This window comes from Brevundimonas sp. SPF441, from assembly GCF_009661015.1.
Classification (GTDB): domain Bacteria; phylum Pseudomonadota; class Alphaproteobacteria; order Caulobacterales; family Caulobacteraceae; genus Brevundimonas; species Brevundimonas vesicularis.
Window position 1 is genome coordinate 57,401 of sequence record NZ_WJWX01000002.1, and the last position, 54,897, is coordinate 112,297.

Genomic DNA, 54,897 nt, shown 5'->3' on the forward strand with positions numbered 1-54,897 from the left:
CTCATGTCGTGGGGTTTCGCGGAAGTGGACGCCGGCGGCAAGCCAGGCGGCGTGGTCGCGTATCAGGTCGTCGGTTTCCAGAAACAGCCAGACCCGGCCGCCGGCCTGGTTTCCGACCTGGGCCTTTTGGGCGTCGGTCGTGGCGCGCGCCATCAGCAGGCTGGTCTCGCCACCTTTGGGCGTGACCCGCACCCAGCGTTTGCCGCCGCCCATGTCGGTGTCTTCGCTGAGCGCAAAGCCCAGTGTGCCGACATAGAAGGCGATGGCCGCGTTATAGTCGTGGACCAGCAGGCTGATCGCGCCGAGCCGGTGCTTGGGGCGACTCATTTCGCAGGCTCCGCAAAGAGCTGGCGGAAGGCGTCCAGGGCCGCGCCGTGATAGATGGTGGCGTGGCTCTCGGTTGGGCGGGGCGTGAAGCTCCAGCTCAGGCCGGGCAGGGCGTGGTCGCGCAGATTGGCCGTCAGCACGTCCATCGGCGCCTGCATCTCGGGGCCTTCGTCGCCCAGGGTCAGGATCAGGGTCCGCGGATCGTTCGACTGGTCGCGCAGACGGGCGCCGGACTGACGCGCCAGTTCGCCCCCGTCCCACCACAGGCTGGGGCTGACGGCGACATAGGCGTCGAACATCTGCGGTTCCTTCAAGAAGGTTTCGACCACGAACAGGCCGGCGAGCGATTCGCCCATCAGGGCCGTCTCGCCGCTGGTGCGATAACGGGTCTGGATAAACGGCAGGACCTCTTCGGCCACGAAACGGCGGAAACGGTCCGAATGGCCCTGTGTCGGATAGCGGGCGATCAGGTCAGGATCGGTGGTGGGCAGGGCCAGTTCGTTGCGGCGATTCTCCGAGGCGATGCCGACCACGATCACGTCGCGCGTCGTGCCGACGATGGTCCCCAACTGGGCGAGGCCCGAGATGTGGTGAAAGTCCTGATCCTGACCGCCGTCGAGGACATAAAGGACGGGATAGGTCTTGCCGCTGTCGGCATAACCAGGCGGCAGCCAGATGTTGATCTCACGCGTCGCGCCCATGATCGCAGAGGGCAGGGCGTAGGACCGGCCGATGACGATGGGGGTTTCGGCTATGGCGGGCGTCTGGGGAACGGTCTGGGCGAGGGTCGGTGCCGCGCCGAGGGCCAGAAGAAGACCGAGTGTGAGGCGTTTCATCGGAGGCTCCTGAAATCCTCCCCCGTGAAGCGCAGCGAAACGGGGGAGGGGTACCGCGAAGTGGTGGAGGGGCGGACCTCGCAGCGGCGGTCGCCATTATAGTTCGAGAGCCGGCGGATACATCTCGCCCATATCCGCCCCCTCCACCACGCTGCGCGCGGTCCCCCTCGCCCGCAAGCGGGGGAGGATCTGAGGATTAAAGCCGCGCCTTGACCGCCGCCACGATGGCGTCCGAGGTGATGCCGAACTTCTCGTACAGAACCTCGGCCGGGGCCGAGGCGCCGAAGCCGGTCATGCCGATGAAGGCGCCGTCTTCGCCGATGAAGCGTTCCCAGCCTTGCTTGATCGCGGCTTCCACGGCGACGCGGACCGTGCCGCGGCCGATGACCGAGGCTTGGTAGGCGGCGTCCTGCTTTTCGAACAGTTCGAACGAGGGGACCGAGACAACGCGGGTCGCCACGCCCTCGGCCTCCAGGGTTTCGGCGGCCTTCAGCGCCAGAGCCAGTTCCGTGCCGGTGCCGAACAGGGTGGCCTTGGCCTCGCCATTGGCGGCCTTGATCTCATAGGCACCCTTCGCAGACAGGTTTTCGGTCGCGGCGACGGTGCGGACGGCCGGGGTCTTCTGGCGCGACAGAGCCAGGGCCGACGGCGCGGTCTTGGTCTGCAGGGCGATCTGCCAGCATTCCATGGCCTCGATGGTGTCGGCGGGGCGGAAGACCAGCAGGTTCGGAATGGCGCGCAGCGCCGCCAGATGTTCGACCGGCTGGTGCGTCGGGCCGTCTTCGCCCAGGCCGATCGAGTCGTGCGTCAGGACATGGATGGCGCGGACCCCCATCAGGGCGCCCAGACGGATGGCCGGGCGGCTGTAGTCCGAAAACACCATGAAAGTGCCGCCGTAAGGAATGACCCCGCCGTGCAAGGCCAGGCCGTTCATGGCGGCGGCCATGCCGAACTCGCGGATGCCCCAGTTGACGTAACGCCCCTCATAGGTCGGCGCGTCCAGGATCGGCGTGCTCTTGACGAAGGTGTTGTTCGAGCCGGTCAGGTCGGCCGAGCCGCCAACGAGTTCGGGAATGGCGGCGAACAGTTCGTCGAGCGCCGCGCCCGAAGATTGGCGCGTCGCCTGGGCCGGCTGGGTCTCAACCAATTCGGCGATCTTGGCGTTCAGGGCGTCGAAGGCGGCCTCGGGCAGGTCGCCCTTCATAGCGCGGGTGAAGTCGGCGGCCTGGGACGAGGCGGCGAGGCGCGCCTCCCACTTCTTGCGGTCCTTGGCCCCGCGACGGCCGACCTTCTTCCAGGCGTCGGCGATGGTCTGGGGCATTTCGAAGGGATCGTGATCCCAGGCCAGGCCGAGGCGCGTGGCGGCGATCTCGGCGGCGCCCAGGGCCGCGCCGTGGGTCTTGTGGCTGCCTTCCATCGTGGCGGCGCCCCTGCCGATCTTGGTCTTGCAGGCGATCAGGGTGGGCTTGTCCTGACGCATGGCCCACTTCATCGCGCCCTTGATGGCGTTCATGTCGTGGCCGTCGATGGCCTTGACCGCCCAACCGGCGGCCTTGAAGCGAGCCTTCTGATCGGTGGTGTCCGACAGAGAGACCTTGCCGTCGATGGTGATCTCGTTGTCGTCCCACAGGACGTGCAGCTTGTTCAGCTTGTAGCGGCCGGCAAGAGCAATGGCTTCCTGCGACACGCCTTCCATCAGGCAGCCGTCGCCGGCGATGACCCAGGTGCGGTGATCGACCAGATCATCGCCATACTTCGCCGCCAGATGACGCTCGGCCATGGCGAAACCGACCGAGGTGGCCAGACCCTGGCCCAGCGGGCCGGTGGTGACCTCGACGCCCGGCATATGGCCGTACTCCGGGTGGCCTGCGGTCTTGGAGCCCCACTGGCGGAAGTTGGACAGTTCTTCCTTCGTCGCGCCCTTGTAGCCGGTCAGGTGCAGCAGGGCGTAGATCAGCATCGAGCCGTGGCCGGCCGACAGGATGAAGCGGTCGCGGTCGGCCCAGTCGGGGCGCGAGGCGTCGAACTTCAGGAAGCGGGAAAACAGCACCGTGGCGACGTCGGCCATGCCCATCGGCATGCCGGGGTGGCCGGACTTGGCCTTCTCGACGCCGTCCATGGCGAGGACGCGAATGGCGTTCGCCATCTGCTCGGGCGTGGCCTTTGGTGCGGTTTTGGCGTCGGTCACTGTGGAGACCTCTGTTGGGAAGGCGGAAAAAGGGGGCGCGCCCCTTTACCCCGGCGCGTCCTCGGCTTCTATACGGAATCTAAAGGAGCGACCGATGGCAGACGCCACCACGGCCGCACGGGCGCGTATCGACCGCGCCCTGGCCGAACTGGAACGCAAGATCCTGGAGCTGAAGGCGCGGCCCGCCTCGGCGCCCGCGATCGCGGACGACGATCTGTTCGCGCCGCGTGCGGATAGCCAGCGCGTCGCCGAACTGGAGGCCGCCGGGCGCGAGGCGTCCGAGGCGCTGGGCCGCGCCGCCCAAGCGGTGCGCGAAGTCCTGGCCGAAAGCGAGGCCGGCTGATGGCGACGGTGACGGTCGAGGTCAACGGACGCCCCTATGCGGTGGGCTGCGCCGACGGGCAGGAAGAGCGGGTCCGCATCCTGGCCAAACAGTTCGACAACCAGGTGCGTCAGGTCGCAGGCGACGTGGGCCATGTCGGCGATCTGCGGCTGTTTCTGATGTCAGCCCTGATCCTGGCCGATGAACTGCACGAGGCGCGGCTGAACGCCGGCAAGGCGGGGCCTTCGTCAGCGGCCGCCCCGGCTCCGGCCTCGACGGACGGGGTCGCCGAGGCGCTGAACGCTGTCGCCGCGCGGATCGAAAAGATCGCCCAAAACCTCTAGGCGATTATTCCGCTGCGGATGCTGGCGTCGGGGCCAGCGAAGGCCTATCTTGATCGACGGCGGGTCTTGCTGCGGCTCACGTCGAAGACAACATATCCTTCTGACCTTAATTCACTCATAGGGATCTGTCCCTGTCCGGGCTCGAGGGCTTGGGCATACGGAGCCCACCTGGCTACCCAGGTCGAGAGGATTTAAACGTTCTTCACGGTTCGCGCGGCGCCGCCACCTTCCTCTCTTTGTGAGTGTGCTATCGCTCGCCGCGAGGCGGCTCTTTGCATGAGCACGCGTTCGTAGGGGCGGTTCGATGATCAAGAACAAGCACGAACTTCGATCGGCTGCCCGCGCCTTGCGCAAGCGTCTGGCCGAGACCGATCCGCTGGCCGCCAGCCGGGCGGCGGACCATGCCGATGCCCTTCCTGCCGCTCAGATCGTCGCGCTCTATCGCGCCATGGGGTCGGAGCTGGACACCGACGCCCTGGCCGCGGCGCTGGAGGCGGCGGGCCGCCGGTTGTGCCTGCCGGTCGTGGTCCAGCGCGACGCGCCGATGGAGTTCCGCGCCTGGTCGCCCGGCGAGCCGCTGGAGATGGACGCCGCCGGATGCCCCGCGCCGCTGCCGCTGGCCGAGGTCGTCATGCCGGACCTGATCCTGACGCCGCTGCTGGCCTTTGACGATCAGGGCGGCCGCCTGGGGCAAGGCGGGGGCTATTACGACCGGACGTTCGCCGCCCGACCCGACGCCATCCGCATCGGTTTCGCCTATGCCGGCCAAAGGGTCGAACGGCTGGCGCTGGAGCCTCACGACATTCGACTGCATGGCGTTCTGACCGAGACCGGCTATACGGCTTTCAAATGAGACTGGCATTTTTCGGCGACGTCATCGGCAAGTCCGGCCGTGACGGCATCAGCGATCATCTTCCGGGCCTGAAGCGGGACCTGAAGCTCGACTTCGTGGTCGTGAATGCGGAGAACGCCGCGGGCGGCTTCGGCATTACCGAGAACACGGCGCGCGAACTGTTCATGGCGGGCGCCGACTGCCTGACGCTGGGCAACCACAGCTGGGACCAACGCGAGGCCCTGACCTATATCGTGCGCGAGCCGCGCCTGATCCGGCCGGCGAACTATCCGCGCCTGATGGATGCGCCAGGCGCCGGGGCCAATCTGTTCGAGACCCATTCGGGCCGCACGGTCCTGGTCATGAACGTGCTGGGCCGGGTGCATATGGACCCGATGGACGACCCGTTCGGGGCGGTGGAGCGCGAACTGGCGGCGGCGCCCCTCGGCGCGGTGGCGGACGCCGTGATCGTGGACATGCATGCCGAGGTCACGTCCGAGAAGATGGCGATGGGCCATTTCTGCGACGGGCGCGCGTCGCTGGTGGTCGGCACCCACACCCACGTCCCGACGGCCGACTGCCAGATCCTGCCCGGCGGCACGGCCTATCAGACCGATGCCGGCGGCTGCTGCGACTATGACAGCGTGATCGGCAACGAGAAGGAAGAGCCGCTGCGCCGCTTCACCACCCGGATTTCGGGCGGTCGCTACATGCCGGCCTCCGGACCCGCGACGGTATGCGGGGTCTTCGTCGAGACGGACGACAGGACAGGGCTGGCCGTGCGGGTCGAGCCGATCCGGGTCGGCGGGCGGTTGTCTCAGGCGATCCCGGTCGTCTGACGCGCCCGGCGACGGTCGATCACGGTCTGGCGGACGGCCGCCAGTTCGGCTGCACGACGTTGCGGCGTATGGGTCGCCAGCACATGGGCCTGGGCGGATCGCGCCAGCGCCAATCGTTCCTCGGGTGACGAGATCAGCCGGTCCATCGCCGCCGATAATGTCTTGGGCGTCACTGCATCGACGTAGAGGGCGTGCGGCCCGCTGGCTTCACGCAGGCCGCCCCGGCCGGAGGAGATCAGCGCTGCGCCCGCCGCATGGGCCTCCACGGCCGTCAGACCGAACGGCTCGTCCCAGACGGATGGCGTCAGGGCGATGGCGGCCGTCTGCATCCGTCGCCGCACCTCGCCCAAAGGCGCAGACTTCAGCACCTCGACCCGGTCGCCATACTTTTCCAGCGGGGCGACATGCCGGGCCGCCCAGCGCGCATGATCGTCCCAGTCGTTCAGCATCAGCACGGCGCGCCAGTCGGGATGGGCGTCCAGAACGCGGGGCAGGGCGGCGCACAGCACATCGACGCCCTTTTCGGGCATGGCGCGCCCGGCGAAAGCGATCACCGGCTCTCGATCCTCGGGCGAGGCCAGCCAGGCGCCGGCGTCGATGGGGTTGGGCACCGCGAAGGCTCGGTCGTCAAGATCGGGGAAGGTGCGCACGAAGGCGTCGCGCTCCGCCACGCTCACGAAGACCAGGCCGTCCAGCCGCTTATAACGCGCCCGATACCGCCATCGGTCGATGAGGTGGCGCGGCGGGCGCAGGGCGTTGTGGCGATAGAGCAGATGGGGCGTGTCGGGCAGGGCCTGCTGCACGGCCAGCGTCTGTTTCACCTGCTGATGATGTTCGATCACATCGGGTCGAAAGGCGCGCAGCCGCTCGATAAGTGTCGGCATGCGGCTACGCCCCGCGGGCAGGGCGTCCACGCTCGCTGAAACGCCGTCGTCCGCGCCTTGGCAGCAGAAGATGCGCGTCTCGCCGCCCTGATCGACGCCCGCCATCGTCCGCACCACCGTCTCCATCGAGTTCGGCTGAGCTTCGGAAAACAGGCATCCCGGCGGGAGCAGGATGGCGGTGCGCAAGGTCGCCTCCAGTGGGAAAGTCGGCGCGACCTATAGACGGTTCGTGGCGGAACGGCGACGGCGCCTTAGCTGTTCGGGTAGCCCAGTTCCGGTTCCATCCTCTCGAAGGTGCGGTTCATGGCGTAGGCGTCCAGATTGGGCAGGGCGATATGGCCGAAGCGCAGCGACAACTGGTCCTCTGCGGCGGACTCTCCGCCCTTCGATACCGCCGCGACGTAGAAGGCCGACGCCAGCCCGGTGCGATCCGATCCGCCGGCGCAGTGGATCAAAAGGGGCTTTGGTGCATCGCGCATGATGGCGATCAGGGTGCGGACCTCCTGCGGCGTCAGCTCTTCCTTGGACGACATGCGGAAGTTGATGTGCTGGATGCCCAGGCGACGACTTTCGGCGACCTCGTCGTCATACCAGGGTGAGCCGGGGTTGTGGCCCCGCAGGTTCAGCACGGTGCGGATGCCGTGCTGGCGCTCCATCCGGTCCAGCAGGCCGGGGCGCGGCTGACCGGCCCGATAAATCTCTCCGGCGATGACGGTGTGGACATTGCCGCTCAGGGCGACGCCGATGATGTAGGCGATCAGGCAGACGAGACTGACGGCGGCCGAGATCAGCACGAGCTTCAAGGGTGAGAGCCGGCGGATCACGCGGCGCGCGCTCCCGTAAACCATTTGCGATAGTTGGCCGTGGTGGCGATCAGCAGCACGACCAGCAGGCCTAGCAACGCCGCCGTCGATCCGATGGTGCCCAGGTCCAGTCCGCCCTTGGCGTGCGATTTCGTCAACAGGTCACCCATGGTGGCTCCGAAGGGGCGGGTCAGGACGAAGGCGATCCAGAACAGGACGGTGGGCGAGATGCGGGTGAATTTCCAGGCCAGGATCGTCAGGACGATGCCGCCCGAGATCAGGGCGTTGCTCCACAGATACCCCAGGCCCGAGGTGTCGGCCAGAAAGTCGCCCAGGGCCGTACCCAGCGTGTTCGACGCCAGGATGGCCAGCCAGTAGAAGGTCTCCACCCCCGGCTCGCGAATATGATCGACCTTCAACGAGCCATAGGTCAGCCGCCAGGCCGCCAGAACGGCAATCAGGACGCCGGCGATGATCGTCGCACCCGTGGCGTAACCCAGGCCGAGGCTGCGATCCATGAAGTCGGACAGGGTCGTTCCCGCCGTGCTGGTGGACAGGATCACCAGCCAATAGAGGGCGGGATTAAACCGCTTTGACCGCAACTGAGCGATCAGGGTGATGACGAAGAAGCCCAGCAGGATCAGCGAACTGACGGCATAACCGACCTTCAGCGTCATCGATACCAGATCGCCGCCGGTCTCGCCGACCGTCGTCGCGCAAATCTTCATCAACCAGAAGGCCAATGTGACCTTCGCCACCTTGTCCACCGTGCCGGCGATAGACGGTTCAGCGGGCGTGGTGCTCATCGTGGCGATCCGGTTTCGACGGCCCACGACGCGCCGGATTTGCGGCCAAGTTTGGGCTGGATCAGCCCTTGCGCCTCGCCCTCAGCCGCAATCGCATGGGCTCGCGGCTGCGCAGGGTGATCTGGTGGACCGGACGGGGTTCCACCGTGGTCAGGGCCTCGACATCGGCGATGCGCAGGATGGCGGCCAAGGCGATCATCGCCTCCTGCAGAGCGAAGGCGGCGCCGATGCAGACGCGAGGTCCGGCGCTGAATGGGATGTAGGCGTAGCGATCAATGGCCTTGCGGTTCTCAGGCAGGAACCGCTCGGGCTTGAAGGCGTCTGGGTCGTCCCACAACAGCTGGTGACGCTGGAGGATCCACGGCGAGATGATGACGGTGGCGCCGGCCTTGATCGTCTGTCCGCCGATCTCGTCGTCGGCCAGGGCCTTGCGGGCCATGGTCGGGGCGGGCGGAAACAGGCGCATCGTCTCCTCCAGCACGGCCCGGGTCCAGGGCAGGGCCTCGGCCCATTTGGGATCGGAGACGTCGAAGGCGTCGGCCTCGGCCTGGAGCCGCGCCAAATACTCCGGCTGGCGCGACAGCAGATGCAGGGTCCAGCCCAGGGCGCGGGCCGTCGTCTCGTGCCCCGCCAGGATGAAGGTCAGAATGTTGGCCGCGACCTCTTCGTCGGTCAGACCCGGACCGCCGTTCTCATCCCGCGCCAGCAGAAGCGCGCTGAGCAGATCGGCCGGCGGCGCATCGCCCGTTTCGACGCCACGCTCGATCCGGGCGCGTCGGGCCTCGACCAGCTTCGTGACGCGCTGCTCGAAGAAGCGGGCCGAGCGGAAACTGGCCAGCCGGCCCAAGCGCGGCGCCCAGTCCGGCGCGCCCAGCACGTCCAGCGGATCGATGCGCGCGCCGTTGGCCAAGAACTGGTTTAACGCCCGCTCGAAACCGCGCGCCTCACCGCCCAGCTCGTCCGAGAACATGGTCGCGGACAGGATGTCGAAGGTCAGGCCCGACATTTCGCTGTCGATATCCAGCACCCGCCCGCGCGCCGACAGCGACCAGGCGGCCACGCGCGTGTGACAGACCTCGGCCATCCGGGCGTTCAGCGTCGCCATCTTGGCGGGGGTGAACAGGGGCGCGAGGATACGCCGGGCGCGACGCCAGACCTCGCCCTCGGTCAGCAGCAGGCCCTCGGCCAGCATCGGCCCCAGCACACGCCGTTGCAGATCGCCCTTCACATAGTTGGCGGCGTTCTCGGTCAGGACATGCCGCACGCCCTCGGGATGGCTGACAACCAGGATTTCGCCAAAGGCCGAAGATCCATGCAGTTGCGGCTCGGTGAAATGCCGCTCGGACCACATCTGGATCGGATCGCGCCAGCTGATCCACAGGAAGGGCAGCAGCGACAGTGGTTTGCCCGCGCGCCGGGGCGGTATGGCAGGGCGGAAAATGGTGTCGGCGGTCGTCGCGTCCATCAGACGCTCCCTGTTCAAGTCGCCGGTTCAGCCAGGCGCATCGCTTCTGAAACGCGCCATCCGGCTCCTGCGTTCATGCGGGATCAATGCGAAGTCAACGCGACGGGCGCGCCCTGCCGATCGCGGCGAGCAAGCGCGTCATATCTTCGGCAGCCAGATCTTTCGCGCGCTGGCTGGACACGGCGGGTTTTGAAATCGTCGCTGCGGGGGCCGCGGCTTGAGCCGCTCTCTTCTTTTCGCGCCTTTCGAAAAGGAAGCGTTGAAGACCCCAGACCAGGTGAGGCGTCCACGGCTGGCCGCAGGCGGTGCTCTTTCCCGCCTTGTTCAGCAGGCCGGCGACCTCGTTAGGCCGGGTGAAGCCGCTTTTGAAACAGGCGCGGAGCAGGGGGTCGAGCTCGTCCAGAAATGCCTCCTTGGAGCGATCACGAAAGGCGAAATGCCTCAGCTCGTCTCTGGTGATCTGCGAAGGCTTGGACGACGGGCGCCCAGTCGACGGAGCCTTGGTGCGGGTGGGCGCCGCTGGCTTTCCGCCGCCGCGATAGGGTCCCTTGGCCAATCTCAGTTCGCCGGAGGGGCGGTCGGCGCCCAGGCCTTCATCTCGGCGATCTCGCGCGTCTGCGTGTCGACGACGCTCTGGGCCATGCGTCGGATTTCGGGGTCGCGGCTGTCGCGCAGAGCGACCTTGGCCATGGCGACGGCGCCTTCGTGGTGCGCGATCATCTTGGCGACATAGGCCTGATCGATCGTCTGGCCCGAGGCGGCGGCCATCTTGCGGTGCATCTCGGCCTCGGAGGCGGCGAAGGCTTTGTCTCCGGGGGTAGAGCCGCCCATGTCGTGACCGGCATGACCCGCGGCTTCCATCTGTTCCGTCGTGCGCGCCGCCGCAGCCTGGTTGGCGGCCGAGGTGTCGCGCAGCGCCTGCTGCACCGGATCGCCGCCGCCATCGCAGGCGCTCAGCAGGCCGAGCAGGGCGAGCGGCGTCAGGACGCGGATCATGCGGCGTCGCCCAGCCAACCCGGCATCCAGCCTTCGTGCCATTCGCGCAGGTGGGCGATAGGGATGCTGAACAGTTCGCCCTTGTCGCCCTTGGAGGCGAAGGCGGCGCCACCCGCATGGCCGACGACCGAAGCGTGCAGACCCGCCTCGCGCGCCTTGGCGATGATGGCGTCGGCGTCGGGGACGGCGACCAGGTAACGGGCCTGATCCTCGGCGAAGAGGAAGATGTGGGCGTGGGCCGCGCTGGAGGCGTCCAGGGTCACGCCGACGTCGGAGGCCAGCACGAGATCGGCGGCGGCGCCGATCAGGCCGCCGTCCGAGAGGTCGTGAACCACGGTCAGCTCGCCCGCCTCGATCCGGTCGCGCACGAAATCACCGGTCTTCTTTTCGAGCTTTAGGTCCACGGGCGGCGGAGCGCCGTCCTCACGGCCCAGGACCTCGCGCAGATAGATGGAGGCGCCCAGTTCACCCTGGGTCTGGCCGATCAGGACCAGCGCATCGCCTTCGGCCATGGTCGAGAAGCCGGTCACCACGTCGTAGTTGGGCAGCAGGCCGACGGCGCCCACGGTCGGGGTCGGCGGAATGGCGACGCCGTTGGTCTCGTTATAGAGCGACACGTTTCCGCTCACGACCGGGAACACCAGTTCGCGGCAGGCCTCGGCCATCCCGTCGATGGCGCGGACGATCTGGCCCATGATCTCCGGGCGCTGCGGATTGCCAAAGTTCAGGTTGTCCGTGATGGCGATCGGACGCGAGCCCACGGCCGTCAGGTTGCGCCAGGCCTCGGCCACCGCCTGTTTGCCGCCCTCATAGGGGTCGTTCTGGACGTAGCGGGGGGTGCAGTCCGAGGTGACGGCCAGACCCTTGTCCGTGCCATGCACGCGCACCACGCCGGCGTCGGCGCCGGTCGAGGAGTCCTGCAGCGTGTCGGCCATGACGTGGCGGTCGTACTGTTCCCAGATCCAGCGCTTGGAGGCCATGTCGGGGCAGGCGACGACCTTCATCACCGCATCAGCCCAGTTTTCGGGCGCAGGAATGTCCGAGTGGTTCAGCTTGGGCTGAAGCGCCGGCTGGACCCACGGGCGGTCATACAGGGGCGCGTCGTCGAACAGGGGCGCCAGCGGCACGTCGCAGACGGTCTCGCCGTGATGCTTCAGCACCAGATTGCCGGTGTCGGTGGTCACGCCGATGATAGCGAAGTCCAGGCCCCACTTCTGGAAGATGCGATAGCCGACGTCCTCATAGCCGGGCTTCAGCACCGCCAGCATCCGCTCCTGGCTTTCCGACAGCATCATCTCATAGGCCGTCATGCCGGTTTCGCGCTGGGGCACCTTATCGAGGTTCAGTTCGATGCCGACGCCGCCCTTGCCCGCCATTTCGACGGAGGAGGAGGTCAAGCCCGCCGCGCCCATGTCCTGAATGGCGGCGACGGCGCCGGACGCCATCAGCTCCAGCGTCGCCTCGATCAGCAGCTTTTCGGCGAAGGGGTCGCCGACCTGAACCGTGGGGCGTTTGGCCTCCGACTCGTCGTCGAACTCGGTCGAGGACATGGTGGCGCCGTGGATGCCGTCGCGGCCGGTCTTGGAGCCGAAATAGACCACGTCATGGCCCGCCTCCGGCGCGGCCGAATAATAGATTTCGTCGGCGCGGGCCAGGCCGACGCACATGGCGTTGACCAGGATATTGCCGTTGTAGCCCTTGTGGAAGTTGGTCTCGCCCGCGACCGTGGGCACGCCGACGCAGTTGCCATAGCCGCCGATGCCCGAGACGACACCCTTGACCAGACGCTTGGTCTTCTCATGGCTGGGATCGCCGAAACGCAGGGCGTTCAGCAGGGCCACCGGCCGGGCGCCCATGGTGAAGACGTCGCGCATGATGCCGCCCACGCCGGTCGCCGCACCCTGATAGGGTTCGATGTAGGATGGGTGGTTGTGGCTCTCCATCTTGAAGATGCAGGCGTCGCCGTCGTCGATGTCGATCACGCCGGCGTTCTCGCCTGGCCCGCAGATGACGCGCTCTCCGGTCGTGGGGAACTTGCCCAAGTGGATCTTGGACGATTTGTAGGAGCAGTGCTCGGACCACATGACCGAGAAGACGCCCAGCTCGACGTGGTTGGGCTCGCGCCCCAGTCGGTCGAGGACGACCTGATATTCATTGGGGGCCAGGCCGTATTCGGCGGCCAGTTCAGCCATAGTCTTTTGCGGAGCGCTCATGGGCGGCGCTTCTAGCCGCAGATGGGCCGAATGTCAGCCCGCGCGGCGCAAGAACGGGGAACATCGTCCATCGCAGGTGGTTGATTTCATCGACAGCCAAAGGAGCCTCTATGACCGACACGCCCATCGACCCCGCCGCCACCCCCGAAGATGACGACCTGCCCGAGATCGCCGCCGACGACGCCGGCGCCTCCGCCTTGGCCGAGCGGGCTCAGAAACAGGCCGATGATGCCGAGGAGGACGAGGCGTGAGCAAGCCCCACACCGACCGCATCGTCCCGGCCTCGGGCCAGCAGATGGATCGTTCAAATGATCCTGAAACCACTGCGGAGATGGACGCCGCGGCGCCGCAAGCGGCTCTGGCCAGCCGTCGTCAGCGGCTGACCGGTTCGGCCGTCGGGGTCGGCAGCGTCGGCTTCGACGAAACCGGCGCCTTCGACGTGGGCGCCGACGACCATGCGCCTCAGGACGACGCGGTCACCGACAAACCCTGAGGCTTAGCGAGCGCGTTCGACGCCCGGTCGCAGGCGGAAGGTCAGCAGCAGGCCGCCGATCAACAGGACGATCGCGCCGGCCAAGGCCGTGAAGGCGACGGTCGGCTTGTCCGCCTGTTCGGCGACGAACGCGCCCAGAAGACCCCAGGCCGTCGGCAGCGGATAGGCGAGGGTGCGCAGCACCGCCGTCACCGCCAGGGCGACGACCGTGACGGCGACGATGGCGACGATGGCCCACAGGTCAGGCGTCAGGGCGGCGGGAAGAGCGTTGAACGCGGTCGCCGTCGTGATCAGGTTCAGCGGCGCAGCCACCGTCAGCCAGCCCGCCAAGGCCGCCAGCGGCCAGACCAGCAGGATGCGCTCGCGATCGAACATCCGCAGCGCGCGGATGTGGCTGGATACGGCCAGCATCGGCAGCAACACCGCGATCAGCGAGGCGAAAATCACGCCCACGCTGGCGGCCTTCAGGTTCAGGGCCGCCACGATGATCCAGAATCCGATGCCGAAGAAGGCGACGGCGGACGGCAGACCCATTCGGCCCAGCAGCGGGCTTTCGCCCGTCTGCGGCAGGGCCTGACGGATCGCATAGGCCAGAATGCCGATATAGATCAGGCCCCAGATCGAGAAGGCGTAGCCCGCAACGCGCAGGGTGCTGTTGCCGTCGGCGGCGAACTCGGCCTGGTTCAGGCCCAGGCCCGCCAGGTTCTGAACCAGGGGCACGATGATGGCGAACAGGGCGGCGGCCAGGACGATCAGACGACGGGTGCGTTGGCGGGGCGTGGGACGGATTATGGAGGACATTCGATTTCCAGTGCGACGCGTGTTCCCGCCTTTACGCCTCGCCACGCCAGAAGGTTCACCGCGACCGGCAGAAAAGTGAAGCTTGCATTGGCGGGCGGCGGCTTCATCCTGCCCGACATGACGCTGAAAACCTCCCTGCCGGCTCTGTTGAGCGCAATAGTCTTGGCAGCGGGCCAGGCGTCCGCCCAGACGAGCGGAGCGCCGCTGCCCACCTCGGTCCAGACCGCCTGGTCACGGGTTCGCGCCGCCCTGACGCCTCAGCAACAGGCTAATGAGGTGCGCGGTTTCCTGTCGATCTTGGCCAACGAAAAGGGGCGGCCGACGACCCCGGCGCTGGATGCGCGCGATATCGCCTCAGGCCGCGCCGTGTCGCTCGATGATCCCGCCCTGTTGCAACGTCCGCAAGCGCATGAGGTGACGGTGACGGTGGACGGTCAGTTCCTGATCTTCCGCCCGCTGTCGCGCGCCAGTCTGGAGCCGTTTTTCGGCCGTTAGGAACAATCGGCCTGACCGCGCGGTTGTCAGGGGCAGTCCATACTCAAGGGAGCCCATCATGGCCGATACGGAAAACACCCAGCCCTCGCTCGAAGACGAAGTCGCCGCCAACCGCGCCATCGAACAGGGCCTCGGCGTCGGCGCACGTGAGCTGGCCGCCCAGCGCGAACCGGGCGGCGTGGTTACGCCGGATGAGGACGAAGGCTCTGAAGACGGCGCGTCGACCGACGCTGACGAACTGGACGAAAGCCTGGCCGTTCAGGGCGTCGACGACGCCGACTGATCAGGCGGCCGCGCAGATGCTCTGGAACAGGGTCGCGCCGTCGGCGGAGCCCAGTTCGGCTTCGAAGGCGCGGTCCGGGTGGGGCATCATGCCCAGAACGTTGCCGCGCGCGTTCTGGATGCCGGCGATATCGTTGACCGAGCCGTTGGGATTGTCGACGTAGCGGAAGACGACCTGACCCTCGCCCTCGATCCGGGCCAGGGTTTCGGCGTCGGCGAAGAAGTTTCCGTCGCCGTTGCCCTGGGTCATCGTCACTTCGCGCTGGCCCTGATAGCCGGCGGTGAAGCGGGTCTGGCCGTTGGCGACGGTCAGGGCGATGGGCTTGCAGACGTATTTCAGACCCTTGTTGCGCAGCAGGGCGCCGGGCAGCATTCCGGCCTCGCACAGGATCTGGAAGCCGTTGCAGATGCCGACCACGGCGACGCCGTCGTCGGCGGCCTTCTTGACCGCCTGCATCACCGGCGACTGGGCCGCCATGGCGCCGCAGCGCAGATAGTCGCCGTAGGAGAAGCCGCCGGGAATGACGATCAGGTCCAGACCCTGGGGCAGTTCGGTCTCGGCGTGCCACACCATCGAGACCGGCTCGCCGGTGGAGCGTTCGACGGCGACCTTGCAGTCGCGATCACAGTTGGAACCGGGGAAGACGATGACGGCTGCGCTCATGGCGCGGGCCTTTAGCAGGGTTCTTTCGCCTTGTCAGGTCGTCGCGCGCGCCCGACCGCTCAGCCAGGCGATCACGAAGATGACGAAGCCGCCCAGCGACAGGCCCATGCCGACCCAGCCTGTCGACGCCCAACCGTAGCCGGCCGCAATCGCCATCCCGCCCAAGAGCGGTCCGATGGCGTTGGCCGTGTTGAACGCCGAATGGTTGAGCGCCGCCGCCAGGGTCTGGGCGTCGCCGGCGACGTCCATCAGCCGCGTCTGCAGGATCGACCCCAGGCCGCCTCCGCCGCCGATCAGGAAGACCACGACCATCACGGCCCACAGGTGAGGCGCTGCGAGCGGATAAAGCGCCAGCGCCGCCGCGCTCCATAGCAACAGGCCGCCCGCCGCCTTGAACCCCAGATGGTCCGCCGCCCAGGCCCCCACGATATTGCCCAGGAACATGCCCACGCCGAACACGGCGAAAACCCACGGCAGCACGCCGGGGCTGGCGCCCGTCACCGCCTCAAGCGTCGAGGCGAGATAGGCGTAAACTGCGAACATGCCGCCAAAGCCAATGGCGCCCACGCCCAGCGTCAGCCAGACCTGGCTGCGCTTCAAGGCGCCCAACTCGCGCCAGGGGCTGGCGTCGGGGTGGGCCGGATCCCGCGGTGCGAACAGAGCGACCAGGGCCATGGTGATCACCGCCAGCACGCCCACGATGGCGAAGGTCCAGCGCCAGCCATAGGCATGGCTGATGACGTTGACGACGGGCACGCCTAAAACGGTCCCGACCGTCAGCCCCATCAGGATGGTCGAAACCGCCCGCGTGCGAAAATGCAGCGGCACGATGGAGGCCGCGACCAGGGCCGCCACGCCGAAATAGGCCCCATGCGGCAAGCCGCTGAGGAAGCGGAAGACCAGCATCCAGTGATAGGTTGGGGCCAGGGCGCTGGCCACATTGCCGATGGCGAACAGGGCCATGAAGGTGATCAGCAGCAGCCAGCGTGGGTAGCGTGCGCCTAGGACCGCCAGGATCGGCGCGCCGACCACGACGCCGGCGGCATAGGCGCTGATGACATGGCCGGCGGTCGGTGCATCGACGCCGAGCCCGGCGGCGAAGTCTGGCAGAATGCTCATGGCCGCGAACTCAGTCACACCGATCGCAAATCCGCCCATGGCCAGGGCGATCAGCACGAGGGCGACCGCCCCGCGCGAGCGGACGGGAAGTGCGGTGTCTAGAGCGGCGTCTGTCATGTTGCGCTGCACACTAATCAGCGTTCATGACGCCACAAGGGCGACGCCGCCCAGCACCGATCACGCTTTGTTTTCGTAGGTCGCGGTGAGCGACGCCTTGGCCAGGGTGTGGAAGTGCAGGTTGAAGCCGAACACGGCGCCGGAATCGTCGGCCGTGACCTCCAAGCTCTCCACATCCACGGCGAAGACGGTGAAGATGTAGCGGTGCGGACCATGGCCGGGCGGCGGGGCGGCGCCGCCGAAACCGGGCTGACCATAGTCGGTGCGGCCCTGAACGGCGGTATGCGGCAGATGCCCGCCCGGCGAGCCGGCGCCGGCCGGCAGCTCGGTCACATCTGCGGGAATATTGGCCACCGTCCAATGCCAGAAGCCCGAGCCGGTCGGAGCATCGGGATCATAGCACGTGATCGCATAGCTCTTGGTCCCTTCCGGCGCGCCGGACCAGGAGAGCTGCGGCGAGGTGTTGCCCTTGGCGTGAACCTGGGCGTCCGGCAGCACGCCGCCGTCCTGGATATCGGTGGAGGTAAGGGTGAAGGTCATGGGCGCTCCGTCAATCAAGCCGTCTGCTTAACTGGCGTCGATGCCGAAGGATGCAACTGTCTCCTTCCCAGGACATGGGAGAGGAGACAGCAGAGTTTACGCCGCCTCGATGCGGTAGCTTTCGATCACCGTGTTGGCGAGCAGTTGCTCGCACATCTTCTTGGCTTCGCCTTGCGGGTCTTCGGCGCCGGCGAGGTCGAACTCGATCAGCTTGCCGACGCGGGCGTTGGAGACGCCCGACCAACCCAGACCCTGCAATGCGCCTTCGACGGCCTTGCCCTGAACGTCCAGGACGCCGGGCTTGAGGAAGACGTGAACCTTGACCTTGCTTGAAGCGGTTGGGGCCATCAGTGCAGTCCTCCCTGGATCACCGTCGGCATGCCCTTCATGATGCCCAGGCGACGCGCGACTTCGGTATAGCTTTCAATGACATTGCCCAGGTCGCGGCGGAAACGGTCCTTGTCCAGCTTCTCGCCGGTCGAGGCGTCCCACAGGCGGCAGCTGTCGGGGCTGATCTCGTCGGCCAGCAGGACGCGGCTGAAGTCGTTTTCCCACACCCGGCCGAACTCGATCTTGAAGTCCACCAGGGTGATGCCGACGGCGCTGAACATGCCCGACAGATAGTCGTTCACCCGCACCGTCATCGCCAGCATGTCGTCCAGCTCCTGGGTCGAGGCCCAGTTGAAGGCGGTGATGTGCTCTTCGGTGACCATCGGGTCGTTGAGCTCGTCCTTCTTGTAGTAGAATTCGATGATCGAGCGGGGCAGGGGCGTGCCTTCCTCGATGCCCAGGCGCTGGCTCATCGAGCCGGCGACGATGTTGCGGCACACGACCTCCAGCGGAATGATCTCGACTTCGCGGATCAGCTGCTCGCGCAGGTTTAGGCGCTTGATGAAGTGGTTGGTCACGCCGATGCCGTTCAGGCGCGACATGATGAACTCGCTGATCTGGTTGTTCACCACGCCCTTGCCTTCGAGAACGGCCTTCTTCTGCGCGTTGAAGGCGGTGGCGTCGTCCTTGAAATACTGGATCAGGGTGCCGGGCTCCGGTCCTTCGTACAGGATCTTGGCCTTGCCCTCGTAGATCTTCTTGCGCTTGCTATTCATGGTCCGGTCCCGGCTTACGGGCGCCCTCCAGAAACAAAAATCGCGCGGCCATATGTGGAGGGGGAAGACCCGGTCCTGGCGGCGCGTTTCGGAATCGTTCGGGCAGTCAATCTCGTTCGGGGTCTCCTTAGCCGAAGGCGGCCCGCGACACAAATGAGGATGGCCGCCGCCGCAATCATTGGGGACAGGATGTCCATGCGACGGAAGTCAGGTTGCGTTCACGGGCGGGCGGTCTATAGACGGCGCTTGCCCCGACGTTAGCGGGGTGGACGGAGCTTTGCTGAGCGAAATGACGACCTTCGACGATCGGGAAAAGGCCTTCGAGGCCAAGTTCGCCCTCGATCAGGAGCAGGAGTTCAAGGCCATCGCCCGGCGCAACCGGATGCTGGGCCTCTGGGCTGCCGAAAAGATGGGGCTGTCGAGCGAAAGCGGGGACCAGTACGCCGCCGCCGTGGTGCGCGCCGATTTCGAACAGCCGGGAGACGAGGACGTGTTCCGCAAGGTCGCCGGCGACTTCAAGGCCTCGGGCCTGTCGGTGTCGGAGGGCGAGATTCGCTCCAAGATCGACGAACTGGCCTCGATCGCCCGCGAGCAGATCCGCGCCGGCGAGTAATCGCTTCGGTCTTCGAACTGATCTGAGAATTCGAAAGGGCCGCACCCGGGGGAAAGTGCGGCCCTTTCTTCTTGCCGGGGACGTTGGGGGATGTCTCACCCGGCGTACTGTGCGTCTCGCGCCCCTGAAGAACACCAGGGCCGAGATTTGGTTTCAGGCGTCGCCGCCCGAAACCAAATATTTTTTACGGCATCAGAACCGTGTCGACGACGTGGACGACGCCGTTCGATTGTCCCACGTCGGCCTGCGTGATCGTGGACTTGCCGCCCTTGGCATCGGTGATGACCCAGGTGTTGTTCGGGCCGGCCGAAACCTTCAGTTCTTCACCCTGAACCGTCTTCAGCGTGGCGGTGCCGCCGTTGGCCTCGGCCTGGGCTGCGATATCGGCGGCCGTCAGACGACCGGCGACCACGTGGTAGGTCAGGATCTTGGTCAGATCCGCCTTCATCGCCGGCTGCATCAGGCTGGTGCGCGTCGCCTCGGGGATCTTCTCGAATGCGGCGTTGTCAGGGGCGAAGACCGTGAACGGGCCCGCGCCTTGCAGGGTGTCGACCAGGCCGGCGGCCTTCACGGCGGCGACCAGGGTGGTCAGGTTGGAGGCTTTGGAGGCGTTGGCGACGATCGTCTCGTTCGGGCTCATGGCAGCGCCGCCCACCATCGGGTCGGTCGCGGGGGCCATGGCGGCGCCGTCGGCCGGAGCCATGGCGGTCGATTCCGCCGGCGTCGTGGCGGCCGGCTCGTTGTTGCCGCAGGCGCCGAGCGCCATCAGCGCGCCGCCGGAGACGGCGACGAGCATAAGATTGCGAAGTTTGGTCATGTGTTTCGTTCCCTTTGGGCCGCTCTCAAGGCGGTAACGGGAACGTTACGCGCGACACCGCACAATGGATGCATGCCGCGCGACAAGACATCGCAGCTTCACCATTCAGTTTTCGCGCGCACTTCTATGCTGCTTTGCAGCAAGAGAACTATCGTTCGATCAGATCAGTCAACGAATTCCAGATGTCCGCCTTGCCTGCCAGTGGAATCGCATGAGCCGGGCTGGTTGAAGGCAGGTCGATAAGGCCAACCCCTGCGACGTCGCCGATAATGCGCCGTCCCAACTTGGCCGCTAGCTTGCCGTTGAAGGCGACCGCTCTCAGCCGCGGCAAGCCGCCGATCAGGCCGCGCAGATCAGCCGCCTCCGGCGAGCGGATCGCGGCATCCAGACTGCCTGACCGTTCCGCCGACGCAATCACATCCCACAGTCCCACGCCGCGCGCCTTCAATCGATCCAGTCGCTGCTCATAGGGTTGTGCCGCCATGTCTTCACCCAGCATCCCGCTGATCAGCGGCCAGAAGGCGTTGCGCGGATGGGCGTAGTACTGGGCCGCCTTCAGCGAAGCGTCGCCGGGCAAACTGCCCAGGATTAACAATCGGGTTTCCGTATCGACGACGGGTGCGAAGCCGATGCGTCGGACGTCGGTCACGCGTCTCCGAACACCCGCTTGAACACCACGTCCACGTTCTTGGTATGGTAGCCGAGGTCGAACTGGGCCTCGAGCTGGTCGGCGGGCAGGGTGACGCGTTCGTCGGCCTTCAGGAAATCCAGGAAGGCGCCTTCGCCGCGCCAGACCCTCATGGCGTTTTCCTGAACGACGGCATAGGCGTCTTCGCGCGACACGCCGGCCTGGGTCAGGGCCAGCATCACCCGCTGCGAGTGCACCAGACCGCCCAGGCGGTCGATGTTCTTCTGCATATTCTCCGGGTAGACGTTCAGCCGCTCGACCACATTGGCCAGACGGTGCAGGGCGAAGTCCAGGTGGATGGTGGCGTCCGGGCCAATGCCGCGCTCGACCGAGGAGTGGCTGATGTCCCGCTCATGCCACAAGGCGACGTTCTCCATCGCGGGCGTCACGGCCGAGCGGACCAGACGGGCCAGGCCGGTCAGGTTCTCGGTCAGGATCGGGTTGCGCTTGTGTGGCATGGCCGACGAGCCCTTTTGGCCCTTGTCGAAGAACTCCTCGGCTTCGAGGACTTCCGTGCGTTGCAGGTGGCGGATCTCAACGGCGAGACGCTCGACCGATGAGGCGACGACGCCCAGTGCGGCGAAGAAGGCGGCGTGGCGGTCGCGCGGGATGACTTGGGTCGAGACCGGCTCGACGGTCAGGCCCATCTGATCGGCCACATACTGTTCGACTGCCGGGTCGACATTGGCGAAGGTGCCGACGGCGCCGGAGATGGCGCAGGTGGCGATCTCCTCCTTGGCGGCGAGCAGGCGGCGCTTGGCGCGCTGGAACTCGGCATGATAGCCCGCCAGCTTCAGGCCGAACGTCACCGGCTCGGCGTGGATGCCGTGCGAGCGGCCCACGGTCGGGGTGTATTTATGCTCCTTGGCGCGGGTCTCCAGCGCGGCCAGAACCCGGTCGACGCCCTCGATCAGCAGGTCCGACGACCGCGCCAGCTGAACCGCGAAACAGGTGTCCAGCACGTCCGACGAGGTCATGCCCTGGTGCAGGAAGCGGGCTTCCTCGCCGACGATCTCGGCGACGTGCGTCAGGAAGGCGATGACGTCGTGCTTTGTGGTGCGCTCGATCTCGTCGATGCGATCGGCGTCGAAGGTCGCATCCTTGCCCTTGGCCCAGATGGCGTCGGCCGATTCCTTGGGGATCACGCCCAGTTCGGCCATCTTCGTGGCGGCGTGGGCCTCGATCTCGAACCAGATCTTGTACTTGGTTTCCTGGGACCAGATAGCGGCGGCGACGGGGCGGGAGTAGCGCGTGATCATGGGCGGGTCGTGTCGGTCGTGGGGGCCGCGGAGTCAAGGTTTGCGGGGCGGCGAGGTTGACTTTGCCGGCTGTTGTCCCAGATTCAGCGCGCTTTCAGGAGGACGACCTCCCCACATGGGACCAACGCCGGGACGACCCGACGCCATGCAGGGAGAATGTCATGGCCTGGGTATTCCTTGTTTTCGCCGGCCTGCTCGAAGTCGTCTGGGCGTTTCTGATGAAGGCGTCGGCCGGCTTCACGCGACCGTGGCCGACGGTGGGGATGATCGTCTTCATGATCGGTTCGTTCGGTCTGCTGTCGCTGGCGATGAAGACCCTGCCGCTGGGCACGGCCTACGCCATCTGGACCGGCATCGGCGCGGTGGGCGCCTTTGTGGTGGGCGCAAGTTTTCTTGGCGAGCCGCTGACGCCGCTCAGGATCGCGGGCGTCGCCCTGGTCGCATCGGGCCTGGTTGTGCTGAAGCTGGCGGCGAGCCATTGATGGCGGCGACAGGAGACGCGTGATGGAACTGGTGATCGGCGACAAGGCCTATTCGACGTGGTCGCTGCGGCCGTGGCTGGTGCTGAAACATTGCGGCGCGGTCTTTGACGAGATCCTCGTGCCGCTGAACCAGCCCGACACCGATCAGCGCATCCGCGAGCATTCGCCGTCCGGCCTTGTCCCGGTGCTGAAGGTCGAGGGCGAGGTGATCTGGGATTCGATGGCCATCGCCGTCTGGGCGGCCGAACGCTATCCGGAAGCGCGGCTCTGGCCTTCGGACGCCCATGCGCGCTGGCTGGCGCGTTCGGCGGCGTGCGAGATGCACGGCGGTTTCACCGCTCTGCGCACGGCCTGTTCCACCGGCCCGGATCACTGGATGGTCGGCCCCAGTCGCGCATCCGCGCCGGACCATCCGGGACTGGCCAAGGATCTGCGCCGCATCGTCGAACTGTGGCGGAGCCTGCGTGAGCGGTTCGGCGCGGGCGGGCCGTATCTGTTCGGCGACTGGTCCGTGCCGGACGCCTTCTTCACGCCGGTCGCCGCCCGCATCCGCCATTTCCAGCTCGACCTCGCGGCGCACGGAGACGACGGCACGGCCCGGGCCTATGCCGAGACCCTGTTGGCTCAACCGCATTTTCTTGAGTGGGAAGCCGACGCGCTGGGCTTAACGCACGACAACCATCCCGGCTGACGCCGCGTTAAGCGGACGCTGTTATCTCGATGGGGATGACGCGCCCGATCCTGCCCAGCCCTCCGACCCAAGCCGCTGCGCGCGGCCTCAATCCGGTCATGGCCTATGGGCTTGCGGCCCTGGTCGGGGCGGCGTTTTGGGCCAGCCTGCTGTTCGCGGTCTTCTAAGAGGTCAGCGCGCGCCGGCGATGGGCGTAGTCTCGGCGATCAGGACCGGCTCGGCCTGCGGCGGCGGGGCGACGTAATCCAGCGCCATAGGCACGGCGCGCGCCCCCGACGCGACGGCGTCCAGCGTCTTCAGCGGGCCGCCGAACAAGCGCTGATAGATCCAGTAGCTGGCCATGACCTTTTCGACGTAGTCGCGCGCCTGGGGCACGTCGATCGTCTCGATTAGCAGTAGGGGATCGGCGTCCGCGCCCAACTTCCTGACCGCCGCCAGCATCGGCCCCGGCCCGGCGTTGTAGGAGGCCACGGCCCGCAGCAGATCACCTTGGAAGGCCGGCAGGGCCAGCATCTTGTTGATGTAGGCCTGGCCCAGACGCATGTTGACCGCCGGAACCAGCAGCTTGGTCGGGTCCGAGACGAAGGTGCGATCGCCGGTCATCTCGGCCGCCGTCGTCGGCATGACCTGCATCAGCCCATAGGCGCCGACGCTGGAACGGGCGTTCGGATTGAAGTCGGTCTCCTTGCGCGCCAGAGCGTAGACCAGCGCCCGCTCGATGACGAAGCCGCCTTCGGGCGTAAGGTCCGGGATGGGATAGCGCGTCGCGTCGATGCGCGTGGCGTCACCGTTGTTGACCGGCAGGATGGCGCGCGCCAGGGCGGTCCACATCTTGGCCGCATCGCCCACGGCGGTGCGCAGGCCGGACCGCAGCTCGGTCTCGGCGTCGGCGTTGCGCCCGACCTCATAGAAGGCGACGGTGCGCTTGGCGCGGGCGTCGGCCTGAACGAAGGCTTCCAAAGCGGTCGGTTCGACGGCGGCGCTCTGGGGCACATAGGCGGCGCGGCGCAGGCGGGGCTCGGCCTCGTAGGGGCGGGGCCCCATGTTCTCGATCGTCGGCTCTTCTCCGAGCTGACGCAGGGCGATCTGGCCATAGAAGGTGGCCGGCCACTGGGCCGACAGGCGCAGATAGTCGGTGACGCGATCCTGGCGACCGGACTGGGCGGCGGCGCGCGCGGTCCAGAAGGCGGCGCCGGCGCGGACCCAGGCGTCCTCGGTTGGATCGTTGGCGACGCGTTCGAAGGCGGCGAAGGATTCGTGGAACTGGCCCAGACGCCATTCCGCCAGGCCGACCGTCCACCAGTCGCCGATCTGGCGCCCCAGGGCCGAGGCGCCGGTCAGGTCGTCATTGTTGTAGGCGACGCGCGCCGCCTTGGCCGGATCGGTCACGCCGCCGTCGCCGGACACGGCGCTGACCAGACTGTTCCAGGTGCGGCCCAGCACGCCGCCAGGACGCACCGGCTCGGGCGCGCCGTCGGGGCGACGACGCAGCGCCAGCGTATAGACGCGGTCCGCGCACGGCAGATCCGAATAGGTCTCAAGCCAGGCCGTCAGCTCTTCGTAGGTGGCGACATGGTCGGGATGAAACAGGCTCTCGAACTCGACCTGACCCAGCAGCACGCGGTCCTGCGCCTGACGGGCCGCCATGCGGGCCGTCTCGATGTCGCCGCGTCGCAGGGCGTCAAAGGCGGTGGTGTAGGAGATTCTGTCGGCCGAACTCAGCGCGGTGGGACGTCCGGAACCGGCTCCGGCCTCGGCGGTTGACCCGTAGGGCGTCTCGGCGGTTGCGGCCGTCGTGGCGGCGCAGAACGCAAGGACAAGCGTCGACGCGAGGATCGCGCGGCGGATCAGAAACATAAGCGGCGGCCCCCTCGTTGGCGACGCGCGTAAGCTACGGGCGCGTGTATGGCGATCGGTCGTCAGCATGCGAACATGCCGCGATTAGCCTTGTTCTTCAACCGAGTCCGTTTCAAGGCGAACGGCCAGCGAAAGCAGGTCGCTCCAGACCTGTCGTTTCGCTTGTGGCTGACGCAGCAAAAAGGCGGGATGCAGGGTCGGCATGACGGGCGCCGACACCGCCCCTTCCAGCAGGCGCCATTCCTTCCAGTTGCCGCGCAGCTTCATGATGCCTTCTTCGGCGCCGAGCACCGATTTGGCCGAGGCTGCGCCCAGCAGCAGCACGGCCTTGGGCTTCAGCAGGGCGAAGGCGCGCTCGAAGAAGGGCGCGCACACCGCTTGTTCCTGCGGGCTAGGGGTGCGGTTGCCGGGCGGGCGCCAGAAGACGGTGTTGGTGATGAAGACCTTGTCGGTCAGGCCTGCCGCCGCCAGCATCCGGTCCAGCAACTGCCCGGCCTTGCCGACGAAGGGCTGGCCCGCCCGGTCCTCATCCGCGCCGGGACCTTCGCCGACGATCAGGACCGAGGCGTTGGGGTTGCCGCGTCCGAACACCGATTGCGTCGCGCCCATGCCGCGCAGCGGACAGCCCTCGAACGCCGCGACCGCCGCCGCCAGATCCTGAAGCGTCGCGGCGCCGGCGGCCAGCCGCCGCGCCTCGGCGAGGGCGTCATCGGCGTTGACGCCGGCTAGTGGCATGACGACCGAGGCCGTCGCCCTCTGCACCGCCTTGACGGCCGGCGGCGGGGCGACATGGGTGTGATCAACGGGCGCATCGCCATAACAGGCGTCGACCCCCGCATCCCGCCAGAAGGCGAGCAGGCTTTCGACTGCAGCGATGTCATGGGGTTGCGCGTTCATGTCTCGAACCACCGATAAGCCTTGACCGCCCTCGCGTCACCTTCCGATAAGCGGCATAACCACACAGATAACCGGGATTCAGGGGAAACCATGGCCGAAGACGCCATCGAAGGCGGCGCGGAGAACGCCCGTCAGGACGCCATCATCGACAATCTGCCGCCGCTGGAGGCGCTGAACGGCGTCGAGCGCGAGATCATGGAATATGACGTCGTGATCGTCGGCGGCGGCCCCGCCGGCCTGTCGGCGGCCATCCGCCTGAAGCAGCGCGCGGAAAAGGACGGCAAGGAAATCACCGTCGCCGTTCTGGAAAAGGCGGCTGAGGTCGGCGGTCATATCCTGTCGGGCGCGGTCATCGATCCCAAGGCGCTGAACGAGCTGTTCCCCGACTGGAAGGAACGCGGCGCGCCGCTGGAGACGCCGGTCACGAAGGACAAATTCCTGCTGCTGGGCCCGCAGGGGTCGGCGTCGCTGCCGATGCCGCTGATGCCGCCCTTCATGCACAATCACGGCTGCTACATCGCCTCGTTGGGCAACGTCACGCGCTGGCTGGGCGAGCAGGCCGAGGCCTTGGGCGTCGAGGTCTATCCCGGCATGGCCGCCAGCCACGTCGTCTGGGAAGAAGAGACGGGTCAGGTGAAGGGCGTCGTCGCCGGCGTCTTCGGCATCGACCGCGAGGGCAAGCCGACCGGCGATTTCCAGCCCGGCATTGAACTGCACGGCAAATATGTCTTCATCGCCGAGGGCGTGCGCGGCTCCCTGGCCAAGACTATCATCGCCAGGCACAAGCTTCAGGACGGCAAGTCGCCCCAGAAATACGGCATCGGCCTGAAAGAGTTGTGGCAGGTGCCGGCCGACAAGCACCAGCCCGGCCTGGCCCAGCACACGACCGGCTGGCCGCTGGACGAACACACCGGCGGCGGCAGCTTCCTGTATCACTTCGGCGATCGCTACGTGGCCGTCGGCTACGTGGTTCACCTGAACTACAAGAACCCGTTCCTGTCGCCGTTCGACGAGTTCCAGCGCTTCAAACACCACCCTGAGATCGCTCAGCACCTGGAGGGCGGAACACGCATCTCCTACGGCGCGCGCGCCATCACCGAGGGCGGCCTGCAGTCGATCCCAAAGCTGAGCTTCCCCGGCGGCGTGCTGATCGGCTGTTCGGCCGGCTTCGTGAACGTGCCCCGAATCAAGGGCAGCCACAACGCCATGAAGACCGGCATGCTGGCCGCCGACGCCGCCTATGAGGCCGTTCAGGCCGGGCGCGCGGGCGACGAACTGGTCGAATACCAGACCGCCTTCGAAAAGAGTTGGGTCTACAAGGAGCTGTCGGTCGTCCGGAACGCGAAGCCCCTGCTGTCCAAGTTCGGCACGACGCTGGGCGGGGCGCTGGGGATGTTCGACATGTGGTGCCGCACCCTGTTCGGCGGCCTGTCGCCGATCCCGACGCTGAAGCACGAAAAGACCGACGCCGCCTCGACCGGCCTGGCCGCCGACCACAAGGCGATCGCCTATCCGAAGCCGGACGGCAAGCTGTCGTTCGACAAGCTGTCGTCGGTCTTCATCTCCAACACCAACCACGCCGAGGACCAGCCGGCCCACCTGAAGCTGCTGGATCCGTCGATCCCGATCCGGGTCAACCTGCCCAAATACGGCGAGCCGGCGCGGCTTTACTGCCCCGCGGGCGTGTACGAGGTGGTCTATGGCGACGAGGCGGCCAAGGCCGATCCCCGCTTCGTCATCAACGCCCAGAACTGCGTTCACTGCAAAACCTGCGACATCAAGGATCCGTCGCAGAACATCGTCTGGACCACGCCCGAGGGCGGCGGCGGTCCCAACTATCCGAACATGTGACGGAACGGGGCAGGGGCGGCGTTCCGCCCTTGCCCGCCGCTGCAAAAGCGTGAAGGGTCCGGGCATGATCGCCTCCCGTTCTCGCCTGTTCGCCGCCTCCCTGACCGTCCTCGCCGTGGCGCTTGCCGGCCATGCCTCGGCTCAGGACACGACCCCGCCCGCCCCGACGCCGGACACCCATCCGCCGGCCGTCATCCTGGAGCCGGGCCAGACGGCGCCGGGCCAGGCTGCGCCGGCTCAGGCCGCACCAAGTCAGGCGCCGGCCGAGGCCGCGCCCGATCCTCGCATCATCATCACCAATATGCCCGTGACGCCGGCGATCCCGGCCGTATGGGCGCCGATCCCGACGAACGCCGAGGGCCGCAGCGCCTATGGTCTGTATCTGGCGGGCAAGCTGGCCCTGATGCAGGGCGAGGGGGCGACCGGCTCGGACTATCTGGCCCAGGCGGAACGACTGACGCCGGAACAGCCGCGCGTGCGCGAACAAGCCTTCACCTCCGCCCTGCTGACCGGCGATCTGGATGTGGCGGCCGCCCTGGCCCCGACCGATGCGACCGCGTCTCCCGCGTTTGTGGAGGGTGGGCGGCTGGTGCGTCTGGTGCAGGACTTCGTGCGCGGCGACGCCAGGACGCCGAACGCCGAACTGGCCGGTCAGCCCATCGGCGCCCCGCACGCGCGCGCCGGTCTGCTGGTCGCGCCGTGGATCGCCGCCGCAGCCGGCGACTGGACCCGGGCGCTTCAGTCGGTCCCGACCGCCGGCGATCCCCTGACGCTGGCCTTCGCCCGCATCAATCGCGCCGCCCTGCTGGAAAAACGTCGCGACTATGCCGAGGCCGAGGTCGAGCTGAAGACCGCTTCCGAAGTCGCCGGCGTCGGCGCCCTGTTCAAACGCCCCTATGGCGAGTTTCTGGAACGGCGCGGACGCCGCGACGACGCCGTCGCCCTGTATGAAGCCGCCATGGCGGTGCAACCCGTCGATCCGGGCGTGGCCCGCGCGCTGCAGCGGCTGAAGGACGGCGGCCGCCCGCCGGCCTTGCCCGACTTCCGCGAAGGCGCCGCCCAGGGCCTGATCACAGCCGCCGCCCAGGCCTCGGCCGAGCGCGGCAATGAGTTCGCCGCCGTCTATCTGCGCCTCGCCCAGAACCTGCACGACGATGACGAGACGGAATATCAGCTGGCCCAGGTCCTCTCGCGCGCCGGTCTGAAATCCGCCGCCCGCAACGCCCTGTCGCGGGTCGGGAGCGCCGATCCAAAACTCTACGCCGCCGCCCGCGCCCAGTTGGCCGTCGCGCTGGAAGAGGACGGCCAGTCGCAGGACGCGCTCACCGAACTGCGCCTCGCCGCCGCCGCCAGCCCCGACGATCGGCAGATCGCCTTGGTCTTGGCCGGTCAGCTGATGCAGCTGAAACAGCATGACGAGGCGCTGACCCTGCTGGACGGGCCGCTTCTGAACACCGCTGATCAGGGCGCCAGCGTCCACTTCCTGCGCGGCGCCGCCTATGAGGCGCTGGGTCGTGTTCCCGAGGCCGAGGCCGAACTGTGGGCCGCGCTTCAGACCGCGCCGAACGACGCCGACATGCTGAACTACCTCGGCTATCTCTGGGTTGATAAGGGGCTGCGGGTTCAGGAAGGCGCCGAAATGATCGCCCGCGCCCATGCGTTGGAGCCCGACAACGGCAATATCCAGGACTCGCTGGGCTGGGCGCAGTTCAAACAGGGCCAGTACGAAACCGCCGTCAATACGCTGGAAGAGGCTGTCGACAAGGAACCGTCCAACGCCGAGATCAATGATCACCTCGGCGACGCCTATTGGAAGGTCGGCCGTCAACGCGAAGCCGTCTGGCTGTGGAATCGCGTCCTGGTGCTGGAGCCTGAACCCGAACGTCGGGCCGAGGTCGAACGCAAGATCGCCAATGGGCTGGACGGCGCGCCGAGCGCTCAGGGCGTCGCGCAATAGGTCATGCCTGCCCTGACCGCCTTGGCGCCGGCCAAGATCAATCTGTTCCTACACGTCGGCGCGGTGGACGCTGACGGCTATCATCCGCTGTCCAGCCTGGTCGCCTTCGCCGATGTCGGGGATCGCGTGTCGGTCGAGCCGGCGGATCGCCTGTCGCTGACGGTCGACGGGCCCTTCGGCGGCGGGCTGGGCGCGACGGACGACAATCTGATCCTGCGCGCGCTGCGTCAGTTGGGCGAGGCCTGCGGCATTGGAGAGCCGAAACTGAAGGTCACGCTGGACAAACACCTGCCCATCGCGGCGGGGCTGGGGGGCGGATCGTCCGATGCGGGCGCGGCGCTGAAACTGGCGCGTGACGTCCTGGCGTTCGATCTCGACGACCACGCGCTTGAGGCGGTTGCGGGCTTCGTCGGCGCGGACGGACCGATGTGTCTGCGGATGCGCACGGCCTGGGCAGAGGGGAGGGGAGACGTGCTGATCGACGAACCCCGCCTGCCGCCGCTGCCGGCCGTGCTGTTCAACCCTAGCGTCCCCTCGCCGACCGGCGCCGTCTACCGGGCCTACGACGCAGGGCCGGTGCGGGCCGCCGACAGACCCACGCCGCCCCAGGACTGGTCCATCGCCGCCGTGATCGACTGGCTGTCGGCCCAGCGCAACGATCTGGAAGCGCCCGCACTGTCCCTGACGCCGGCGATCGACGCGGCCCTGTCGGCGGTTGCGGTGACGGACCAGGTCGCTCTGACCCGCATGTCCGGCTCAGGCGCGACGGTGTTCGGTTTGTATCCCAGCGACGACGCGGCCCAATCCGCTGCGCGCGCATTGTCCGCAGCACATCCCACGGCCTGGGTCAAAGCAACGCAACTGTCCGTACAGCAACACTAAAGCTTTGTGGCCGAATACCGGCGATCAGGCTGCGAAACCGGCGATTTCGCCCAGGTCTCGCCCAGATCATCACAAACGTTACGTATTGTTTCGAAATCTCGGAACCAGATCACGGCGTTCTGATTTGAGTCGGCAGTTCCGATGTCTGGAACGGGTCGCCGTCTCCCTCGTGGCGATCCTCAAACAGGAAAAAGGAAATCGCCATGCTTCGTGCAAAATTGCTTGCCGCCACCGCCGTCGTCAGCCTGATGGCTGCCCCTGCTTTCGCCCAGGACATGACCGCCCCGGCGACCACGACGACGCCCGCCCCGGCGACCATGCCGCAAACCGATCCGGCCATGCCAGCCACGCCGCAGACGCCGGCTCCGACGGCTGAGGCCGCCGCGACCACGACCACGACTGCAGAGGCAACCACGCCTGTCGCCGGCGAAACCGTTGTCGACAAGCTGAAGGCCAGCGGTCAGTTCACCACACTGCTGGCCGCGCTGGACGCCGCCCAGCTGACCGACACCCTAGCCAGCCGTCCGGCCATCTCGATCTTCGCCCCGACCGACGCCGCCTTCGCCGCCGTGCCGGAGGCCGAGCGTACGCGTCTGATGGACCCGGCAAACGCCGCCGAACTGCGCCAGCTGCTGCTGTATCACGTCATCGTCGCCGACGTGACGCCCGACCAGATCATGGGCAAGAAGGGCGGCGTAGAGACGGCCGCCGAGAGCCAGATTCTGCTGGATGGCACCGGTTCGGCCATCAAGGCTGACGGCGCGACCGTCGTCAGCGCCGAGTTGGACGCCTCGAACGGCGCCATCTTCCCGATCGACAAGGTCCTGAACCCGGCGAATTCCATGGCTGCCATGGGCGATGAAGAGGCCGCCGCGCCCGCCGAAGCCGCCGCTCCAGCCGCTGAGGCGACGCCGGCTGCTGAAGCGACGCCGGCCCCGACCGCGCCGAACGGCCAGCCCGCCGCGATGACGACCACCACGTCCTCGTCGCCGGTCGTCAATCCGACCGATGGTCAGGTCGACACTCCGGCCACCCCGCCGGTCGACGCGGCTGATCTCGCCGCCGACGGCGCGGCCGAAGCCAAGCCGACCCCGAACTGATCAGGGTCATCCACGCGCTCGCTCGGTAGCGTGTTGAAGCGGAAGGCGGCGGGCCCTATGGTCCGCCGTCTTTTTTACAGCCCCTCCCACGAGCCCGATTTGACCACCTCGACCGAGCCGCTCGCGTTTCAGGACCTGATCCTGACGCTCCACCGCTATTGGGGCGAGCAGGGCTGCGCCATTCTGCAACCCTATGACATCGAGGTCGGGGCCGGCACGCTGCATCCCGCCACCGTCCTGCGCGCGCTCGGCTCCAAGCCGTGGAAGGCCGCCTATGTCCAGCCCAGCCGCCGCCCCGGCGACGGCCGCTATGGCGAAAACCCCAATCGCCTCCAACACTATTACCAATACCAGGTCATCCTGAAGCCGAACCCGGACAACCTTCAGGAGCTGTATCTGGGGTCGCTGGCGGCCATCGGCATCGATCCGAAACTGCACGACATTCGCTTCGTCGAGGACGACTGGGAGAACCCCACCGTCGGCGCCTGGGGGCTGGGCTGGGAGGTCTGGTGCGACGGGATGGAGGTGACGCAGTTCACCTATTTCCAGGGCGTCGGCGGCATCGAGGTCGATGTGGTGTCGGGCGAGCTGACCTACGGGCTGGAGCGTCTGGCCATGTACGTCCAGGGCGTGGACAACGTCTATGATCTGAAGTTTACCGAGGAGGGCCTGACCTATGGCGAGGTCTTCCTGGAGAACGAGCGCCAGCAGTCGGAAGCCAACTTCCACGGCTATGACGTGGACGGTCTGAAGCGCCGGTTCGAGGACATGGTGAGCGAGGTTCAGCGCCTGCTGGACATGCGCGGGCCGCAGGATCAGCCGCTGGTCCTGCCCGCCTACGATCAGGTTCTGAAGGCTAGTCACCTGTTCAACCTGATGGACGCCCGCGGCGCCATCGCCGTCGCCGAACGCCAGAGCTACATCGGCCGCATCCGCGAACTCTGCAAAGCCTGCGCCCTCGCCTACGTCGAACAAGAGCGGAAAACCGCCTGATGCCCCAACTTCTCCTCGAAATCTTCTCCGAAGAAATCCCCGCCCGGATGCAGCAGGGCGCGGCGCGCGACCTGGAGCGGATGGTCTCCGACCGTCTGAAGGCCGCCGGCCTGACGTGGGAGGCGCTGACGACCTATGCCGGTCCGCGCCGCCTGACCCTGGTCATCGACGGCCTGCCCACGGCCACGCCGGACCGCGAGGAAGAGATCAAGGGCCCTCGCGCCTCCGCCCCAGAACAGGCGCTGGAAGGCTTCCTGCGCAAGACCGGCCTGACGCGCGATCAACTGACCGAGCGCGACGGCGTCCTGTTCGCCGTCCTGTCGTCCAAGGGCCGCGCCACGACCGATCTGGTTGCCGAGACGGTCGATCAGGTCATCCGCACCTTCCCCTGGCCCAAGTCGATGCGCTGGGGTTCCGGAACCCTGCGCTGGGTGCGTCCGATCAAGCGCATCCTGTGCCTGTTCGACGGCAAGGTGGTGCCGTTCGAGATTGACGGAATCCAGAGCGATGCGATCACCGAGGGGCACCGCTTCCTGGGGTCCGGCGAGCTGCTGCGCGTCAGCGACTTCGTCGATTACCGCACCCAATTGGAAAAGAACTTCGTCCTGCTGGACGTCGCCGACCGCAAGCTACGCATTCTGGAACAGGCCAAGGCCGCCTGCGCCGCGCGCGGCCTGGCCTTGGTCGATGACGACGGCCTGCTGGACGAGGTGGCGGGCCTGGCGGAATGGCCGACCCCGATCCTGGGCGACATGGACCTGCAGTTCCTGGCCCTGCCGCCGGAAGTCGTGCGCCTGTCGATGAAGGTGCACCAGAAGTATTTCGCCGTCCGCGATCCGTCGAAAGAAGGCCTGGCCCCCAACTTCCTGGTCGTCGCCAACGTCGAGGCGACCGACGGGGGCAAGGCCCTGGCCGCCGGCAACAGCCGCGTCCTGAGCGCCCGCCTGAACGACGCGCGCTTCTTCTGGGACGAGGACCAGAAGGTCGGCTTCGACGCCTGGAACGCCAAACTGTCCGGCGTCACCTTCCACGCCAAACTGGGCACATTGGCCGAGCGCGTCGAGCGCATCGCCGCCTTGGCGCGCGAGATCGCGCCGCTGGTCGGCGCCGACGCCGACGAGGCCGAAACCGCCGCCCGCCTGTCCAAGGCCGACCTGCTGTCGGGCATGGTCAGCGAGTTCCCGGAACTGCAGGGGATCATGGGCGGCTATTACGCCCGTCTCGCCGGCCATTCCGACGCGATCGCCGACGCCGTGCGCGACCACTACAAACCGCAGGGCCCCGCCGACACGGTCCCGACCGCGCCCGTCACGGTCGCCGTCGCCCTGGCCGACAAGCTGGACACCCTGGTCGGGTTCTGGTTCATCAGTGAGAAGCCAACGGGCTCTAAAGACCCCTTCGCACTTCGTCGGTCGGCGCTTGGGATTGCTAGGATTTTGCTGGCATCCGGTTACCGCCTGCAGTTGAATCGACTGCTCGTGCATCACGGTCGGCGCTTAGCTGCTCAACTACTTGGTCAATTTACTGACGCCTTCCCGAACGTCGTCAAATCTGTTGAAGCCATGGGCTTCAACGTCACTCCAAATGTAAATGGAGGGTTGGGCCCTGTTGCCGAGAAGGCTCGCGTGGCCTTGAGTAGCTCCACCATTGACGACGTGCCTCCCGTTGATTGGGAGCGGGAGTATTGGACCGATCTTGGTCTGTTCTTGCTAGACCGCCTCACCGTCCTCCTCCGTGACCAAGGCCAGCGCCACGACCTCGTCGCGGCCGTCTTCGCTTTGGGCGACGACGACCTCGTCCGCATCGTGCGTCGGGTGGAGGCGCTGGCCGCCTTCCTCGCCACGGACGACGGCGCCAATCTGCTGGCCGGCTACAAGCGCGCCTCTAACATCCTGCGCGCCGAGGAGAAGAAGGGGCCGCTGCCGACCGGCATGGTCCAGACAGGCCTGCCGAACCAGCCCGAGGCCGAGACCACCCTGGCCTTCGCCGTCGGCGCCGCCCGCACCGCCGTCGAGACCGCGCTGGAGACCGAGGACTTCGCCGCCGCCATGACGGCCCTGGCGCGCCTGCGCGCGCCCGTGGACCGCTTCTTCGACGACGTTCTGGTCAACTCCGACATCCCCGCCGAACGCGAGAACCGCCTGAAACTGCTGGGCCAGGTCCGCGACGTCATGGGCCAGGTCGCGGACTTCGGTCAGATCGCGGGGTAGGACAGAACCCCTCCGTCTCTCCGCTGCGCTCCGAGCCACCTCCCCATGGAATGGGGAGGAGACGGGACTTCGCCGCATCGTCTCCTCCCCACCTGTGGGGAGGGGGACCGCGTAGCGGTGGAGGGGCTCTTAGCCTCGGATTCGATCTCTCGCCCTGTCGGCGATGAAATCGAGCACGTCGCCCAGGTCGACCCGCACCTGTTCGGCCGAGACGCGGATGACCGCAATGCCCTGGGTCGCAAGCCAGCGCGTGCGTCGTGCGTCATGCTCGCCTCGGCCTTCATGGCTTTCGCCATCGACCTCGACCGCCAGCATCGCCTCGGCGCAATAGAAGTCGAGCACATAGACGCCCGCCGGATGCTGACTGCGGAATTTCAGCCCACCCAGCGCGCGGCGGCGCAAATGGACCCACAGGCGGGCTTCGGGCGGGGTCAGGGCGCGCCGCAGGATGCGGGCGCGCGAGACGGAGCCTTCGTGCGTCAAGAACCCCTCCACCGCTTCGCGGTCCCCCTCCCCATTTCATGGGGAGGAGACGATGACGTCAAGGTTGTGCGCGCACGTCGCTAGGAAACCGCACACCCCCTCACGCATTGTTACATCCGCAATGGTCAAGGCCGCTCTCACGCGCTAGATCATGCTGCATGTGCGAGCGGGGCCAACCCGCCGGACGATCCGAAAAGCTCAGGGACTGCATGATGACTCAGTGGGTGTACGGCTTCGGCGGAGGCTCCGCCGACGGCGACGCGTCGATGAAGAACCTTCTCGGCGGCAAGGGCGCCAATCTGGCGGAAATGTCGTCGCTGGGTCTGCCGGTTCCCCCGGGCTTCACTGTCACCACCGAGGTCTGCACCCACTATTACGCCAACAACGAGACCTATCCGGCCGATCTGGACGCTCAGGTCCAGGCCGCCCTGGCCAAGGTCGAGGGCGTGGTCGGCAAGACCTTCGGCGATGTCGAAAACCCGCTGCTGGTCTCGGTGCGGTCCGGCGCGCGTGCGTCGATGCCGGGCATGATGGACACGGTGTTGAACCTGGGCCTGAACGACCAGACGGTCGAAGGTCTGGCGAAACTGTCGGGCGACCGCCGCTTCGCCTTCGACAGCTATCGTCGCTTCATCACCATGTATTCCAACGTGGTTCTGGGCCTCAGCCACGACGATTTCGAAGAGGTGCTGGACCAGCACAAGGATCGCCTGGGCGTCACGGTCGACACCGACCTGACCGCCGCCGACTGGGAGAAGGTGGTCGCCGACTACAAGGCCGTGGTCGAGCGCGAACTGGGTCACGCCTTCCCGCAGGATCCCAAGGACCAGCTGTGGGGCGCCGTGGGCGCCGTGTTCGAAAGCTGGATGAACGACCGGGCGAAATTCTATCGCCGCATGCATGACATCCCCGAAAGTTGGGGTACGGCGGTCAACGTCCAGTCGATGGTGTTCGGCAACATGGGCGAGACCTCGGCGACCGGCGTGGCCTTCACCCGCAACCCCTCGACCGGCGAGGCGCGCCTGTACGGCGAGTTCCTGATCAACGCCCAGGGCGAGGACGTGGTCGCGGGCATCCGCACCCCCCAGTCCCTGACCAAGATCGGCCGCGAGGAGATGGGCGAGATCGCCCCCTCGATGGAAGAGGCCATGCCCGAGGTCTTCGCCCAGTTCGTCGATGTCGTCGGCAAGCTGGAAAGCCACTACCGCGACATGCAGGACATCGAGTTCACGGTCGAACAGGGCCGTCTGTGGATGCTGCAGACCCGCAACGGCAAGCGCACCGCCAAGTCGGCGCTGAAGGTCGCCGTGGACCTCGCCGCCGAGGGCGTGATCTCTCAGGAAGAGGCCATCAGCCGGGTCGAGCCGTCGGCGCTGGACCAGCTGCTGCACCCGACGCTGGACCCCGATGCGGCGCGCACCGTGGTCGCCGCCGGCCTGCCGGCCTCGCCCGGCGCCGCGACCGGCAAGATCGTCTTCGACGCCGACGAGGCCGAGCGCATGTCGGGTCTGGGCGAGGCGGTCATCCTGGTGCGCGAAGAGACGAGCCCCGAGGACATCCACGGCATGCATGCGGCGCGCGGCATCGTCACCGCCCGCGGCGGCATGACCAGCCACGCCGCCGTCGTGGCGCGCGGCATGGGGCGGGCCTGCGTCTCCGGCGCCGGCGAGATCCATATCGACGAGGCCAAGGGTGTCTTCACCGCGCGCGGCCGCACCTTCAAGGCTGGCGAGGTCATCACCATCGACGGCTCCAAGGGCGAAGTGCTGGACGGCGCCGTGCCGATGATCGAGCCGGAACTGACCGGCGACTTCCAGACCCTGATGGGTTGGGCCGACAAGGTGCGCCGCCTGAAGGTCCGCGCCAACGCCGAGACCCCGCTGGACGCCAAGACCGCGCGCGGCTTCGGCGCCGAGGGCATCGGCCTGTGCCGCACCGAGCATATGTTCTTCGACGACACCCGGATCGCCGCCGTGCGCGAGATGATCCTGGCCGACGACGAGAAGGGCCGTCGCGCGGCCTTGGCCAAGATTGCGCCGTTCCAGAAGTCGGACTTCGTCGAACTGTTCGAGATCATGGCCGGCCTTCCGGTGACGGTGCGCCTGCTGGACCCGCCGCTGCACGAGTTCATTCCCCACACCGAGGAAGACATCGACGCCCTGGCCGCCTCGTCCGGCATTGACGCCGAAAAGCTGAAGCGCCGCGCCAAGGAACTGCACGAGACCAACCCGATGCTGGGCCACCGCGGCTGCCGGCTGGGCGTCGCCTATCCCGAAATCTACGAGATGCAGGTCCGCGCCATCATCGAGGCGGCGCTGGAGGTCAAGCAGAAGTCGGGCGCCGCGCCCCTGCCGGAGATCATGCACCCCCTGGTCGCCCTGGGCCTGGAGATGAAATATCTGCGCGAGCTGACCGACCGCACGGCCAAGGCCGTGTTCGAGGAGACGGGCCAGAGCCTCGACTACTTGGTCGGCACGATGATCGAACTGCCGCGCGCCGCCATCCGTGCAGGCGACCTCGCCGAATACGCCCAGTTCTTCAGCTTCGGCACCAACGACCTGACCCAGACGACGTTCGGCATTTCGCGCGACGATTCCGGCCGGTTCCTGCAGGCCTATCTGGACAAGGGCATCTTCGAAACCGATCCGTTCGTGCGTCTGGACCAAGACGGCGTGGGCGGCCTGATCGAGATCGCCGCCGAGCGCGGGCGCAAGGTCCGGCCCGAGGTCAAGCTGGGCATCTGCGGCGAACATGGCGGCGACCCGTCGTCGATCGCCTTCTGCGAACAGGCCGGGCTGGATTACGTCTCCTGCTCGCCCTACCGCGTGCCGATCGCCCGGCTGGCGGCGGCCCAGGCCGCGCTGAACGTGGAGCGCGAGAAGGACCGCTAAAAGCTACCCAAGACCCGTCATCCTCGGGCTTGACCCGAGGACCGGCGGTTCCGCCGCTGGTGCTATGACGGCGACGCACAGTCTGTCTGATGTCCGATCCTCGGGTCGAGCCCGAGGATGACGGATAGCAAGATGAAAGGGCGGTCTCGATCGAGGCCGCCCTTTTTGCTGCGGCGCCACAAAGTCGCCGATCTTGGCGGAACGCTGTATGTGTCCCGGCGTCCACATGCATTCGGCGTGTTTTCGCGCCCCTGGAACAGATGACGCTGTGACCTATTTAAGCACTCGCTGGATGGGGCTGATGATCGGCTCGGTCATCACATCTAGGAGTTAATAAGAAACAATGCGTAACATTCTTCTCGCTGCTGTCGCCGTTTCCGCAATCGCCGCTCCGGCCTTTGCTCAAACCAATCCTGAGCCGCGTGGTTACGGCTCGCTGGGCTACACTCATCTTGAAGGCGACAATGCAACGACGGGCGCTGTCACCGGTCGTCTTGGCGTCAACCTCAACCGTTACATCGCTGTGGAAACCGAAGCCTCGGTCGGCGTGAAGCATGACGACTTCACCGTCGCGGGCGTCGATGGCGAGATCAAACACGAGTGGGACGCCGCCGGTTACGTGGTCGGCAAGGTGCCGGTCTCTGACAAGCTGGAACTGTTCGCACGCGGCGGCTACGGCCACACCGAGCTGAAGCAGGAGTTCCCGGGCGCCAACACCGACGTGGGCGGCGACAGCTGGAACTACGGCGCCGGCGCCAACTACTACCTCGACGGCGTCAACGGCGTGCGCGCCGACTGGACCCGTCGCGACTACCGCGACAACGGTGGTGAAGCCGACGCCTATTCGGTCAGCTACATCCGTCGCTTCTGATCTGATCGATCAGTCCTAACGACGAAGGCGCGCTCCGCAGGGAGCGCGCCTTTTTCGTTCAGGACAGCGAAATCAGCCGAAGTCGCCAGCCAGGGCCCAACGCTGCGAGCCTTCGCCGAACGGGCGAACGAACCAGTCGCGATAGTATTCAAAGGTCTCGATGATCTTTTGTCGAAGATCGGGCGGGTTGACCGCCTCGCCGCGCTGGCGCTTCATCGCCGCCACGCAATCGACCACCATGTTCTGGTGCGCCGAGCCACCCATGCTCTTCAACACGGTGGCGATATCATGAGCCAAGCTTTCCAGGACCTGCTTGGGCGTCTTGTGAGCCATCTGGGACATCCCCTGTTCTCGACAGGAGAATGCGTGACAAAAAGTCGTGAAAGATTCAAGCGTGGCCGGGCGAGAATCATCATGGATGCGAATTAACCTGACATAACGCGGGTCGCGCGGTTTGGTTCTCTCAAGGGAGAAAACCATGACGAATTTCGATCCGGCGGCCGCTACGGCCCAATGGCTGGCGACCTTGTCGCCCCAGGAAACGGCCCGGGCCATCGCCTATACCCACGGTTCGCATTGGCTGATCCTGTGGAGCTTCCTGGTCTCGGCCCTGGTCGCCTGGATCATCGTGCGTACCGGCCTGCTGGTCGCGATCCGCAGCCGGATCGAACGTCGCCGTCGTCGGCCGATCCTGGCCAGTTTCGCCGTCGCCCTGGTCTATTCGGGCACGAGCTGGGCGCTGACCCTGCCGTGGGCGATCTATCAGGGCTGGTGGCGAGAGAAACATTATGGACTGACCAGCCAGGCCCTGGGCGGCTGGCTGGGCGAGGCTGTGATCGGCGCAGCGATTTCGGTCGTGGCGACCTCGCTGCTGCTCGTGGCGATCTATGCCCTGATCCGGCGCGCGCGTCGGTTCTGGTGGGCCTGGGCGGCCGGCGTGACGGCGGCCTTCATCGTCATCGGCCTGGTGCTCGCGCCCCTGGTGATCGAGCCGATCTTCAACACCTATACGCCCGCGCCGAACGGGCCGGTGCGCGACGCCGTCGTGACCCTCGCCAAACAGACCGGCACGCCGTCGGACAAGATCTTCATCTACAACGGCTCCAAACAGTCCGATCGCTACACCGCCAATGTCTCGGGCCTGTTCGGCACGGCGCGGGTGGCGATGAGCGACACCATGTTTAAACAGGGCGCGGACCTGGCCGAGGTGCGCGGCGTGGTCGGCCACGAGATGGGCCACTATGTCCGGGCGCACATTCTCTGGACCGTCGGCATTCTGGTCCTCCTGTCGGTGCTGGCATTTTGGCTGACCGACCGGCTCTATCCCGTAGCGCATCGTCTTTTGAGGGCGGATCGTGTGGGCGATATCTCCGACCCTGCGGGTTTGCCGGTCCTGGCCTTGGTGCTGGCCTTCCTGGGCGTGCTGGGCACCCCGGTCTTCGCCACCATGACCCGCACGATGGAGGAGGACGCCGACCACTTCTCGCTGGTTCACGCCAATGCGCCGGACGGCCTGTCCAAGGCCCTGATCAAGACCGCTGAATACCGCGCGCCATCGCCGTCGGCGATCGAGGAGTTCCTGTTCTACGATCACCCCAGCGTGGAGAACCGCATCCGCCGCGCTATGGAATGGAAGGCGACGCATCCCGCCCAAGCCTCGGCAGGGCAACCGACGCGTCGCTAGGGCATTGAAGGCTTCGCCATTCCAAGCGGAGCCTTCGCCCCATGATCGATCTCTATCGCGGCCTCGGCCTGGGCGTTCCGGCCCTGATGGACATCGCGCCTCTGATCGCGCGGGTCGTGGTCGGGGGAATGTTCTTCCTGTCCGGCTTCTACAAGCTGTTCACCCCGGCCCAGGCCGAAAAGATGCAGAAGACGATGGTCGAGGCCGGCATCGCCGCGCCGCGTCAGACCGCCAAGTTCGTCTCGGTGTGCGAGTTCGCCTTCGGCGCCCTGCTGATCATGGGCCTGTTCACCAGCCTGGCGGCCCTGGTGCTGCTGATCATCAGCCTGGTCGCCTTGGTGACCGTGGCGTCAAAGTCGGTGGAGGGGACCAGCCTCGGCTATCGCCTCTCCAGCTATTTCGACCTGCCCGAGACCCTGCTGATGGTCATCCTGGTCTGGCTGATCGCCAATGGACCGGGGCTGTGGAGCTTGGACTTCGTCCTGTTCCTGCCCCGGCTTTAGGGCTTCAGGCGGCACGCTTCCTGACGAAGACTGTCCCGGCCGAATAGCCGGCGCCGAAGCTGCAGATCAGCCCCGTATCGCCCGCCTCGAACCCGTCGTTGTGCAGGTGGAAGGCGATGATCGACCCCGCCGAGGAGGTGTTGGCGTATTCGTCCAAGATGATGACGTTCTCATCCGCCGAGGGCTCGCGACCCAGCACCTTCTTGCCGATCATCGTGTTCATGTTGATGTTGGCCTGGTGCAGCCACAGGCGCTTCAGATCATGCGGATCCAGGCCCAGTTCGCTGGCGTGATCCACGATCATGTCCGACACCATCGGCACCACGTCGCGGAAGACCTTGCGGCCCTGCTGGATGAACAGCTTGTCGTTCTGGACGCTGTCGTCGGCCTCCGGGCTGTCCAGATGCGCGGTGTCGCGCGCGTTGCGGTTCAGGAAGCCGAAGTTGTTGCGGATGTTGTTCGAGAAGGTCGTCTTCAGCCGCGTGCCCAGGACGTCCCAGCCGCCCGGTCCCGCCGTATCCGACGACTCCACGATCACCGCCGTCGCCACGTCGCCGAAGATGAAGTGGCTGTCGCGGTCGGTGAAGTTCAGATGGGCCGAACAAACCTCCGGATTGACCATCAGCACCGCCTTGACCGAGCCGCCCGCGATGAAATCCGCCGCCGTCTTGATGCCGAAGGTCGCCGAGCTGCACGCCACATTCATGTCGAAGGCGAAGCCCTCGATGCCCAGCGCCTGCTGCACTTCGATGGCCATGGCCGGATAGGCGCGCTGCATGTTCGACGCGGCGCACAGGACGGCGCCGATTTCCGAGACCGGCTTGCCCCACGCCTCGATCGCCTGACGCGCCGCCTTGACCGCCATCTCGGCCAGGATCGAGATTTCGTCATTGGAGCGTTCGGCCAGGTTCGGCGCCATCCGCTCGGGGTCGATGATCCCGGCCTTGTCCAGCACGAACCGGCTCTTGATGCCCGACGCCTTCTCGATGAACTCGGGCGAGGAGTGCGACTTGGCCTCCAGCTCGCCGGCCTCGATCTGGGCGGCGTGGCGGGCGTTCCAGCCGTCGGCCCAGGCGTTGTAGCTGTCGACCAGTTCGGCGTTCGAGACCGACTGTTCGGGGGTGAAGAGGCCGGTGGCGGCGATCACTGCATTCGACACTTGTTTGTTCCTATCGCTCGACGCGCGGCGTCTCGCTGCTTGAGGAGTGTGTTCCTATCGCTCGGCCCGCGGGACCTTGCTGCTTGATGACAGTCCGTTTCCTATCAGAACGCGTCAATAGGACGGCGGCGGCTTGCGGTCGAGACTGGCGATGATGCCGGCGGCCCAGCGCTGCACCTGGCCGCGCGGCGCCTTGGGCGTCGGCTGGTCGCGCGCGGCGATCAGCCGGTCCACCAGATCCTCGGCCTCGCAGGGCCAGCCCTCGGGCGTGACATAGAGGGGATAGGCGATCAGGGCGGCGTGGACCAAGTGATCGACGCCGGCGCGGCGGCTGCGGCGCTCGAACGTTAGCCGGTCGTCGGTCAGCCCCCATCCGGCATAGAAGGGCCGGCCATAGACCGACACCGCCTTGCCCCGCATCAGGGCCTCAAACCCGGTCAGAGAGGTCAGGGTCGCCACCCGGCGACAGGCGTTCAGACAGTCGATGATATCCAGCCCGTCGCCCACAGCATCGACCGAGGCCATGGCCCCGGCGTCCAGCCGCCCGGGCCGGTTACCCGCCAGCACGTCGGGGTGATTGCGATAGACCAGAAAGGCGTCCGGATGGTCGCGCCGCGCCGCCTCCACCAGGGCCGAATTGGTGTTCAGATCCGGCGCACAGCCCAGCAGGATCGACTTGTCGTTCTCGACCTGACCGACGACCAGCAGGATGTCACGATCGGCGGGCCAGTCCGTCGGCGCCTGACCCCGCAGATTGTATTTCGACAGGCCGGCATCGACCACGCGCGTCCGCAGGGCGGCGGCCCGCGCCAGCTGAACCGGCGACAGGTCCGAGGTCTCGATCAGGGTTTCCAGCCGCGAAGGCCGCGACGGATCGTAATAGACGCCCTGATCGTCCAGGGCGACCGACAGGGCGCCGACGAAGTCGGACCCCAAGCCCCGCGAACGGATAAAGCCGTCTTCCATCCGCACGGTCGGGCCGTCAAATGCAGCCGCCGCCTGACGCGTCGCCTCGCTCTCCTTGCCCGCCCACCAGATCAGTCGGCCGTTGGTGGCGGTCGCATGGGCGGCGGCGCGCGACGGCGACATGAAATAACGCATCGTCGCCTTGGGCGAGTTCAGCAGGCGGCGCACCGGCGGACGCTTGGCGGGGGCGAACCCGACTGCCGACCAAAAGCCCGCCAGTCGGTCGGCCCGGTCGCGCAACGCGATCAATCGCTCCAGCGCCTGTTCGGCCTCGCACCGTTCGCCGGTGACGGGATCGACATAGCGGCTGTAGGCGATCAGGGCGGCGGCGGCGACCTGTTCGATCGACCGCGCGACGCCGCGCCGCCCCGTCTGGACCGCATCGGTCGTCAGACCCCAGCCGGAATAGAAGGGCGCACCGAAACACCGCACCGGCAGGCCGCGCAACAGCGCCTCGAAGCCCAGCGCCGAGGTGACGCAATAGACCGCATCCACCGCCGCCAGCAGGTCGGCGGGCCGTACATCCGTATCGACCAGAGTGACGCCCGTCAGGTCCGTCACGCAGCCGCGCTTCTTGCCCGCCGCCACCGCCGGATGGCGTTTGACGATCAACTGGGCGTCCGGCTCGTCGCGCCGCGCGGCGGCGATCATCTCATCGAAGCTCTGGGCCGTCGCGAGGCCACAGGCGATTGAGGCGTCTCCAAACGTCTGGTCCACGATCAGCACACGCCGACCGGGTTTCAGCAGGCCCGGATCCAGCGGCCCGCCCATATTGGTCTTGGACACGCCAGACGCCACGATCCGGTCGATCAACCCGCGCGCCCGCACGGTCATGGCGGCGTCGCACCAGTCGTCGGCCGTCTGGATCAGATGCTCCAACCGACTGGGCCGCGTCGCATCATAATAGACGCCCAGATCGTCGACGATGAGGCTCAGGCTGGTCGCCCCCGCCTCGCCGATCCCGACCGATCTTAGGAACCCGTCCTCCAGCGCCACATAGGGCCGCCCGTTCTTCTGCGCCCACCGTCGCCCCGCCGCCGCCGTCGGCTTCATCCCCCAGCCCAGCGCCGCCTGCACGTCCTCGCCGGGCAGGCGACGCAGGTCATAGTCGGCCAGAAAAACGTCGAGGAACGGGACCTTCAGCACGCCGGGCGCGCACACCCAGGCCGGAATTTTCGAAGGCGTGTCGGAGGGTAGGGGCAAGGCGGGTCCGCTGAGGTTCAACGCGAGCTTTACGGCGGTTGCGTCACACCCGCCAGTCTCCTCCCCATTTCATGGGGAGGTGGCTCGAAGCGCAGCGAGAGACGGAGGGGCTCTTCAAATCATCACAGGCGTCTGTAGGACTTCCAGAGCCCCTCCACCGCTTCGCGGTCCCCCTCCCCACAAGTGGGGAGGATACAGGCTAGTCCGCCCGCGCCAGCAGGGCCTTCGCCTGCTCCAGATGCAGCCGTTCGACCATCGCCCCGTTCACGCGGATCGCGCCCCGCCCCTCGGCGTCTGGCGCGTCGAAGGCGGCGACGATCGCTCGCGCATCGGCGATCTCGGCTTCGGACGGCGAGAAGGCGGCGTTGGCGGCCGCGATCTGCGACGGGTGGATCAGGCTCTTGCCGTCGAACCCATACAGTCGTCCCTGCAGTGCCTCGGCCGCCAGGCCTTCGGCATCCTCGATCCGGTTGAACACTCCGTCGATGGCCAGCAAGCCATTGGCCCGCGCGGCGGCGACCAGCATCGCCAGCCACGGCTTGAACGGCTCGCGATCCGGCGACGCCCCGGTCCCCAACGCCTTGGCCAGGTCGTTGACCCCCAGCATCAGCCCGTCCAGCGCCCCGTCCGCCGTGGCGATGTCGGCCAGGGCCATCAAGGCGCGCGGCGTCTCGATCATGGCCCACAGGGCGCAACCCTTGGCCAAGCCGGCGGACAGGGCGTGCACGGCCTGGGGCGTCTCCACCTTGGGCGCGACGACCAATGTGGCCCCCGCCGCCTTCATCGCCACCAGGTCGTCCAGCCCCCAGTCGGTCTCCAGCCCGTTGATCCGCACGCCCAGGCACGGCCCGAACCCGCCAGCCCGAACCGCCGCGACGGCGGCGTCGCGGGCGTCAGCCTTGGCCTCGGGCGCCACGGCGTCTTCCAGGTCCAGCACGGCGACGTCGCAATCCAGCATCCGCGCCTTCTCGATCGCCCGCGCATTGGAGGCGGGCAGATAAAGGACGCTGCGGACCCGGTCGCTGCGCATCAGACGCGGCCCGTCACGGGGATCAAGGCGCCGGTCATGGCCCGGCTCTCAGGCGAGGCCAGGAACAGGATCACCGCCGCCAGATCGGCCGGCGCGACCCAGGTCGCCGGATCGGCGTCGGGCATATCCTTGCGGTTCGTCGGCGTGTCGATGATCGACGGCAGGACGGCGTTGACCGTCACCTTTGTGGTCTTCAACTCCTCGGCCAGCGCCTGGGTCAGGGCGTGGACCCCGGCCTTGGCCGCCCCATAGGCCCCCATGCCGGTCCCGGCCTTCAGCGCGGCGGCCGAGCCGACATTGACCATCCGACCCTCGGGCGAGGCCTTCAGCGCATCCAGCGCCGCGCGGCTGGCGTTCAGGGCGGTGGTGACGTTCAGCGCATGCATCCGGTCCCACGCCGGATCCGCATCGTCGGTCGTCTGCCAGACGAAGCCGCCGGCGATGTTCAGCAGGGCGTCCAGCCGCCCGAACCGCGCGATCACGGCGTCGACGGCCTTCTGCGCCTGGCTGGCGTCCGTCAGATCGACCCCGCCGACCTCCAGCACGCCGTCGGGCACGGCATGGCCTGAGGCATGGTCGATGACCGCGACCTGCCAGCCGCCTTTCAGCGCCGCCTCCAGCACCGCCCGGCCCAGGACGCCGTGTCCGCCCGTGATTGCGACTGTCCGCTGCATCATCCGATCCTCCATGTCGCCGGGGACCATAGAGCCGGCTGCGGCCGGATCAACCGGCCCCAATCAAGCGTCGGCGAACACCTTCGCCATCAACCGCTCCAGCGCCTCCTGATCGTCCGTATCGAAGGCGGCCGGCGTCGTCGCATCCACGTCGAACACCGCGATCAGGGCACCCGAAGCGTCGCGCACCGGCACCACGATCTCGCTGGCCGAACGGCTGTCGCAGGCGATATGGCCGGGGAAGGCGTGCACATCCTCGATCAACTGCGTCTGGCCCGTCGCTGCGGCCGCGCCGCACACTCCGCGCCCGAACGCGATGCGCAGGCACCCCAGCGTTCCCTGATACGGCCCGACCACCAGTTCATCCTCCTTTTCCGGCGCCACGACATAGAAGCCGGTCCAGAAATAGTGCTCGAACGCATCCGCCAGCATCGAGGCCACCGTCGCCATTCGCGCCGTTACATTCGGCTCGCCGTCCAGCACGGCCAGGACTTCCGCCTCGACCTCCAGATAGCGCGCCGCCTTGTCGGCGGGACGATCGTTGCGGGCGACATAGGCCATGGAAAAACTCCGGAGCAGGACAGGCTGGCGATATAGGCGAGCGCTCGGCCGAAGGGGAGGGGCACCGTCATTCGCCGCCGCTTCGCCGGGAACGCTTCCGTACGCCCCTGTGTTGGCTCTGGGAGACAACGACGGAGGCTCGCGTGACATCAACCCTTTCACGATCGCTCAGCCTGATCGCCGCCCTGATGCTGTCGGCCGCCGCGGCCGCCTGCGGTCAGGACGCCGGCGCGCCTGGGCCAGCTGACGCGACGCAGACCCCCGCGCCGTCCGCGCCAGAGCCGACAGCACCGCCTCCGGAACCGGCGAAAATCAACACGAACCCTGCGACCTCGTCGTCAGCGTCAGCAACGCCGGCGGCGTCACGCAAGCCCTGTTATCTCTCGATCGACGGCAAGGTTCTGCTCGACGAGCCCTGCCTCGTCTATCCGTTCGGCGACGGCGGCTACACGATGAACGCCTGGTCCGAGGGCAAGCCCAAGAACTCACATTTCGCCGTCGTCGTCCTGATGGCCGACGGCTCGGCCGACGCCACCTGGAACGCCGACCCCGACGACGACAAGGCCGGCGATCCGCTTGGAACGGTCCGCCTGGACGGCTACTGCTGGACGAATGACCGCGCGCGCATCTGCGTGCGGTGACCCTCGTTTCGAAGCCCGTGGCCCGCCTTCATATCCAGTGACAGCGGGCGGCGTTGTTGAGGAGGCGGGCGGATTCGAAGATCAGATGATCGGCGGACAGCGGCTTGGGGATGACGACGTCGGCGCCGGCGCGTGAGGCCAGATCGCGATGGTTGGACGAGGCGTTGGCCGTCAGCATGGCGATCGGGAGCCTGTTGATCTCGCGCTGCTGTTCGCCTCTGCGGATGCTGCGGATGGCCTCGACGCCGTCCATGACCGGCATCTGCATGTCCATCATGATCAGGTCGTAGGCGTGCGCCGACCACAGATCGACGGCTTCCTGGCCGTTTTCGGCGACATCGATCTGACAGCCGAAGCCGCTGAGAAGCGCCTGGACGACCTGCTGGTTGACGAGATTGTCCTCCGCCAAGAGAATCCGCGCGCCATAGAGTCGATCCAGCGCCTCCACATGGCTTTCGCTTTCGCGGGTGATCTCGCCACTGGGATCCATCGGCAGGTCGAGAACGAAGAGCGTTCCCCGACCGGGCTTTGAACGCACCCTGACGCCGCCGCTCATCAGCTCCGCCAGACGACGACTGATGGAGAGGCCAAGGCCCGTGCCGCCGAACCGCCGCGAGATGGAATCGTCGGCCTGGCTGAACGGCGAGAACAGCAGTTTGGCCGTCGATCGATCAAAGCCCATGCCGGTATCGGCGACGCGGATGCGAAGGCGCCTGGACGGCTTCGAGTAGCGCGCATCGACCAGCACCTGGCCGACCGCAGTGAACTTGATGGCGTTGGAGACCAGGTTCAGCACGATCTGACGCAGGCGGGCCCCGTCGCCTATGAGATGGGCTGGAAGACCGTCGAACCGGGAGATCAGCTCAAGTCCCTTTTCGCTTGCCAGCGGCCGCATCAGATCGACCGCGCCGGAGATGGTGTCGGACGGCGCAAAGGGTTCGTCGACAAGGTTCATCTCGCCGGCCTGGATTTTGGACAGGTCCAGCACATCGTCCAGGATGCGCCTCAACGTCTCGCCGGACTTGATGATCAGATCGACCTTTTGACGGGCATCGTCGGACAGGTCGGCGCCTGACAGGGACTGCGCCAGGCCCAGGACGCCGTTCAACGGCGTACGAACCTCATGGCTCATCGTCGCGAGGAAGGTATCGCGCAGCGCGGCGGCGCGTTCGGCGACGAGCCGCGCTTCCGAAAGGGCCTCCAGAGCCAGCACATGTTCGGTCACCTCGAAACGGATGGCCGTGTAGGACGTCGGGCCCTCGGGACCGCTGAGCGCCGGCACGATGGTCGTGTCGACCCAGTAGAGGGAGCCGTCCTTGCGACGGTTCCGCAACGTGCCGGTCCACACCTTGCCGCTGCGGATCGTGCGATACAGATCCTGGAAGAAGGCCTTGGAATGCAGGCCGGAGTTCACGATCCGATGGGTCGAGCCGATCAACTCCTCTCGGCTGTAGCCGCTGACCGCCACGAACTTCTCGTTGCAGTCGGTGATGACCCCATGTCGATCGGTCGTCACCAGAATAGCCGCGACTTCGAGCGCTCTTCGAAGCTCGGCATCGAGCGCGCCTCCCGTGCTCATCCCCAGCGATCGTGTCTCCGTGACTGGGTGGGCGGGATGTCTTCTGACCGACGCCATCGGCTCTTTCCGGTTGTTGCCTCGCCACTTTGTTTCCAAAGGCTTGCTTGGCAATCTAGGATTGCGCCGGTACGAAATCATTTCCTTCTGGATGCGCTGTTAGGAGTTCGGTAGCCCTAAGGGTTGACCTCCGTCTATCTTGCAGGTTGCGGCCAATCCTGTCACACCAGACCTATGGGTGTTCGGGGGACGATGGACGAGTTCACCGTGCGGGCGTTCGATGATCCCGCGATGGCGTTGTATGCGCTCGACACCGCCTTGCTCGAACTCGATCGCCAGCTTGATCGCGTCCTGCGCGCCGATGGTCAAAGCAATGCCGCCGTCCGCGCCTTGAGCCTGATCGCCGGCGAGGGCCGTCGCGGCGTCAAACAATGCGCTCTCGGATCGACGCTTCAGGCGCCGCCGGCCTCGCTGTCGCGTCTGGTCGATCATCTGGTTCGCGCCGATCTGGTCAAGCGTTCGCCCCATCCGAACGACCGGCGCGTCACCATGCTGGAAATCACCGAGGCAGGCCGCGCCGTTCTCGAAGATCGGCGGTCGCAATACGGCCGTCTGGCCGGACTGTTGACCAGCGAGGGTCTGACGACCGCCGCCCAGCTGATCCCGCTGCTGCAGGCCATGGCAAAGGACGTCGGTCACGCCGCGACCTGACGTCAGACCGGCGCAAACAATGCTTCCGCTGTGAAACAGTCTACAGGCTGAAGAGACTTCAACCGGCCTTTAGATCGAACCTCGTCCAACTGACCGCCATGCAAGGGGGCCGTCATGTCGGACGCAATGAATCTGGACCAAAGACTTCGCTTCTTGAAGCTGGACAAGGCCGCGAGGTCTCGTCTCGCTGACGCCAGACCCGTCATCGAGGCCGCGCTTCAGCCCAGCCTTGAAGCCTTTTACGCCCAGGTTCGTGCGACGCCGGACGTGGCCCGCTTCTTCGGTGCGGAAAGCCAGATCGCGGGGGCCAAGGACGCCCAGGCGCGACACTGGGGCCTGATCGCCTCGGGCGCCTTTGATCCGGCCTATGTCGAGGGCGTGCGCCGCATCGGCCAAACCCACGCCCGGATCGGCCTGGAGCCGCGCTGGTATATCGGCGGCTACGCCCTGGTCCTGGAAGGGCTGATCGAGGCGATCGTCACATCCCACGCCAAGACGCGGTCGCTGTTTTCGAAGCGCGACGACGGCAAGGCCTTGTCTGCGACACTGGCCAGCGTTGTGAAGGCCGCCATGCTCGACATGGATTTCGTCATTTCGCTGTATCTGGAAGCCTCCGAGACCAAGCGCCTGGAGGCGGACCAGAAGCGCGCAGAGGCCGAGGCCGAGCAGACGCGGGTGGTGGAGGATACGGCGGCGGCTCTGGCGGCCCTGGCGCAGGGCGATCTGCGAACCCGCATCGCGTCCGACTTTACCGGTGGCTACGCGCGCCTGAAGACCGACTTCAACACCGCCATGCAGCGTTTGGACGACGCCATGGCCGAGATCGCCGGCAATACGGGCGCCATGCAACTGGGCGCCGCCGAAATCAGCGAAGCCGCCGACGACCTGTCGCGGCGCACCGAGCATCAGGCGGCCACGCTGGAGGAAACGGCGGCCGCGCTGGACGAGATCACCGCTACGGTGAAGCGGGCGGCCGAAGGCGCCAGTCGCGCCGCCGCGGTCGTCGAAACCTCGCGTCAATCCGCCGAGCAGTCGCGCGAGGTGGTCAGCCGCGCCGTCGAAGCCATGACCGCGATCGAACAGTCGTCGTCGCAGATCAACCAGATCATCGGCGTCATCGACGAGATCGCCTTCCAAACCAACCTTCTGGCCTTGAACGCGGGCGTCGAGGCCGCGCGCGCGGGCGACGCGGGGCGAGGGTTCGCCGTAGTGGCCTCCGAGGTTCGGGCCCTGGCGCAGCGCTCCGCAGAGGCGGCCAAGGAGATCAAGTCGCTGATCACCACCTCGTCCGTCCAGGTGAAGTCCGGCGTCACCCTGGTCGCGGAAACGGGCGACGCCCTGTCGTCCATCGTCAAGCGCGTCGCCGAAATCGACGAGCTCATGAACGAGATTACGGCCTCGACGCGCGAGCAGTCGACGGCGCTGGAAGAGGTCAACACCGCCGTCAACCAGATGGACCAGGTGACCCAGCAGAACGCCGCCATGGTCGAACAGTCGACGGCGGCCAGCCATAGCCTGACCTCTGAGAGCCGTCAGCTGTCGGATCTGGTCCAGCGCTTCAGCCTGACGCGCGAAACCGCGCTGAGCAGCCGAGCCCTCGCCGCGCCGGCGCCGCGCAAGCCGAGCGCGCCCCGGCCTACGCGCTCAACCGCGATGCGATCCTCCGGCTCGGCCGCCCTGGCCGTCGTGGAGGAGGCGGGCACGGCCGGCTGGGAGGAGTTCTGAAAATGAGCGAAGGAAGCGCGAGCTACCGGATGACCTTGGCCTGCGGGCGGCTTTTGATGCTCGACGAAATCAATGCGCTGACGTTGCGCTGGAACGAAGCCCTGGCCGCCAGCCAGACCGACGAACAGACCTTTCAGACGATATCCAGCGCCTGGCGCGAAATGGGCGCCTTCATCAGCCGCGCCGTCTTTCAGAACGCCGCCGACGTCCGCCGACTATCGCTCGAACACCGCTGCCAAAGCGCCGGAAACGACAATGGCTGAAGCCGATTTCTTAGACCGCGTTCTGACGGCCTAATGCGCCGGGACCACTCGAGAGTGGCCCAAGCACCACGTGAAAAGCACCTAATCTTTCCGGCTGCTGATCAATTCAGCACGTGATGGTGCCTCCGGTTGTTCTGGATTTGCGTTGACGGCATGCAGCTAGGGACGCTGGAAAAACAGACTAAATACGCTCTGCGGATCAGGTTTGCCGGCTCAGCCAATGATCCAGACTGATCGGCCCGGCGCCGAACCTGATGATGTAGAGCAGCACCGTCGCCCAGAGCAGGTGGGTCGGCCAACCGAGGGGATAGACGAAAACCTCGATCACTATGGTCATGCCCAGAAGCGCGAGCGCGGCGAAGCGCGCGCCGAGGCCGAGCACCAGCAGGATCGGGAACAGATGTTCCGAATAGGTCGCCAGGTGGGCGGCGATATCGCTGGGGATCAGAGGCAGTCGGTATTCCTCGGCGAACAGAGCATAGGTGCTGTCTGTGATGGTCAGCAGGCCCTCCACCTTTGTCCGGCCGGAAAGAAAAAAGATCGCCGCGATTGATACGCGTGCGATCAGGCTGAGCACCGGCAGGGGGATCGCGGCCTGGGCCAGGCGTGGGAGGGCCGCCAAGAAGGGGCGCGGCGACGATGCGGCGGTCAGTTCGGTCATTGTGGCGCTCCGGTATCGATGCGGGTGAAGGCGCCGCTCAGAAGCAGATCTCTGAACAGCTCGGACAGATTGGCTGCGGGATCGGCGGCGAGGGCGGCGAGGGCCGCCGCTCCGACAGTGCGGCCGTGACGACAGGCGTCAAGGAAGGCGAACTGGGGCCGGTTCAGCCGATGGGTCTGGACCTCCATTTCCGGACGCACGATCAACAGGCCCTCAGGGGACTGGTCCCACAGCATGTCTTCCGAAGGCATAGCCAGACGATTGGCCAGCCAGATCGATGGCGCGGTCCAGTCGAACCAGAAGACTTGCGCAGACGGATGCAGGACCGCGCTGCCGGCGTTGAGAGCAGTGTGCGACAGGGCGGCGACCGTCCCAGGGCGCAGGGTCGGTGCGTCAGCGGCGCGGTGCGCGCGGCTCCATGCGCGATCAAGACGGGCGACAGGCGGCAGAAACGGAAGTTCAAACGCGGGCGGAAACGTCGCCAGCCACTCCGGGAGGCCCTCGCCATAGGCATCGAGAACCGGGGAGGAGGGAGGCGCGCTGTCGGCGTAGATCAGAGCGGCGTCGCGAAACCAGTCCGGACCGACCAACCGTTCGGCCGTCGGATAGAGACCCGCCAGGGCGTCGGCACGCCCCTTGGCCACCGTGTTTCGATAAACCGCCAGTCCGGGCGCATTCGGGTCCGCCAGCCACGGTGTGAGCATGGAGCCTTGCCCCTGTAAGGCCAGGGAGAAGCTCGCATGAAATGACAGCATCGGATCGTCAGGCGGCGCACTGGACATGGCAGGCCTCCATTATGGCGACGGCTTGATCGCGTTCGGCGATCAACTCGGCGAAGTCGGGGATGTTGTCGTCGCGCTCGATCAGCGTGGGACGCGGCCCGATCCGCATGAGTGTCTCGGCATAGAGGGACCAGACGGCGTCGCTGACCGGCGCGTCGTGGGTATCGATCAACAGCGCCTCTGCGTGGACGGGATCGGGCGCAAAGCCGGCCAGATGGATTTCGCCGATGAGATCGGCCGGAACGGCCGCCAGATAGTCCCGCGGGTCGGCGCCCAGATTGTTGGCGCTGATGTGCACATTGTTCAGATCGAGCAGCAGGCCACAGCCTGTCGCGGCGGCCAGTTCGACCAGGAAATCGACTTCCCCCATCTCGTGGCCTTTCAGGTCGAGGTACAGGGACGGGTTCTCGATCAGCAGGCGTCGGCCCAGTGCGTCCTGCGCGCGCCCGACGTTGTCGCTGACCCGCTTCAACATCTGTCGGGTGCGCGGAAACGGGAGCAGATCAGGATGATAGACGCCGCCGCCCCGCGACCAGGCCAGATGCTCGGACATCAGAAACGGCTCGAACCGGTCAGCGAGCATCTTGAGCCGCGCCAGATGCTCCGGGTCCGGCGCCTCGTCTCCGCCGAGCGACAACCCGACACCATGAAGGGACAGAGACTTTTCTCGGCGGATGGCCTCCAGCCATTTCAAGCGAGGGCCGCCATCGATCATATAGTTCTCGGGATGGACCTCGAACCACAGACCGGCCGCCTGAGACGCCAGAGCCTCGTCGTAATGGCGGGCTTTGAGGCCCAGTCCCACGGTGGGGACAGGCGTCGTGGCGATCGATCCATGGTTCATCGGTCCAGCTCCGATCAGCGCGAGACGGGAGTCAGCGAGCCGTTGCCGCGCGGGGTGCGGATGCTGGTGCAGGTGCCGGCGGGCGTGTGCTTCCAGGCGTTGCCCTGGTAGTCGCGCACCGAAGTGCCGGCGCAGGTCGTGCCGGGGCCGGCGGCGCAGTCGTTCTTGCCGGCCAGAGCGATGCCGTAGCATTTCTCCATGGCGGCCGGCCTGATCTCGGCGTTCCTGGTCGATTGGGCGTGGGCCATGCCGGCGCCGGCGGTCAGGGCGACAAGGGTTGCGGCGGCGATCTTTGTGCGAGTCATGCAAGAGGTCCTTCTCGAAAAGCACGGCCGTCCGTGGCCGCTGAATCCGCCTTTCGCCGACGACCCGCCGCGCGTTACATTTTCGAGCCAACTATTTTTCGTGCATCATTTTGCGAGACGCCATGTAACCGTCGCGGTCTCCGCAGCGTAGGTCGCAGTCGCACGTGCTTGACCGGGAATCACAACTCAAAGCCTTGATGCTCAATGGCCTGGATGGTGACGCGCAGGCTTGGCGCGTGCTGCTGTCGGACCTGGCCGCGCACCTGCGGCCCTTTTTCAAACGCCGTCTTTTCAACGGAGAAAGCGACGCGGAGGACCTCGTGCAAGAGACCCTGATCGCCATTCACGCCAAGCGCGCTACATGGGATCGCAACCAGTCATTCACGGCCTGGGCCTTCACGATCGCCCGCCACAAGCTGATCGACCACCTGCGCCGCCAAGGCCGACGCCTCACCGAGCCGCTGGATGACGCAAGCGTGCTGCTGGCCGAGCACACGGTCGAGGACGGGGTCATGCGACGCGATTTGACCCGCGCCTTGTCGATCCTCCCGGCGCGACAGCGCGCCCTGATCCATGATGTGAAAGTCACCGGGCT

59 protein-coding genes and 1 other RNA gene (2 of these 60 only partly in view) are annotated in these 54,897 nt (G+C 66.7%); 28 read left to right on the plus strand and 32 right to left on the minus strand.

The genetic code is table 11. The features are described from left to right. The 3 genes from GGC30_RS01895 to tkt form a co-directional block, all read right to left on the minus strand. On the minus strand, positions 1–327 hold the 5' portion of the coding sequence (locus tag GGC30_RS01895; protein WP_153922423.1) for a VOC family protein. Its footprint begins 78 nt before the window's first position; only the first 327 of its 405 coding nucleotides appear in the window; it begins with the start codon at positions 325–327; its stop codon lies beyond the left edge, outside the window. Then, complete coding sequence (locus GGC30_RS01900; RefSeq protein ID WP_153922425.1) at positions 324–1,163, minus strand: alpha/beta hydrolase; 840 nt, start codon at positions 1,161–1,163, stop codon at positions 324–326. The genes GGC30_RS01895 and GGC30_RS01900 overlap by 4 nt, the downstream gene beginning before the upstream one ends. 196 nt (positions 1,164–1,359) lie before the next feature. After that, positions 1,360–3,351 (minus strand): transketolase, encoded by a 1,992-nt coding sequence (tkt, locus tag GGC30_RS01905; RefSeq protein WP_370451833.1) that lies wholly within the window; start codon positions 3,349–3,351, stop codon positions 1,360–1,362. Positions 3,352–3,445: 94 nt separating this feature from the next. Between tkt and GGC30_RS01910 the strand changes: the two genes are divergently transcribed. From GGC30_RS01910 to GGC30_RS01930, 5 genes are all read left to right on the plus strand, one after another. Continuing rightward, positions 3,446–3,694, plus strand: coding sequence for a hypothetical protein (locus GGC30_RS01910; protein ID WP_153922428.1), 249 nt, complete (start codon positions 3,446–3,448; stop codon positions 3,692–3,694). Further along, the gene (locus GGC30_RS01915; protein WP_153922430.1) at positions 3,694–4,017 is read left to right on the plus strand and encodes a cell division protein ZapA; all 324 of its coding nucleotides are present in this window, start codon (positions 3,694–3,696) and stop codon (positions 4,015–4,017) included. The genes GGC30_RS01910 and GGC30_RS01915 overlap by 1 nt, the downstream gene beginning before the upstream one ends. A gap of 63 nt (positions 4,018–4,080) precedes the next feature. Beyond that, positions 4,081–4,241, plus strand: a non-coding RNA gene (gene ssrS, locus GGC30_RS01920) — 6S RNA. 80 nt (positions 4,242–4,321) lie between these two features. Then, a complete protein-coding gene (locus GGC30_RS01925) occupies positions 4,322–4,870 on the plus strand; it encodes a 5-formyltetrahydrofolate cyclo-ligase (RefSeq protein WP_153922432.1) in 549 nt (182 codons plus the stop codon). Then, positions 4,867–5,688 carry a TIGR00282 family metallophosphoesterase gene (locus GGC30_RS01930; protein ID WP_045809851.1) on the plus strand — a complete coding sequence of 274 codons (822 nt, stop codon included), beginning with the start codon at positions 4,867–4,869 and terminating at the stop codon, positions 5,686–5,688. Before GGC30_RS01925 ends, GGC30_RS01930 begins: the two co-directional genes overlap by 4 nt. On the opposite strand, the gene GGC30_RS01935 is transcribed toward GGC30_RS01930, so the two are convergent. The 6 genes from GGC30_RS01935 to purL form a co-directional block, all read right to left on the minus strand. After that, positions 5,667–6,758, minus strand: coding sequence for a glycosyltransferase family 4 protein (locus GGC30_RS01935; RefSeq protein ID WP_228763546.1), 1,092 nt, complete (start codon positions 6,756–6,758; stop codon positions 5,667–5,669). The genes GGC30_RS01930 and GGC30_RS01935 overlap by 22 nt on opposite strands. Positions 6,759–6,823: 65 nt before the next feature. Next, the gene (locus tag GGC30_RS01940; protein WP_235551235.1) at positions 6,824–7,366 is read right to left on the minus strand and encodes a tyrosine-protein phosphatase; all 543 of its coding nucleotides are present in this window, start codon (positions 7,364–7,366) and stop codon (positions 6,824–6,826) included. 26 nt (positions 7,367–7,392) lie between these two features. Next, complete coding sequence (locus tag GGC30_RS01945) at positions 7,393–8,181, minus strand: hypothetical protein (protein WP_153922439.1); 789 nt, start codon at positions 8,179–8,181, stop codon at positions 7,393–7,395. Positions 8,182–8,242: 61 nt separating this feature from the next. Continuing rightward, complete coding sequence (locus GGC30_RS01950) at positions 8,243–9,646, minus strand: cytochrome P450 (protein ID WP_153922441.1); 1,404 nt, start codon at positions 9,644–9,646, stop codon at positions 8,243–8,245. Between the two features lie 558 nt (positions 9,647–10,204). Beyond that, a complete protein-coding gene (locus GGC30_RS01955; RefSeq protein WP_055752955.1) occupies positions 10,205–10,642 on the minus strand; it encodes a DUF305 domain-containing protein in 438 nt (145 codons plus the stop codon). Beyond that, positions 10,639–12,855 (minus strand): phosphoribosylformylglycinamidine synthase subunit PurL, encoded by a 2,217-nt coding sequence (purL, locus tag GGC30_RS01960; RefSeq protein WP_153922443.1) that lies wholly within the window; start codon positions 12,853–12,855, stop codon positions 10,639–10,641. The genes GGC30_RS01955 and purL overlap by 4 nt, the downstream gene beginning before the upstream one ends. A 110-nt stretch (positions 12,856–12,965) precedes the next feature. Here purL and GGC30_RS01965 point away from each other — a divergent pair, with 110 nt between their 5' ends. Together GGC30_RS01965 and GGC30_RS01970 are read left to right on the plus strand one after the other, a co-directional pair. Beyond that, complete coding sequence (locus tag GGC30_RS01965; protein ID WP_153922446.1) at positions 12,966–13,106, plus strand: hypothetical protein; 141 nt, start codon at positions 12,966–12,968, stop codon at positions 13,104–13,106. Then, positions 13,103–13,348, plus strand: coding sequence for a hypothetical protein (locus tag GGC30_RS01970; protein ID WP_055752957.1), 246 nt, complete (start codon positions 13,103–13,105; stop codon positions 13,346–13,348). Before GGC30_RS01965 ends, GGC30_RS01970 begins: the two co-directional genes overlap by 4 nt. Before the next feature lie 3 nt (positions 13,349–13,351). Here the strand turns inward: GGC30_RS01970 and GGC30_RS01975 are convergent, their stop codons facing one another. After that, the gene (locus GGC30_RS01975; protein WP_153922448.1) at positions 13,352–14,149 is read right to left on the minus strand and encodes a hypothetical protein; all 798 of its coding nucleotides are present in this window, start codon (positions 14,147–14,149) and stop codon (positions 13,352–13,354) included. A gap of 75 nt (positions 14,150–14,224) precedes the next feature. On the opposite strand from GGC30_RS01975, the gene GGC30_RS01980 reads away from it, so the two are divergent. Both GGC30_RS01980 and GGC30_RS01985 read left to right on the plus strand, forming a co-directional pair. Further along, a complete protein-coding gene (locus GGC30_RS01980) occupies positions 14,225–14,644 on the plus strand; it encodes a hypothetical protein (RefSeq protein WP_370451834.1) in 420 nt (139 codons plus the stop codon). Between the two features lie 58 nt (positions 14,645–14,702). Further along, positions 14,703–14,927 carry a hypothetical protein gene (locus GGC30_RS01985; protein ID WP_153922450.1) on the plus strand — a complete coding sequence of 75 codons (225 nt, stop codon included), beginning with the start codon at positions 14,703–14,705 and terminating at the stop codon, positions 14,925–14,927. Here the strand turns inward: GGC30_RS01985 and purQ are convergent, their stop codons facing one another. The 5 genes from purQ to purC form a co-directional block, all read right to left on the minus strand. After that, complete coding sequence (gene purQ / locus GGC30_RS01990) at positions 14,928–15,590, minus strand: phosphoribosylformylglycinamidine synthase subunit PurQ (protein ID WP_153922453.1); 663 nt, start codon at positions 15,588–15,590, stop codon at positions 14,928–14,930. Between the two features lie 33 nt (positions 15,591–15,623). After that, positions 15,624–16,826, minus strand: coding sequence for an MFS transporter (locus GGC30_RS01995; RefSeq protein WP_153922455.1), 1,203 nt, complete (start codon positions 16,824–16,826; stop codon positions 15,624–15,626). A 60-nt stretch (positions 16,827–16,886) separates the two neighbouring features. Then, positions 16,887–17,366: a YbhB/YbcL family Raf kinase inhibitor-like protein gene (locus GGC30_RS02000; protein ID WP_153922457.1), complete on the minus strand. Its 480-nt coding sequence runs from the start codon at positions 17,364–17,366 to the stop codon at positions 16,887–16,889. Between the two features lie 96 nt (positions 17,367–17,462). After that, complete coding sequence (gene purS / locus GGC30_RS02005) at positions 17,463–17,714, minus strand: phosphoribosylformylglycinamidine synthase subunit PurS (protein ID WP_055805975.1); 252 nt, start codon at positions 17,712–17,714, stop codon at positions 17,463–17,465. After that, complete coding sequence (purC, locus tag GGC30_RS02010; RefSeq protein ID WP_055752965.1) at positions 17,714–18,472, minus strand: phosphoribosylaminoimidazolesuccinocarboxamide synthase; 759 nt, start codon at positions 18,470–18,472, stop codon at positions 17,714–17,716. Before purC ends, purS begins: the two co-directional genes overlap by 1 nt. Before the next feature lie 289 nt (positions 18,473–18,761). On the opposite strand from purC, the gene GGC30_RS02015 reads away from it, so the two are divergent. Further along, entirely contained in the window at positions 18,762–19,085 is a 324-nt protein-coding gene (locus GGC30_RS02015; protein WP_045809905.1) for a DUF1476 domain-containing protein, read from the plus strand. Between the two features lie 184 nt (positions 19,086–19,269). Here GGC30_RS02015 and GGC30_RS02020 read toward each other — a convergent pair whose 3' ends face one another. The 3 genes from GGC30_RS02020 to purB form a co-directional block, all read right to left on the minus strand. Beyond that, entirely contained in the window at positions 19,270–19,902 is a 633-nt protein-coding gene (locus GGC30_RS02020) for a fasciclin domain-containing protein (protein ID WP_055752966.1), read from the minus strand. Between the two features lie 148 nt (positions 19,903–20,050). Continuing rightward, positions 20,051–20,551, minus strand: a complete 501-nt coding sequence (locus tag GGC30_RS02025) for a DNA-deoxyinosine glycosylase (protein WP_370451835.1) — start codon at positions 20,549–20,551, stop codon at positions 20,051–20,053. Then, entirely contained in the window at positions 20,548–21,849 is a 1,302-nt protein-coding gene (purB, locus tag GGC30_RS02030) for an adenylosuccinate lyase (protein ID WP_153922459.1), read from the minus strand. The genes GGC30_RS02025 and purB overlap by 4 nt, the downstream gene beginning before the upstream one ends. Positions 21,850–22,010: 161 nt before the next feature. Here purB and GGC30_RS02035 point away from each other — a divergent pair, with 161 nt between their 5' ends. Genes GGC30_RS02035 through GGC30_RS16605 form a run of 3 tightly spaced genes read left to right on the plus strand, consistent with a single transcriptional unit; the run spans position 22,011 to position 23,189 of the window. Next, positions 22,011–22,331 carry a multidrug efflux SMR transporter gene (locus GGC30_RS02035; RefSeq protein WP_153922461.1) on the plus strand — a complete coding sequence of 107 codons (321 nt, stop codon included), beginning with the start codon at positions 22,011–22,013 and terminating at the stop codon, positions 22,329–22,331. Positions 22,332–22,353: 22 nt separating this feature from the next. Beyond that, positions 22,354–23,022, plus strand: coding sequence for a glutathione S-transferase family protein (locus tag GGC30_RS02040; RefSeq protein WP_153922463.1), 669 nt, complete (start codon positions 22,354–22,356; stop codon positions 23,020–23,022). 35 nt (positions 23,023–23,057) lie between these two features. Beyond that, on the plus strand, positions 23,058–23,189 hold the full coding sequence (locus GGC30_RS16605) for a hypothetical protein (RefSeq protein WP_255360385.1): 132 nt from the start codon (positions 23,058–23,060) through the stop codon (positions 23,187–23,189). A gap of 4 nt (positions 23,190–23,193) precedes the next feature. Here the strand turns inward: GGC30_RS16605 and GGC30_RS02045 are convergent, their stop codons facing one another. Together GGC30_RS02045 and GGC30_RS02050 are read right to left on the minus strand one after the other, a co-directional pair. After that, positions 23,194–24,879: a lytic transglycosylase domain-containing protein gene (locus tag GGC30_RS02045; protein ID WP_153922465.1), complete on the minus strand. Its 1,686-nt coding sequence runs from the start codon at positions 24,877–24,879 to the stop codon at positions 23,194–23,196. An 84-nt stretch (positions 24,880–24,963) separates the two neighbouring features. Further along, positions 24,964–25,776: a uracil-DNA glycosylase family protein gene (locus tag GGC30_RS02050; RefSeq protein ID WP_153922467.1), complete on the minus strand. Its 813-nt coding sequence runs from the start codon at positions 25,774–25,776 to the stop codon at positions 24,964–24,966. 195 nt (positions 25,777–25,971) lie between these two features. Between GGC30_RS02050 and GGC30_RS02055 the strand changes: the two genes are divergently transcribed. From GGC30_RS02055 to glyS, 6 genes are all read left to right on the plus strand, one after another. Continuing rightward, positions 25,972–27,627 carry an electron transfer flavoprotein-ubiquinone oxidoreductase gene (locus GGC30_RS02055; RefSeq protein WP_153922619.1) on the plus strand — a complete coding sequence of 552 codons (1,656 nt, stop codon included), beginning with the start codon at positions 25,972–25,974 and terminating at the stop codon, positions 27,625–27,627. A 64-nt stretch (positions 27,628–27,691) separates the two neighbouring features. After that, positions 27,692–29,584 carry a tetratricopeptide repeat protein gene (locus GGC30_RS02060; protein WP_153922469.1) on the plus strand — a complete coding sequence of 631 codons (1,893 nt, stop codon included), beginning with the start codon at positions 27,692–27,694 and terminating at the stop codon, positions 29,582–29,584. A 3-nt stretch (positions 29,585–29,587) separates the two neighbouring features. Further along, positions 29,588–30,466, plus strand: coding sequence for a 4-(cytidine 5'-diphospho)-2-C-methyl-D-erythritol kinase (locus tag GGC30_RS02065; protein WP_153922471.1), 879 nt, complete (start codon positions 29,588–29,590; stop codon positions 30,464–30,466). Positions 30,467–30,669: 203 nt separating this feature from the next. Next, positions 30,670–31,566, plus strand: a complete 897-nt coding sequence (locus GGC30_RS02070; RefSeq protein ID WP_153922473.1) for a fasciclin domain-containing protein — start codon at positions 30,670–30,672, stop codon at positions 31,564–31,566. Positions 31,567–31,623: 57 nt separating this feature from the next. Next, entirely contained in the window at positions 31,624–32,559 is a 936-nt protein-coding gene (locus GGC30_RS02075) for a glycine--tRNA ligase subunit alpha (RefSeq protein WP_153922475.1), read from the plus strand. Next, on the plus strand, positions 32,559–34,769 hold the full coding sequence (glyS, locus tag GGC30_RS02080) for a glycine--tRNA ligase subunit beta (protein WP_153922477.1): 2,211 nt from the start codon (positions 32,559–32,561) through the stop codon (positions 34,767–34,769). Before GGC30_RS02075 ends, glyS begins: the two co-directional genes overlap by 1 nt. A gap of 129 nt (positions 34,770–34,898) precedes the next feature. Here glyS and GGC30_RS02085 read toward each other — a convergent pair whose 3' ends face one another. Next, a complete protein-coding gene (locus tag GGC30_RS02085; protein ID WP_153922479.1) occupies positions 34,899–35,252 on the minus strand; it encodes an endonuclease domain-containing protein in 354 nt (117 codons plus the stop codon). Between the two features lie 209 nt (positions 35,253–35,461). Between GGC30_RS02085 and ppdK the strand changes: the two genes are divergently transcribed. Continuing rightward, positions 35,462–38,143 carry a pyruvate, phosphate dikinase gene (ppdK, locus tag GGC30_RS02090; protein WP_153922481.1) on the plus strand — a complete coding sequence of 894 codons (2,682 nt, stop codon included), beginning with the start codon at positions 35,462–35,464 and terminating at the stop codon, positions 38,141–38,143. A gap of 343 nt (positions 38,144–38,486) precedes the next feature. Then, positions 38,487–39,014 (plus strand): porin family protein, encoded by a 528-nt coding sequence (locus GGC30_RS02095; protein ID WP_017504785.1) that lies wholly within the window; start codon positions 38,487–38,489, stop codon positions 39,012–39,014. Positions 39,015–39,086: 72 nt separating this feature from the next. Here GGC30_RS02095 and GGC30_RS02100 read toward each other — a convergent pair whose 3' ends face one another. Next, the gene (locus GGC30_RS02100) at positions 39,087–39,356 is read right to left on the minus strand and encodes a hypothetical protein (protein ID WP_017504786.1); all 270 of its coding nucleotides are present in this window, start codon (positions 39,354–39,356) and stop codon (positions 39,087–39,089) included. 136 nt (positions 39,357–39,492) lie between these two features. Here GGC30_RS02100 and GGC30_RS02105 point away from each other — a divergent pair, with 136 nt between their 5' ends. Both GGC30_RS02105 and GGC30_RS02110 read left to right on the plus strand, forming a co-directional pair. Next, on the plus strand, positions 39,493–40,698 hold the full coding sequence (locus GGC30_RS02105) for a M48 family metallopeptidase (protein WP_153922483.1): 1,206 nt from the start codon (positions 39,493–39,495) through the stop codon (positions 40,696–40,698). A gap of 41 nt (positions 40,699–40,739) precedes the next feature. Further along, positions 40,740–41,201: a DoxX family protein gene (locus GGC30_RS02110; RefSeq protein ID WP_153922485.1), complete on the plus strand. Its 462-nt coding sequence runs from the start codon at positions 40,740–40,742 to the stop codon at positions 41,199–41,201. A 4-nt stretch (positions 41,202–41,205) separates the two neighbouring features. On the opposite strand, the gene GGC30_RS02115 is transcribed toward GGC30_RS02110, so the two are convergent. From GGC30_RS02115 to GGC30_RS02135, 5 genes are all read right to left on the minus strand, one after another. Further along, a complete protein-coding gene (locus GGC30_RS02115; RefSeq protein ID WP_370451836.1) occupies positions 41,206–42,360 on the minus strand; it encodes a beta-ketoacyl-ACP synthase III in 1,155 nt (384 codons plus the stop codon). A gap of 114 nt (positions 42,361–42,474) precedes the next feature. Continuing rightward, positions 42,475–44,529, minus strand: a complete 2,055-nt coding sequence (locus tag GGC30_RS02120) for a capsular polysaccharide biosynthesis protein (protein ID WP_153922487.1) — start codon at positions 44,527–44,529, stop codon at positions 42,475–42,477. Between the two features lie 199 nt (positions 44,530–44,728). Next, positions 44,729–45,559, minus strand: coding sequence for a CoA ester lyase (locus tag GGC30_RS02125; RefSeq protein ID WP_153922489.1), 831 nt, complete (start codon positions 45,557–45,559; stop codon positions 44,729–44,731). After that, entirely contained in the window at positions 45,559–46,236 is a 678-nt protein-coding gene (locus GGC30_RS02130; protein ID WP_153922490.1) for an SDR family NAD(P)-dependent oxidoreductase, read from the minus strand. Before GGC30_RS02130 ends, GGC30_RS02125 begins: the two co-directional genes overlap by 1 nt. Positions 46,237–46,296: 60 nt before the next feature. Continuing rightward, on the minus strand, positions 46,297–46,794 hold the full coding sequence (locus GGC30_RS02135) for a GAF domain-containing protein (RefSeq protein WP_153922493.1): 498 nt from the start codon (positions 46,792–46,794) through the stop codon (positions 46,297–46,299). Positions 46,795–46,937: 143 nt separating this feature from the next. Here GGC30_RS02135 and GGC30_RS02140 point away from each other — a divergent pair, with 143 nt between their 5' ends. After that, positions 46,938–47,435, plus strand: a complete 498-nt coding sequence (locus GGC30_RS02140) for a hypothetical protein (protein ID WP_153922495.1) — start codon at positions 46,938–46,940, stop codon at positions 47,433–47,435. A 28-nt stretch (positions 47,436–47,463) separates the two neighbouring features. Here GGC30_RS02140 and GGC30_RS02145 read toward each other — a convergent pair whose 3' ends face one another. Beyond that, positions 47,464–49,014: an ATP-binding protein gene (locus GGC30_RS02145; protein ID WP_194943503.1), complete on the minus strand. Its 1,551-nt coding sequence runs from the start codon at positions 49,012–49,014 to the stop codon at positions 47,464–47,466. Between the two features lie 249 nt (positions 49,015–49,263). On the opposite strand from GGC30_RS02145, the gene GGC30_RS02150 reads away from it, so the two are divergent. The 3 genes from GGC30_RS02150 to GGC30_RS02160 all read left to right on the plus strand — a co-directional run bounded on the left by GGC30_RS02150 (position 49,264) and on the right by GGC30_RS02160 (position 51,710). Further along, the gene (locus tag GGC30_RS02150; RefSeq protein WP_194943504.1) at positions 49,264–49,722 is read left to right on the plus strand and encodes a MarR family winged helix-turn-helix transcriptional regulator; all 459 of its coding nucleotides are present in this window, start codon (positions 49,264–49,266) and stop codon (positions 49,720–49,722) included. Positions 49,723–49,836: 114 nt separating this feature from the next. Continuing rightward, positions 49,837–51,447 (plus strand): globin-coupled sensor protein, encoded by a 1,611-nt coding sequence (locus tag GGC30_RS16685; protein ID WP_153922501.1) that lies wholly within the window; start codon positions 49,837–49,839, stop codon positions 51,445–51,447. 2 nt (positions 51,448–51,449) lie between these two features. Then, positions 51,450–51,710, plus strand: a complete 261-nt coding sequence (locus GGC30_RS02160) for a hypothetical protein (RefSeq protein WP_153922503.1) — start codon at positions 51,450–51,452, stop codon at positions 51,708–51,710. Between the two features lie 199 nt (positions 51,711–51,909). Here the strand turns inward: GGC30_RS02160 and GGC30_RS02165 are convergent, their stop codons facing one another. From GGC30_RS02165 to GGC30_RS02180, 4 genes are read right to left on the minus strand one after another with little or no spacing between them, the layout of a single operon-like run. Further along, positions 51,910–52,371, minus strand: a complete 462-nt coding sequence (locus tag GGC30_RS02165; protein WP_153922505.1) for a DoxX family protein — start codon at positions 52,369–52,371, stop codon at positions 51,910–51,912. Further along, positions 52,368–53,153 (minus strand): DNA-binding domain-containing protein, encoded by a 786-nt coding sequence (locus tag GGC30_RS02170; protein WP_153922507.1) that lies wholly within the window; start codon positions 53,151–53,153, stop codon positions 52,368–52,370. Before GGC30_RS02170 ends, GGC30_RS02165 begins: the two co-directional genes overlap by 4 nt. Beyond that, complete coding sequence (locus GGC30_RS02175; RefSeq protein ID WP_153922509.1) at positions 53,134–53,997, minus strand: DUF692 domain-containing protein; 864 nt, start codon at positions 53,995–53,997, stop codon at positions 53,134–53,136. The genes GGC30_RS02170 and GGC30_RS02175 overlap by 20 nt, the downstream gene beginning before the upstream one ends. Before the next feature lie 14 nt (positions 53,998–54,011). Further along, positions 54,012–54,302: a DUF2282 domain-containing protein gene (locus tag GGC30_RS02180; RefSeq protein ID WP_153922511.1), complete on the minus strand. Its 291-nt coding sequence runs from the start codon at positions 54,300–54,302 to the stop codon at positions 54,012–54,014. A 164-nt stretch (positions 54,303–54,466) separates the two neighbouring features. Between GGC30_RS02180 and GGC30_RS02185 the strand changes: the two genes are divergently transcribed. Next, positions 54,467–54,897: the 5' portion of a sigma-70 family RNA polymerase sigma factor gene (locus GGC30_RS02185; RefSeq protein ID WP_066550105.1), read on the plus strand. 130 nt of this gene lie beyond the right edge of the window; the window shows 431 of its 561 coding nt (coding positions 1–431); its start codon is at positions 54,467–54,469; the stop codon falls past the right edge of the window.

Coding starts and splice junctions, on each gene's coding strand:
- GGC30_RS02000 (WP_153922457.1), bottom strand. CDS start 17,366: ATGACCTTCACCCTTACCTCCACCGATATCCAGGACGGCGGCGTGCTG.
- GGC30_RS02050 (WP_153922467.1), bottom strand. CDS start 25,776: ATGAACGCGCAACCCCATGACATCGCTGCAGTCGAAAGCCTGCTCGCC.
- GGC30_RS16605 (WP_255360385.1), top strand. CDS start 23,058: ATGACGCGCCCGATCCTGCCCAGCCCTCCGACCCAAGCCGCTGCGCGC.
- GGC30_RS02135 (WP_153922493.1), bottom strand. CDS start 46,794: ATGGCCTATGTCGCCCGCAACGATCGTCCCGCCGACAAGGCGGCGCGC.
- GGC30_RS02125 (WP_153922489.1), bottom strand. CDS start 45,559: ATGCGCAGCGACCGGGTCCGCAGCGTCCTTTATCTGCCCGCCTCCAAT.
- GGC30_RS02100 (WP_017504786.1), bottom strand. CDS start 39,356: ATGTCCCAGATGGCTCACAAGACGCCCAAGCAGGTCCTGGAAAGCTTG.
- GGC30_RS01995 (WP_153922455.1), bottom strand. CDS start 16,826: ATGACAGACGCCGCTCTAGACACCGCACTTCCCGTCCGCTCGCGCGGG.
- purS (WP_055805975.1), bottom strand. CDS start 17,714: ATGGCCCCAACCGCTTCAAGCAAGGTCAAGGTTCACGTCTTCCTCAAG.
- GGC30_RS02065 (WP_153922471.1), top strand. CDS start 29,588: ATGCCTGCCCTGACCGCCTTGGCGCCGGCCAAGATCAATCTGTTCCTA.
- GGC30_RS02015 (WP_045809905.1), top strand. CDS start 18,762: ATGACGACCTTCGACGATCGGGAAAAGGCCTTCGAGGCCAAGTTCGCC.
- GGC30_RS02095 (WP_017504785.1), top strand. CDS start 38,487: ATGCGTAACATTCTTCTCGCTGCTGTCGCCGTTTCCGCAATCGCCGCT.
- GGC30_RS01900 (WP_153922425.1), bottom strand. CDS start 1,163: ATGAAACGCCTCACACTCGGTCTTCTTCTGGCCCTCGGCGCGGCACCG.
- ppdK (WP_153922481.1), top strand. CDS start 35,462: ATGATGACTCAGTGGGTGTACGGCTTCGGCGGAGGCTCCGCCGACGGC.
- GGC30_RS02150 (WP_194943504.1), top strand. CDS start 49,264: ATGGACGAGTTCACCGTGCGGGCGTTCGATGATCCCGCGATGGCGTTG.
- GGC30_RS01985 (WP_153922450.1), top strand. CDS start 14,703: ATGGCCGATACGGAAAACACCCAGCCCTCGCTCGAAGACGAAGTCGCC.
- GGC30_RS01950 (WP_153922441.1), bottom strand. CDS start 9,646: ATGGACGCGACGACCGCCGACACCATTTTCCGCCCTGCCATACCGCCC.
- GGC30_RS02070 (WP_153922473.1), top strand. CDS start 30,670: ATGCTTCGTGCAAAATTGCTTGCCGCCACCGCCGTCGTCAGCCTGATG.
- GGC30_RS01955 (WP_055752955.1), bottom strand. CDS start 10,642: ATGATCCGCGTCCTGACGCCGCTCGCCCTGCTCGGCCTGCTGAGCGCC.
- GGC30_RS02045 (WP_153922465.1), bottom strand. CDS start 24,879: ATGTTTCTGATCCGCCGCGCGATCCTCGCGTCGACGCTTGTCCTTGCG.
- purC (WP_055752965.1), bottom strand. CDS start 18,472: ATGAATAGCAAGCGCAAGAAGATCTACGAGGGCAAGGCCAAGATCCTG.
- GGC30_RS02060 (WP_153922469.1), top strand. CDS start 27,692: ATGATCGCCTCCCGTTCTCGCCTGTTCGCCGCCTCCCTGACCGTCCTC.
- GGC30_RS01915 (WP_153922430.1), top strand. CDS start 3,694: ATGGCGACGGTGACGGTCGAGGTCAACGGACGCCCCTATGCGGTGGGC.
- GGC30_RS02165 (WP_153922505.1), bottom strand. CDS start 52,371: ATGACCGAACTGACCGCCGCATCGTCGCCGCGCCCCTTCTTGGCGGCC.
- GGC30_RS02105 (WP_153922483.1), top strand. CDS start 39,493: ATGACGAATTTCGATCCGGCGGCCGCTACGGCCCAATGGCTGGCGACC.
- GGC30_RS02110 (WP_153922485.1), top strand. CDS start 40,740: ATGATCGATCTCTATCGCGGCCTCGGCCTGGGCGTTCCGGCCCTGATG.
- GGC30_RS01925 (WP_153922432.1), top strand. CDS start 4,322: ATGATCAAGAACAAGCACGAACTTCGATCGGCTGCCCGCGCCTTGCGC.
- GGC30_RS02055 (WP_153922619.1), top strand. CDS start 25,972: ATGGAATATGACGTCGTGATCGTCGGCGGCGGCCCCGCCGGCCTGTCG.
- purQ (WP_153922453.1), bottom strand. CDS start 15,590: ATGAGCGCAGCCGTCATCGTCTTCCCCGGTTCCAACTGTGATCGCGAC.
- GGC30_RS02180 (WP_153922511.1), bottom strand. CDS start 54,302: ATGACTCGCACAAAGATCGCCGCCGCAACCCTTGTCGCCCTGACCGCC.
- GGC30_RS02035 (WP_153922461.1), top strand. CDS start 22,011: ATGGCCTGGGTATTCCTTGTTTTCGCCGGCCTGCTCGAAGTCGTCTGG.
- GGC30_RS01910 (WP_153922428.1), top strand. CDS start 3,446: ATGGCAGACGCCACCACGGCCGCACGGGCGCGTATCGACCGCGCCCTG.
- GGC30_RS02160 (WP_153922503.1), top strand. CDS start 51,450: ATGAGCGAAGGAAGCGCGAGCTACCGGATGACCTTGGCCTGCGGGCGG.
- GGC30_RS01930 (WP_045809851.1), top strand. CDS start 4,867: ATGAGACTGGCATTTTTCGGCGACGTCATCGGCAAGTCCGGCCGTGAC.
- GGC30_RS01975 (WP_153922448.1), bottom strand. CDS start 14,149: ATGTCCTCCATAATCCGTCCCACGCCCCGCCAACGCACCCGTCGTCTG.
- GGC30_RS01965 (WP_153922446.1), top strand. CDS start 12,966: ATGACCGACACGCCCATCGACCCCGCCGCCACCCCCGAAGATGACGAC.
- GGC30_RS02040 (WP_153922463.1), top strand. CDS start 22,354: ATGGAACTGGTGATCGGCGACAAGGCCTATTCGACGTGGTCGCTGCGG.
- GGC30_RS02130 (WP_153922490.1), bottom strand. CDS start 46,236: ATGATGCAGCGGACAGTCGCAATCACGGGCGGACACGGCGTCCTGGGC.
- GGC30_RS16685 (WP_153922501.1), top strand. CDS start 49,837: ATGTCGGACGCAATGAATCTGGACCAAAGACTTCGCTTCTTGAAGCTG.
- GGC30_RS02145 (WP_194943503.1), bottom strand. CDS start 49,014: ATGAGCACGGGAGGCGCGCTCGATGCCGAGCTTCGAAGAGCGCTCGAA.
- GGC30_RS02020 (WP_055752966.1), bottom strand. CDS start 19,902: ATGACCAAACTTCGCAATCTTATGCTCGTCGCCGTCTCCGGCGGCGCG.
- purB (WP_153922459.1), bottom strand. CDS start 21,849: ATGATCACGCGCTACTCCCGCCCCGTCGCCGCCGCTATCTGGTCCCAG.
- GGC30_RS02175 (WP_153922509.1), bottom strand. CDS start 53,997: ATGAACCATGGATCGATCGCCACGACGCCTGTCCCCACCGTGGGACTG.
- glyS (WP_153922477.1), top strand. CDS start 32,559: ATGCCCCAACTTCTCCTCGAAATCTTCTCCGAAGAAATCCCCGCCCGG.
- purL (WP_153922443.1), bottom strand. CDS start 12,855: ATGAGCGCTCCGCAAAAGACTATGGCTGAACTGGCCGCCGAATACGGC.
- GGC30_RS02170 (WP_153922507.1), bottom strand. CDS start 53,153: ATGTCCAGTGCGCCGCCTGACGATCCGATGCTGTCATTTCATGCGAGC.
- GGC30_RS01945 (WP_153922439.1), bottom strand. CDS start 8,181: ATGAGCACCACGCCCGCTGAACCGTCTATCGCCGGCACGGTGGACAAG.
- GGC30_RS02075 (WP_153922475.1), top strand. CDS start 31,624: ATGGTCCGCCGTCTTTTTTACAGCCCCTCCCACGAGCCCGATTTGACC.